The organism is Rhodococcus sp. OK611, assembly GCF_003050885.1.
Lineage (GTDB): Bacteria > Actinomycetota > Actinomycetes > Mycobacteriales > Mycobacteriaceae > Rhodococcus_G > Rhodococcus_G oryzae.
Map to the genome: position 1 here is coordinate 1 of NZ_QAOZ01000015.1, position 56,869 is coordinate 56,869.

Annotated in this window: 54 protein-coding genes and 1 tRNA gene (1 of these 55 cut by a window edge); 25 read left to right on the forward strand and 30 right to left on the reverse strand. The window is 69.1% G+C overall.

Annotation, left to right across the window (positions count from 1 at the left end; genetic code table 11):
* Positions 1-307: 307 nt before the first annotated feature.
* Positions 308-631, reverse strand: coding sequence for a WhiB family transcriptional regulator (locus C8K38_RS19025; protein WP_077043079.1), 324 nt, complete (start codon positions 629-631; stop codon positions 308-310).
* 252 nt (positions 632-883) lie between these two features.
* Here C8K38_RS19025 and C8K38_RS19030 point away from each other — a divergent pair, with 252 nt between their 5' ends.
* Entirely contained in the window at positions 884-3,256 is a 2,373-nt protein-coding gene (locus C8K38_RS19030; RefSeq protein WP_269589529.1) for a penicillin-binding protein, read from the forward strand.
* A gap of 69 nt (positions 3,257-3,325) precedes the next feature.
* Here C8K38_RS19030 and C8K38_RS19035 read toward each other — a convergent pair whose 3' ends face one another.
* Positions 3,326-3,802, reverse strand: coding sequence for a GatB/YqeY domain-containing protein (locus C8K38_RS19035; protein ID WP_097212994.1), 477 nt, complete (start codon positions 3,800-3,802; stop codon positions 3,326-3,328).
* 69 nt (positions 3,803-3,871) lie between these two features.
* Here C8K38_RS19035 and C8K38_RS19040 point away from each other — a divergent pair, with 69 nt between their 5' ends.
* Both C8K38_RS19040 and C8K38_RS19045 read left to right on the forward strand, forming a co-directional pair.
* Positions 3,872-4,834, forward strand: coding sequence for a metallophosphoesterase (locus C8K38_RS19040; RefSeq protein WP_354578616.1), 963 nt, complete (start codon positions 3,872-3,874; stop codon positions 4,832-4,834).
* Positions 4,835-4,872: 38 nt separating this feature from the next.
* A tRNA-Pro gene (locus C8K38_RS19045) sits at positions 4,873-4,946 on the forward strand.
* A 100-nt stretch (positions 4,947-5,046) separates the two neighbouring features.
* Here the strand turns inward: C8K38_RS19045 and C8K38_RS19050 are convergent.
* The 3 genes from C8K38_RS19050 to C8K38_RS19060 all read right to left on the reverse strand — a co-directional run bounded on the left by C8K38_RS19050 (position 5,047) and on the right by C8K38_RS19060 (position 7,751).
* A complete protein-coding gene (locus tag C8K38_RS19050; protein ID WP_097212996.1) occupies positions 5,047-5,982 on the reverse strand; it encodes an AraC family transcriptional regulator in 936 nt (311 codons plus the stop codon).
* Between the two features lie 51 nt (positions 5,983-6,033).
* A complete protein-coding gene (locus C8K38_RS19055) occupies positions 6,034-6,960 on the reverse strand; it encodes an NADP-dependent oxidoreductase (RefSeq protein WP_097212997.1) in 927 nt (308 codons plus the stop codon).
* Positions 6,961-7,109: 149 nt separating this feature from the next.
* Entirely contained in the window at positions 7,110-7,751 is a 642-nt protein-coding gene (locus tag C8K38_RS19060; RefSeq protein WP_209927819.1) for a TetR/AcrR family transcriptional regulator, read from the reverse strand.
* Between the two features lie 144 nt (positions 7,752-7,895).
* Between C8K38_RS19060 and C8K38_RS19065 the strand changes: the two genes are divergently transcribed.
* On the forward strand, positions 7,896-8,306 hold the full coding sequence (locus C8K38_RS19065; RefSeq protein ID WP_097213000.1) for a VOC family protein: 411 nt from the start codon (positions 7,896-7,898) through the stop codon (positions 8,304-8,306).
* A 217-nt stretch (positions 8,307-8,523) separates the two neighbouring features.
* Complete coding sequence (locus C8K38_RS26925; RefSeq protein ID WP_143548491.1) at positions 8,524-8,718, forward strand: hypothetical protein; 195 nt, start codon at positions 8,524-8,526, stop codon at positions 8,716-8,718.
* Between the two features lie 130 nt (positions 8,719-8,848).
* On the opposite strand, the gene C8K38_RS19070 is transcribed toward C8K38_RS26925, so the two are convergent.
* Both C8K38_RS19070 and C8K38_RS19075 read right to left on the reverse strand, forming a co-directional pair.
* Positions 8,849-9,031, reverse strand: a complete 183-nt coding sequence (locus C8K38_RS19070) for a hypothetical protein (RefSeq protein WP_097213001.1) — start codon at positions 9,029-9,031, stop codon at positions 8,849-8,851.
* A gap of 127 nt (positions 9,032-9,158) precedes the next feature.
* Entirely contained in the window at positions 9,159-9,641 is a 483-nt protein-coding gene (locus tag C8K38_RS19075) for an adenosine-specific kinase (RefSeq protein WP_097213130.1), read from the reverse strand.
* Between the two features lie 309 nt (positions 9,642-9,950).
* Between C8K38_RS19075 and C8K38_RS19080 the strand changes: the two genes are divergently transcribed.
* The gene (locus C8K38_RS19080; protein WP_097213003.1) at positions 9,951-11,345 is read left to right on the forward strand and encodes an FAD-binding oxidoreductase; all 1,395 of its coding nucleotides are present in this window, start codon (positions 9,951-9,953) and stop codon (positions 11,343-11,345) included.
* Between the two features lie 8 nt (positions 11,346-11,353).
* Here C8K38_RS19080 and C8K38_RS19085 read toward each other — a convergent pair whose 3' ends face one another.
* Positions 11,354-11,953: a TetR/AcrR family transcriptional regulator gene (locus C8K38_RS19085; protein ID WP_097213004.1), complete on the reverse strand. Its 600-nt coding sequence runs from the start codon at positions 11,951-11,953 to the stop codon at positions 11,354-11,356.
* Between the two features lie 90 nt (positions 11,954-12,043).
* Here C8K38_RS19085 and C8K38_RS19090 point away from each other — a divergent pair, with 90 nt between their 5' ends.
* Positions 12,044-12,703 (forward strand): enoyl-CoA hydratase-related protein, encoded by a 660-nt coding sequence (locus C8K38_RS19090; protein WP_097213131.1) that lies wholly within the window; start codon positions 12,044-12,046, stop codon positions 12,701-12,703.
* A gap of 5 nt (positions 12,704-12,708) precedes the next feature.
* On the opposite strand, the gene C8K38_RS19095 is transcribed toward C8K38_RS19090, so the two are convergent.
* Positions 12,709-13,323: a dihydrofolate reductase family protein gene (locus C8K38_RS19095; protein WP_097213006.1), complete on the reverse strand. Its 615-nt coding sequence runs from the start codon at positions 13,321-13,323 to the stop codon at positions 12,709-12,711.
* A 74-nt stretch (positions 13,324-13,397) separates the two neighbouring features.
* On the reverse strand, positions 13,398-14,300 hold the full coding sequence (locus tag C8K38_RS19100) for a LysR family transcriptional regulator (RefSeq protein WP_245221877.1): 903 nt from the start codon (positions 14,298-14,300) through the stop codon (positions 13,398-13,400).
* Between the two features lie 168 nt (positions 14,301-14,468).
* Here C8K38_RS19100 and C8K38_RS19105 point away from each other — a divergent pair, with 168 nt between their 5' ends.
* From C8K38_RS19105 to C8K38_RS19135, 7 genes are all read left to right on the forward strand, one after another.
* Positions 14,469-15,899, forward strand: a complete 1,431-nt coding sequence (locus tag C8K38_RS19105; protein WP_097213008.1) for an MFS transporter — start codon at positions 14,469-14,471, stop codon at positions 15,897-15,899.
* Positions 15,896-16,648 (forward strand): 3-hydroxybutyrate dehydrogenase, encoded by a 753-nt coding sequence (locus C8K38_RS19110; protein ID WP_097213009.1) that lies wholly within the window; start codon positions 15,896-15,898, stop codon positions 16,646-16,648. The genes C8K38_RS19105 and C8K38_RS19110 overlap by 4 nt, the downstream gene beginning before the upstream one ends.
* Entirely contained in the window at positions 16,648-17,415 is a 768-nt protein-coding gene (locus C8K38_RS19115; RefSeq protein ID WP_209927825.1) for a CoA transferase subunit A, read from the forward strand. Before C8K38_RS19110 ends, C8K38_RS19115 begins: the two co-directional genes overlap by 1 nt.
* A gap of 2 nt (positions 17,416-17,417) precedes the next feature.
* Positions 17,418-18,098 carry a CoA transferase subunit B gene (locus C8K38_RS19120; RefSeq protein WP_245221879.1) on the forward strand — a complete coding sequence of 227 codons (681 nt, stop codon included), beginning with the start codon at positions 17,418-17,420 and terminating at the stop codon, positions 18,096-18,098.
* A 277-nt stretch (positions 18,099-18,375) separates the two neighbouring features.
* Positions 18,376-20,697, forward strand: a complete 2,322-nt coding sequence (locus C8K38_RS19125) for an Ig-like domain-containing protein (RefSeq protein ID WP_097213010.1) — start codon at positions 18,376-18,378, stop codon at positions 20,695-20,697.
* 162 nt (positions 20,698-20,859) lie between these two features.
* Positions 20,860-22,215, forward strand: coding sequence for an MFS transporter (locus C8K38_RS19130; protein ID WP_097213011.1), 1,356 nt, complete (start codon positions 20,860-20,862; stop codon positions 22,213-22,215).
* Complete coding sequence (locus C8K38_RS19135; RefSeq protein WP_097213013.1) at positions 22,212-23,678, forward strand: pyridoxal phosphate-dependent decarboxylase family protein; 1,467 nt, start codon at positions 22,212-22,214, stop codon at positions 23,676-23,678. Before C8K38_RS19130 ends, C8K38_RS19135 begins: the two co-directional genes overlap by 4 nt.
* Before the next feature lie 59 nt (positions 23,679-23,737).
* Here the strand turns inward: C8K38_RS19135 and C8K38_RS19140 are convergent, their stop codons facing one another.
* From C8K38_RS19140 to mscL, 7 genes are all read right to left on the reverse strand, one after another.
* On the reverse strand, positions 23,738-24,214 hold the full coding sequence (locus C8K38_RS19140) for a Dps family protein (RefSeq protein WP_097213014.1): 477 nt from the start codon (positions 24,212-24,214) through the stop codon (positions 23,738-23,740).
* Positions 24,215-24,342: 128 nt separating this feature from the next.
* Positions 24,343-24,801 (reverse strand): Fur family transcriptional regulator, encoded by a 459-nt coding sequence (locus tag C8K38_RS19145; RefSeq protein WP_097213015.1) that lies wholly within the window; start codon positions 24,799-24,801, stop codon positions 24,343-24,345.
* Between the two features lie 348 nt (positions 24,802-25,149).
* On the reverse strand, positions 25,150-26,625 hold the full coding sequence (locus C8K38_RS19150; protein WP_097213017.1) for a catalase: 1,476 nt from the start codon (positions 26,623-26,625) through the stop codon (positions 25,150-25,152).
* A gap of 289 nt (positions 26,626-26,914) precedes the next feature.
* Positions 26,915-28,414, reverse strand: coding sequence for a flavin-containing monooxygenase (locus tag C8K38_RS19155; RefSeq protein ID WP_257017595.1), 1,500 nt, complete (start codon positions 28,412-28,414; stop codon positions 26,915-26,917).
* The gene (locus tag C8K38_RS19160; protein WP_097213135.1) at positions 28,411-28,986 is read right to left on the reverse strand and encodes a TetR/AcrR family transcriptional regulator; all 576 of its coding nucleotides are present in this window, start codon (positions 28,984-28,986) and stop codon (positions 28,411-28,413) included. The genes C8K38_RS19155 and C8K38_RS19160 overlap by 4 nt, the downstream gene beginning before the upstream one ends.
* Before the next feature lie 44 nt (positions 28,987-29,030).
* The gene (locus tag C8K38_RS19165; RefSeq protein WP_097213018.1) at positions 29,031-30,425 is read right to left on the reverse strand and encodes a hypothetical protein; all 1,395 of its coding nucleotides are present in this window, start codon (positions 30,423-30,425) and stop codon (positions 29,031-29,033) included.
* A gap of 134 nt (positions 30,426-30,559) precedes the next feature.
* Positions 30,560-30,967 (reverse strand): large-conductance mechanosensitive channel protein MscL, encoded by a 408-nt coding sequence (gene mscL, locus C8K38_RS19170; protein ID WP_097213019.1) that lies wholly within the window; start codon positions 30,965-30,967, stop codon positions 30,560-30,562.
* A gap of 287 nt (positions 30,968-31,254) precedes the next feature.
* On the opposite strand from mscL, the gene C8K38_RS19175 reads away from it, so the two are divergent.
* Entirely contained in the window at positions 31,255-31,659 is a 405-nt protein-coding gene (locus tag C8K38_RS19175; protein ID WP_097213021.1) for a DUF7144 family membrane protein, read from the forward strand.
* 113 nt (positions 31,660-31,772) lie between these two features.
* Complete coding sequence (locus tag C8K38_RS19180; protein WP_097213136.1) at positions 31,773-32,693, forward strand: hypothetical protein; 921 nt, start codon at positions 31,773-31,775, stop codon at positions 32,691-32,693.
* A gap of 87 nt (positions 32,694-32,780) precedes the next feature.
* Here C8K38_RS19180 and C8K38_RS19185 read toward each other — a convergent pair whose 3' ends face one another.
* Positions 32,781-33,815, reverse strand: a complete 1,035-nt coding sequence (locus tag C8K38_RS19185) for an aspartate-semialdehyde dehydrogenase (RefSeq protein ID WP_097213022.1) — start codon at positions 33,813-33,815, stop codon at positions 32,781-32,783.
* A 2-nt stretch (positions 33,816-33,817) separates the two neighbouring features.
* The gene (locus tag C8K38_RS19190; RefSeq protein WP_077043103.1) at positions 33,818-35,086 is read right to left on the reverse strand and encodes an aspartate kinase; all 1,269 of its coding nucleotides are present in this window, start codon (positions 35,084-35,086) and stop codon (positions 33,818-33,820) included.
* 208 nt (positions 35,087-35,294) lie between these two features.
* On the opposite strand from C8K38_RS19190, the gene C8K38_RS19195 reads away from it, so the two are divergent.
* Together C8K38_RS19195 and C8K38_RS19200 are read left to right on the forward strand one after the other, a co-directional pair.
* Positions 35,295-36,476 carry a low temperature requirement protein A gene (locus C8K38_RS19195; protein ID WP_097213023.1) on the forward strand — a complete coding sequence of 394 codons (1,182 nt, stop codon included), beginning with the start codon at positions 35,295-35,297 and terminating at the stop codon, positions 36,474-36,476.
* Between the two features lie 42 nt (positions 36,477-36,518).
* On the forward strand, positions 36,519-38,054 hold the full coding sequence (locus C8K38_RS19200) for a bifunctional 3'-5' exonuclease/DNA polymerase (protein WP_179800630.1): 1,536 nt from the start codon (positions 36,519-36,521) through the stop codon (positions 38,052-38,054).
* Here the strand turns inward: C8K38_RS19200 and C8K38_RS19205 are convergent.
* Both C8K38_RS19205 and C8K38_RS19210 read right to left on the reverse strand, forming a co-directional pair.
* Positions 38,030-39,028, reverse strand: coding sequence for a helix-turn-helix domain-containing protein (locus C8K38_RS19205; RefSeq protein WP_097213025.1), 999 nt, complete (start codon positions 39,026-39,028; stop codon positions 38,030-38,032). The genes C8K38_RS19200 and C8K38_RS19205 overlap by 25 nt on opposite strands.
* Positions 39,029-39,117: 89 nt before the next feature.
* Positions 39,118-39,906, reverse strand: coding sequence for a protein kinase family protein (locus tag C8K38_RS19210; protein WP_108168842.1), 789 nt, complete (start codon positions 39,904-39,906; stop codon positions 39,118-39,120).
* A 352-nt stretch (positions 39,907-40,258) separates the two neighbouring features.
* Between C8K38_RS19210 and C8K38_RS19215 the strand changes: the two genes are divergently transcribed.
* Positions 40,259-41,959, forward strand: coding sequence for an FUSC family protein (locus C8K38_RS19215; RefSeq protein WP_257017596.1), 1,701 nt, complete (start codon positions 40,259-40,261; stop codon positions 41,957-41,959).
* A gap of 55 nt (positions 41,960-42,014) precedes the next feature.
* Entirely contained in the window at positions 42,015-43,241 is a 1,227-nt protein-coding gene (locus C8K38_RS19220; protein ID WP_097213028.1) for an amidohydrolase, read from the forward strand.
* A 6-nt stretch (positions 43,242-43,247) separates the two neighbouring features.
* Here C8K38_RS19220 and C8K38_RS19225 read toward each other — a convergent pair whose 3' ends face one another.
* From C8K38_RS19225 to C8K38_RS19235, 3 genes are all read right to left on the reverse strand, one after another.
* Positions 43,248-44,585: a DUF1254 domain-containing protein gene (locus tag C8K38_RS19225; RefSeq protein ID WP_097213029.1), complete on the reverse strand. Its 1,338-nt coding sequence runs from the start codon at positions 44,583-44,585 to the stop codon at positions 43,248-43,250.
* A 196-nt stretch (positions 44,586-44,781) separates the two neighbouring features.
* Positions 44,782-46,485, reverse strand: coding sequence for a SulP family inorganic anion transporter (locus C8K38_RS19230; protein WP_373560276.1), 1,704 nt, complete (start codon positions 46,483-46,485; stop codon positions 44,782-44,784).
* A 151-nt stretch (positions 46,486-46,636) separates the two neighbouring features.
* On the reverse strand, positions 46,637-47,473 hold the full coding sequence (locus tag C8K38_RS19235; RefSeq protein WP_097213030.1) for an SDR family oxidoreductase: 837 nt from the start codon (positions 47,471-47,473) through the stop codon (positions 46,637-46,639).
* 140 nt (positions 47,474-47,613) lie between these two features.
* Here C8K38_RS19235 and C8K38_RS19240 point away from each other — a divergent pair, with 140 nt between their 5' ends.
* Complete coding sequence (locus C8K38_RS19240) at positions 47,614-48,093, forward strand: MarR family winged helix-turn-helix transcriptional regulator (RefSeq protein WP_097213031.1); 480 nt, start codon at positions 47,614-47,616, stop codon at positions 48,091-48,093.
* Positions 48,094-48,111: 18 nt separating this feature from the next.
* Here the strand turns inward: C8K38_RS19240 and C8K38_RS19245 are convergent, their stop codons facing one another.
* From C8K38_RS19245 to C8K38_RS19265, 5 genes are all read right to left on the reverse strand, one after another.
* Positions 48,112-48,462 (reverse strand): hypothetical protein, encoded by a 351-nt coding sequence (locus C8K38_RS19245; RefSeq protein WP_097213032.1) that lies wholly within the window; start codon positions 48,460-48,462, stop codon positions 48,112-48,114.
* Between the two features lie 28 nt (positions 48,463-48,490).
* The gene (locus C8K38_RS19250) at positions 48,491-48,991 is read right to left on the reverse strand and encodes a GtrA family protein (RefSeq protein WP_097213033.1); all 501 of its coding nucleotides are present in this window, start codon (positions 48,989-48,991) and stop codon (positions 48,491-48,493) included.
* Positions 48,992-49,031: 40 nt separating this feature from the next.
* A complete protein-coding gene (locus C8K38_RS19255) occupies positions 49,032-49,646 on the reverse strand; it encodes a TetR/AcrR family transcriptional regulator (RefSeq protein ID WP_179800631.1) in 615 nt (204 codons plus the stop codon).
* 83 nt (positions 49,647-49,729) lie between these two features.
* Complete coding sequence (locus C8K38_RS19260) at positions 49,730-50,500, reverse strand: crotonase/enoyl-CoA hydratase family protein (RefSeq protein ID WP_097213035.1); 771 nt, start codon at positions 50,498-50,500, stop codon at positions 49,730-49,732.
* A gap of 12 nt (positions 50,501-50,512) precedes the next feature.
* Positions 50,513-51,496, reverse strand: coding sequence for a pirin family protein (locus C8K38_RS19265; protein ID WP_097213036.1), 984 nt, complete (start codon positions 51,494-51,496; stop codon positions 50,513-50,515).
* A gap of 94 nt (positions 51,497-51,590) precedes the next feature.
* Here C8K38_RS19265 and C8K38_RS19270 point away from each other — a divergent pair, with 94 nt between their 5' ends.
* The 4 genes from C8K38_RS19270 (at position 51,591) to C8K38_RS19285 (ending at position 56,164) form a co-directional block, all read left to right on the forward strand.
* Entirely contained in the window at positions 51,591-51,941 is a 351-nt protein-coding gene (locus C8K38_RS19270) for a GNAT family N-acetyltransferase (RefSeq protein ID WP_097213037.1), read from the forward strand.
* Positions 51,942-52,012: 71 nt separating this feature from the next.
* Positions 52,013-53,014: an LLM class flavin-dependent oxidoreductase gene (locus tag C8K38_RS19275; RefSeq protein WP_097213140.1), complete on the forward strand. Its 1,002-nt coding sequence runs from the start codon at positions 52,013-52,015 to the stop codon at positions 53,012-53,014.
* Between the two features lie 161 nt (positions 53,015-53,175).
* On the forward strand, positions 53,176-55,821 hold the full coding sequence (locus C8K38_RS19280) for a LuxR C-terminal-related transcriptional regulator (RefSeq protein ID WP_143548492.1): 2,646 nt from the start codon (positions 53,176-53,178) through the stop codon (positions 55,819-55,821).
* A 118-nt stretch (positions 55,822-55,939) separates the two neighbouring features.
* Positions 55,940-56,164, forward strand: a complete 225-nt coding sequence (locus C8K38_RS19285) for a hypothetical protein (RefSeq protein ID WP_097213039.1) — start codon at positions 55,940-55,942, stop codon at positions 56,162-56,164.
* Between the two features lie 77 nt (positions 56,165-56,241).
* Here the strand turns inward: C8K38_RS19285 and C8K38_RS19290 are convergent, their stop codons facing one another.
* On the reverse strand, positions 56,242-56,869 hold the 3' portion of the coding sequence (locus C8K38_RS19290; RefSeq protein WP_179800632.1) for a pentapeptide repeat-containing protein. 44 nt of this gene lie beyond the right edge of the window; the window shows 628 of its 672 coding nt (coding positions 45-672); its start codon lies off the right edge, out of view; it ends in the stop codon at positions 56,242-56,244.

The following is a 56,869-nucleotide window of genomic DNA, read 5'->3' on the forward strand; positions in this document are numbered from 1 at the left end:
GATCCGTCAGCGACCGGGCGATCAGCTCATTGTCTCGCGGGGCTGGGACCTCGCGGAGTGCATCAGTGTCCACATGCCTACTTGTCACCGACGCCGCTCCCGGTTCACGGCCGGCTCAGTCCGAGGAGGAGGCGGGACCCCCGTAGATAACAACACGGTCACGTGGCCATTCGGTCCACGGGGGAAACCGGCAGGAGTTTCTGCGGGTGAAATGAATCGAGCGGGTTCTCACAGCCGATATCGCGGGGTGTCGTTACCTCCGCGGACCGGCCCGGCCGGGGCTTTCGCCCCAGCCGGCGCGCCGGTGTCAGACGGCGTTGGACTGCGACCGCTGGGTGTCGAAGAAGTCGGCCCAGGACTCGACCTCGGGGTGCTGCTTGAGCAGGGCGCGGCGCTGACGCTCGGTCATGCCTCCCCACACACCGAACTCGACCCTGTTGTCGAGGGCGTCGGCGCCGCACTGCATGAGAACAGGGCAATGCCGACAAATCGTGGCGGCCTTGCGCTGCGCAGCGCCACGAACGAACAACTGGTCAGGATCAACTGCCCGGCATCTGGCCTGTGCGACCCAAGCGATACGGGCCTCGGCTTCCTCGACGTCCAACCGGTGGGCCGTGGTGATAACGGTCATTCTGGTGCCCCTCTGCAGTCCAAGCGTCGCCCTCGCAGACGCTCTGGAATTACGTATGACCCGCCGTATCACAGCGAGTCACACCACATTCCTCAACGAGTGTTATCTCTATCACACTCAGAAGACAACTTAGGCATTGAAGATCGTCTAGCGCAAGGTGCTGAGGCATTTTTTTGGTACGGACGTCCATCAAGTGCTGCATGCGGCCCACATCTGCAGGTCGCGGACGCTCGTCCACGTAGGCTGTCCCCCGTGCCGATCGCAAAAACTGTCGCGAAGCTCGCCGGATGCTCCGCTCTTGCCGGGGCTCTGCTCGCGGGCGTCATGTTTCCCCTGGCCGGCGGGTTCGGAATCCTCTCGAACCGGGCCGCCGATACCGTCGACAACGTCTCGGCCGAGCTGGTGCAGGGCGATGCCCCCACCGTCTCGACCATGGTCGACGCCGCGGGCAACCCCATCGCCTGGCTCTATGAGCAGCGCCGATTCGAGGTGCCAAGCGACAAGATCTCCAACAACATGAAGCTGGCGATCGTCTCCGTCGAGGACAAGCGGTTCGCCGATCACCAGGGCGTGGACTGGCAGGGCACGCTGCGTGCCTTCCTGACGAACACCACCAGCGGTCAGGTCCAGCAGGGCGCCTCCACGATCGACCAGCAGTATGTGAAGAACTACCAGCTGCTGGTCGTCGCCAAGACCGACGCGGAGCGCCGGGCCGCCATCGAGACCACCCCGGCCCGCAAGGTGCGCGAGATCCGGATGGCGTTGACCCTGGACAAGAAGCTGACGAAGGACGAGATCCTCACCCGGTACCTGAACCTGGTTCCGTTCGGCAACGCCTCGTTCGGCATCCAGGACGCGGCCCGCACCTACTTCGGGATCGACGCGAAGGATCTCGGGCTCACCCAGTCCGCAATGCTCGCGGGCATGGTGCAGTCCAGCTCCGCACTGAACCCGTACACCAACCCCGAGGGCGTGCTCGAGCGCCGAAACATCGTGCTCGACACCATGATCGCGAACATCCCCGACCGCGCCGACGAGATCCGGGCGGCCAAGGAGGAGCCGCTCGGCGTCCTGCCCGAACCGAACACCCTGCCCCGTGGCTGCATCGCCGCGGGCGACCGAGGCTTCTTCTGCGACTACGCGCTGCAGTACCTGGCCAACTCCGGGATCAGTCGCGAACAGGTCAACAAGGGCGGCTACCTGATCAAGACCACCCTCGACCCGGTCCTGCAGAACTCGACGCACAGCGCATTGACCGCCACCGCCAACCCCACGGTCGACGGCGTGGCCCAGGTGATGAACGTCGTGCAGCCGGGGCAGGATCAGCACCGGGTGCTGGCGATGAGCAGCAGCCGGACCTACGGCCTGAACGGTGAGATCAACGAGACCGTGCAGCCGCAGCCGTACTCACTTGTCGGCAGCGGCGCGGGTTCGGTGTTCAAGATCTTCACCACCGCCGCGGCGATGGAGAAGGGCCTCGGCACCAACGCAACCCTCCAGGTCCCCGGGCGCGCGGAGGTCAAGGGCATGGGCTACGGCGGCGCGAAGGGCTGCCCGGCCAACATGTACTGCGTCGAGAATGCCGGCAAGTACCCGGCCTCGATGTCCGTCACCGACGCCCTCGCCCAGTCCCCGAACACCGCGTTCGTCAAGCTGATCGAGCAGGTGGGCGTCGCCCCGACCGTCGACATGGCGGTGCGCCTCGGCATGCGCTCCTACGCGCAGCCGGGCACCTCCGGGCACGACAACCAGTCGATGGCGGACTTCCAGAAGGAGCAGAACCTCGGGTCGTTCACCCTCGGCCCCACCTGGATCAACCCGCTCGAGCTCTCGAATGTCGCCGCGACCCTCGCCTCGCACGGAAAATGGTGCCCGCCAACGCCGATCGACTCGATCTACGACCGCAACGGCAAGCCGGTGTCCATCACCCAGGAGGCCTGTGAGCAGGTCGTCGAGCCCGGTCTTGCCGATACCCTCGCCAACGCGATGAGCAAGGACGACAAGCCCGGTGGCACCTCGGCCGGCGCGGCAGGATCCGTCGGCTGGACGCTGCCGATGGCAGGCAAGACCGGCACCACCGAGTCGCACATGTCCTCGGCGTTCCTCGGCTTCACGAACAACCTGGCGGCCAGCGTCTATGTGTACGCGGATTCGCCGACCCCCCGCGAGATCTGCACCTCGCCGCTGCGACAGTGCGGCGACGGCAACGTGTTCGGCGGCAACGAACCCGCCAGGGCCTGGTATCTCGCGATGAAGCCGGTGGTCGACAAGTACGGTCCGATCTCGCTGCCGCCGATCGACCCGAAGTACCAGAAGGGATCGAAGAACGGTCAGGTGCCGGAGGTGACCGGGATGACCCAGTCGCAGGCGACCGGGGCGTTGCAGGCGGCCGGGTTCACCGTCAACGCCGTCACCACGTCCGGACCGCCGCCGCGCGGCGACGTGCTGAGCACCTCGCCCGCCGGCTCGGCGGTGCCCGGTTCGGCGATCACCATCTACGTCAGTGACGGCTCGGCGAAGGCCGCCGCTCCGCCCGCACCGGCGCCAGGACCCGCGGCGGCGGTACCGCCGCCGATCCAGATCCCCGGCCTGCCGCCGATCCAGCTCCCCCCGCTGCCGCGCTGAGGCGGCTGCGCCGCCCGTGAGTGCTTGTGGACCCCATAGGGGCCGGAAGCACTCACGAGCGCGCAGCGCCTAGAGCCGGTCCTTGACCGCCTTCGAGACGCGGGTGCCGTCGGCCTTGCCCGCCGCGAGCGCGGTGGCGGCCTTCATGACCTGACCCATCTGCCGCATCCCTGGCCGCTCACCGATCTCCTCCGCGACCTGCGCGATCGCGGTGTCCGCGACGTCGGCCAGCTCTGCGTCGGTGAGCGGGGTCGGGAGGTACTCGTCGATGATCTGCGCCTCGGCACGCTCGGTCGCGGCCAGCTCGCCGCGCCCCGCCTCGGTGTAGATCTCCGCGGACTCGCCGCGCTTCTTGGACTCCTTCGCCAGGACCTTGAGGACCTCGTCGTCGGTGAGCTCGCGGGCCTCCTTGCCGGAGACCTCCTCGGTCTGCACAGCGGCGAGCAGCATCCGCAGGGTCTGCAGGCGGAGGGCGTCCTTGGCCTTCATGGCGGCCGTCATGTCGGCCCGGAGCGTGGATTTGAGGGAGGAAGTCGAATCGGACATGGTGCCGAACGCTACGCGCTCCGCGCACTGACGCGCATGTCGATTGCGCGCGCTGCGTATCCTGAAATGGTGTTAGACGACTCACGCAACGTGCTCCGGGGAACAGCGGCCGGACTGGCGGGCGCCGCGGCGCTCGGAATCGGGTATGCCTCGCTGATCGAGCGGAACGCATTCACCCTGCGTGAGGTCACCATGCCGGTCCTCGAACCGGGGTCTTCGTCGCTGCGGGTGCTGCACATCAGCGACCTCCACATGATGCCGAATCAGAAGCTCAAACAGAACTGGCTGCGCGAGCTCGACCGGCTCGACCCCGACCTGGTGGTGAACACCGGCGACAACCTCTCGCACCAGCGTGCGGTGCCCGCGGTGGTGCAGTCGCTGAGCAACCTGCTCGGCCGCCCGGGGTTGTTCGTCTTCGGCAGCAACGACTACTTCGCCCCGAAGCCGAAGAACCCGTTCAAGTACTTCAAGAAGGAACACAAGCGCACCCACGGCGAGCCGTTGCCGTGGCAGGACCTGCGCGCGGCCTTCACCGAGCGCGGCTGGCTGGACGTCACGCACACCCGGCGCGAGCTGGAGGTCGCCGGCATCCGGATCGCCACCGCGGGCGTCGACGATCCGCACCTCAAGCGGGATCGCTACGACACCATCGCCGGGCCGCCGAACCCGATGGCCAACCTCAAGCTCGGCATCACCCACTCGCCGGAGCCCCGCGTGCTGGACCGGTTCGCGGAGGACGGTTACGACCTGGTGCTCGCCGGGCACACCCACGGCGGCCAGTTGTGCCTGCCGTTCTACGGTGCGCTGGTCACCAACTGCCAGATCGACCGCTCGCGGGTCAAGGGCCCGTCGAAGTGGGGAGCCCACACCCAGCTGCACGTGTCCGCGGGCATCGGCACCTCCCCGTACGCGCCTGCCCGTTTCTGCTGCCGCCCGGAGGCGACCCTGCTGACCCTGGTCGCGGCGCCGAACAAGGGCCCAAGTAAGGGCGTGCGACCAGGCGTTTCGTCTTCCGCGGCAGTCGTGCGCTAGACTTTCGCTCGCTGCCCGATGAGGGCAGATGCAGGGCACGGGGTGTGGCGCAGCTTGGTAGCGCGCTTCGTTCGGGACGAAGAGGTCGTGGGTTCAAATCCCGCCACCCCGACAGTGCCAGAAGGACCCGATCCGCGACGCGGATCGGGTCCTTCTTCGTTACGGGAGGGCTCCGCCGGATCGTCCCGCGGTGCCGACGCCTGCGGTGGACATCAGGCCACCCGCACCTGACGCCGATAGCTCCCCGGCGCCAGCCCGTACGCGCGCTTGAAGGCCTTTGCGAAGGCGAACTCCGAGCCGTAGCCTGCCCGGGCGGCCACAGCGCTGAGCGGTGCGTCGGATTCGCGCAACACCCTGGCGGCGGTCGTCATGCGCCACCTGGTCAGGTACGCCATCGGCGGTTCCCCCACCAGGGCGGTGAACCGCCGGGCGAAGGCCGCGCGGGACAGTCCGGCTCGGTCGGCCAGCGACTCTACCGACCACGCGGCCGCGGGATCGTCGTGGATCGCCGCCAGCGCGGGCGCGACCGCCCTGTCGGCGAGCGCGGCGGCCCAACCCTCCGCGTCCGCGCCTGGCTGGGCCTCGAGCCAGGCCCGCAGGATGTACAGCAGCAGCGAGTCGATCAACGCGGGCACGATCCCGTCGGACCCGACGCGCGGGTTATCCAGCTCGGCGCCGAGGAGCTGGACCGCCGCGCTGAGCTCGGGGTGACGGCCGTGTCCGCTCGGCAGGTGCACCACCTCGGGCAGCTGCCGGACCAGTGGGTGCGGCCGCCGTTGGTCGAGGTGGTAATTCCCGCACAGCAGGCTGGTTCGGGGGCCGTCGCCGCCGACCGACACGGTGCCGATCGGCGACCCCGGTTGAAACTGCTCGGCCGTCTCCACCGCGGCCGGGGTGGACGGGTGGTCGGCGAGAATGTGGCCGCGGCCGTCCCGCAGGAAGATCACGTCACCGGGGCTCAGCGCGACCGGCTCCAGGTGCGGCGCGTCCTCGAGCGGGACGAGCCAGCAGGTGCCGTGCAGCACCACGTGGAAGCCCGCCCCCGCGACCGGCGGCAACCGCAGCCCCCACGGCGCGCGCCCGTCGGTGCGGACGGAGGACGGATGTCCGGTCCGCATCGACGCCAGCGCCTCGGTCAGGATGTCCAACGCCCTGCGCCTCCTTCGGTTACCCCGGCCGCAACGATACGGCCGCCCGGGTCAGACCACCCTCAGCACGATCTTGCCCCGCACCTGCCCCGACTCGAGCAGCTCGTGCGCCTTGCCCACCTCGGCGAGCGGGAACGTCTCCTCGATGTGCGGGCGGATCCGCCCGGCGTCGACGAGCTCGGCGATCGCCTCGAGTGCGGCGTAATCCGGTTCGACCGACACCCCGGCGAAGCGCCGTCCCGCCACCTCGACCTCCGCGGCGAGTTCCCGGTTCCCGTGCTCGAGGATGCTGACGAGGGTGCCTCCCGGGCGCAGCACGCTCAGCGAACGAGCACCCTGGGCAGTGGAGTCGAACACGACGTCGATGTCGCGGAGCACCTCGGTGAAGTCGGTGGCGTGGTAGTCGATCACCTCGTCGGCGCCGAGCCCGCGGACGAAGTCGTGCTTGGCGGCACTGGCCAACGCGATCACATGCGCCCCGCGGGATTTCGCGATCTGCACGGCCAGGTGGCCGACACCGCCCGCGGCCCGGTGGATGAGCACGCGGTCACCGGCATCCACCCGCGCCGCGTCGACCAACCCCTGCCACGCGGTGAGCGCGGCGAGCGGGAGGGCGGCCGCCTGCACGTGATCGAGCGAGGCCGGCTTGCGGGCCACCTGTCGGGACGGCGCGGCGACGTACTCCGCATAGCCGGTCGCGGCGCGCGGGAAGAACGGCATCCCGAAGACCTCGTCTCCGACCGCGAACCGGGCCCCCGGCCCTGCCTCCTCGACCACCCCGGAGATGTCCCAGCCGACGCCGAAACTCGGCTCCCCCAGCAGTTTGAGGGCGCCCGATCGGACGGCCACGTCCACCGGGTTCACCGCGCTCGCGTGGACCCGGATGAGCACCTCGCCACCGAGCGGCGTGGGTCGTTCGGTCTCGGCGATCTCGAGCACCTCGGGACCACCGAAGGACTTCTGGATGACAGCAAACATGCGAACTCTCCTTTGTCGTTTTCGTTGTTGCCGTCGACATTAGGGAGATTCAACGAGCCGGAGAATATCTATATTGCTCAGAAATATGTCCGATCGTCTCGCCCGCGAGCACCTTCGGCGGCCGGACGGCCTCGGCCCCGCAGCCCCGGTCACTCGCCCGCGCGCACCGCGTAATCCGCCAGCGCCGGCTCGACGAGGTCGAAGGCCCGCCGCCCCGATTCACCGACACGCTCGGCGATCTCGTCATTGCCGAGACCGTCGAGCGTGAACCGCACGACGTCCCCGAAGAGCACCCGGTGGACGCCGCCGAGCACGGCTGCGGCCGCGCGTGCGGTGATGTCACCCGGCTCCGCGCCGGTCTCGATCGCCAGGACCGCGGCGAGCGATTCCTCGCGCTGCTCGTTCAACTCACGCAGCCGCGAGGTCAGGGTGGGGCTGTCGGCGATCATCCGGGCGAAGGGCATCCCCGAGAAGCCGATGACGGGATCCTGGCGCTGCACGTCGGCCGCGAAGGCCCGGCGCAACGCCGCCAGCGCGCACTCCCCCGGCTCCCGCTCAGCCACCGTCCTCGCGAGCCCGGACGTGAACGCCTCGTGATGATCGAGGGCCAGATCCTCCTTGCGTGGGAAGTAGTTGGTGACGGTCTTCTTGGCCACCCGCGCCGCGGACGCGATGTCCGCGATGGTCGTCTCCTCGAATCCCCGCTCGAGGAACAACTCGGTCGCCCGGTCCGAGATCTCCTGCCGGGTCTCCTGCTTCTTCAGTTCGCGCAACCCCATGCCATCTGCCATGAGTGCAGCCTCCCATAGGTTCGACGTCTTTTTACATCCGACGTAAGAATTCCTTGACCCTAGGTGCGTCGAATGTATAATTACGTCCGTCATAAGTTTCTCGCCGCGCCACAACCTCGCCCATCCCGCTCGAAGGAGACACCCATGCAGGTCACCGCTTCCACCATTTCGCTCACCGTCGACGACGTCGCCGCGTCGAGCGCGTTCTTCGTCACCCACCTCGGATACCGCGAGCAGGCCGCGACGGACGGTTTCGCCTCGCTGAACCGGCCCGACGCGGCGGTCGACATCGTCCTGCTCCAGCGTGGGATCGAGGTGCTGCCCGAGGGGTTCCGCGACCGTCACGCGGACGGCCTCATCCTCGCGTTCACCGTCGACGATCTCGCCACACAAGAGGCACGGATCAAGTCGGAGGGCGTCGAGATCACGATGGAGCTGCGGGAAGAGCCCTGGGGCGAGAAGTTGTTCCAGGTGACCGACCCCAACGGCATCGTCGTCCAGTTCGTCGAATGGGCCGACCAGGACGCGCCCGAGGACGCCTCGGCGCTCGCCTGAGGCCCATCCGGTACGCCCCGACGTCGGGGCGCGCCGGAGGGCTCGAGGACCATCGCCTGTTCGCTCGTCTTCCCCGTGGTCCAGGCCGATTCCGCACCGCTGCCTTGCGGCACCGTTGCGGTGCGCGCGTCCACGCGGAGTCCCGCAGTAATCGCCGCGCCTGCCCTAACGCGATGTGCTGTAATAGCGAGGTTTGGGGGATTCCGGAGGGGGAATTATGTCCGATCCATTGCAGGTTGACCCTGCCGATCTCGATGCGTTTCCATCGACGGTGAATGATCTCACCGACCAGAACGAGTCCGCCCGCGACTTTCGGGGCGAATGGCTGAGCCTGTCCAGCACGAGTGGTCGCCTCTTCTTCGCGGTCACCCAGGCATTTCAGAAGAAGCGGTGCAGGCTCGGCGCCAACTGAGCGGAACCCGAGTCGCCCAGTGCTCGCCAAACAGAAAGTAGCCCTGGACATCTGGACCGAACTCCGGTCCACGCTCCGGCCGGGGCCGCAGGCGTTGGGGAGCCCCTTTCGTCAGCCGGTTCATCTGCTCTCAGCGGACCAGCGCCTCGAAGACCTCGTAGACCATCCAGGCCGGCCAGAACAGCCCCTGAACGATCGCGAGGACATACTCCCAGAACGTGTCCGCCTGCTGCCAGAACCACACCAGGGCTCCGAAGATACCCAGGGCGTAGATCGCGCCACCCCCGGCGGCGCCGGTTTTACTGTCGCTCATGATGATGCCTCCCCGTCGACGAGTCCCGATCTGCCCTCAGTGTCATCACCGTCGGTCGCCGCCGCCAGGGCCATTGGTCACCTCGCGGCCGCCCACCCTCCCGGCACCACCCGGTCCCGCAAGGCGCTCAGAGCTTGTAGCCGATCGTGCGGAGCAATGCCCGGCGGTCGGCGACGTCGGCACTCGTCTCCACCCCGACCGGTGGGCGTCCGTCGATCACGCCAGCGATGCCCCGGCCGAGCTCCGTCTCGGCCACGATGATCTCGACGGGGTTCGCTGTGGCGCAGAAGATGCCGCATACCTCCGGTACCTGTTTCAGCGCGTTGAGGATGTTCACCGGATATCCGTCCTCCACGAACACGAAGAACGAGTGGCCCGCGCCGACCGCGATCGCGTTGCGCGTGGCCAGCTCGACGAGGCGACCGTCGTTGCCCGAGCAGCGCACGAGGCAAGGTCCGGAGGCCTCGCAGAACGCCACACCGAACCGGAGGTGGGGGCTCACTCCAGCCAGTGCCTCGTGCAGGTCCTCGACGGTCTTGATGAAGTGGGACTGCCCGACGACCACGTTCATGTTGTCGGGCTTGTCGCCCGCCACGATGTGCAACTCCACGATCACCTCCTGGGGTGACTGCGATTCGGCAGGCCAGCGTCGACAAACAGTCTGCCCCGCTCCGGCGAGGTCCACAACAACGTGATTCGAACGCGATCAGCAGCGGCGCCAGGACATCGCCCGGATCAGGCGGCCCGGGACTCCTTGCCGCCCGCAAGCGCCACCGAATACGATTGACGCACGTCACAGGTGCCCTGTTCGAGGCGCCGTCGCGGTCCGGTCGGCACCGAGGTCCGGCGTTCTCGGACAGCGGGGAGCAACGCGCGACCGCACGCCATGCGGAGCCGGCCCCGACGGACGGAGAGCGTGATGACTGAGGTGAGCGACGACCTCGGCGTGCTGCGATCGGCGATCGGCGGCCCGGTGTTCGGCCCCGACGACACCGGATACGACGAGGCCAGATCGATCTGGAACGGCGACATCGATCGCCGTCCGCTCTGCATCGCGCGATGTGTGTCCCCCGATGACGTCGGTTCCACGCTGGGCTTCGCCCGGGATCGGGAACTCGAGGTCTCGGTCCGGGGCGGCGGGCACGCCTACAGCGGCACCTCCGTCAGCGAGGGCGGCCTGATGATCGACCTCAGCGCGATGAACGGCACCTCGGTGGAACCCGAAACCGGGATGGCGCGGATCGGGGGCGGCGCCACGATGGCGGATCTGGACGCCGCGACCCAGGCACACGGGCTGGCCGTGACCGGCGGGGTGATCAGCCACACCGGGGTCGGCGGACTCACCCTCGGCGGCGGCATGGGCTGGCTGACCCAGCTCGCGGGGCTGTCCATCGACAACCTGGCATCGGCCGAGGTGGTGCTCGCGGACGGCAGCGTCGTCCGAGCCTCCGACGACGAGCATCCGGATCTGTTCTGGGCGCTGCGGGGCGGCGGCGGGAACTTCGGCGTGGTCACCGAGTTCGAGTACCGCCTCCACCCGGTCGGCCCCGAGGTGAACCTCGGACTGTTCTTCTGGTCGCTCGACGACGGCGCCGCCGCGCTGCACGTGTGCGAGGAGTTCATCCCGACCCTGCCGGCGAGGGCCGGCTGCCTGATCGCGGCCGGGATGTGCGCGCCGCCGGAACCCTTTGTGCCCGAGCAGTTCCGGGGCATGCCCGGCCACGCGCTCATCATCGCCGGATACTCGTCGACGGCGGAACACGCGTCCACGGTTGCACCGATCAGAGACGCCCTGGCACCGCTGTTCGAGTTCGTCACCCCGATCCCCTACACCGGACTGCAGCAGATGTTCGACGGCACTGCACCCTGGGGCATCCTCGGCTACGAGAAGGCGCTCGACCTCGATGCCCTCACGGACGAGGTGATCGCCGTGATCGTCGAGCAGGCGCCGCGCAAGCGTTCCCCGCTCTCGTTCATGCCGATCTTCCGATTGGACGGGGCCTTCACCGCCGTCGGCGAGGACGACACGGCATTCGGCGGTGCCCGCACCCCGCACTACGTATGCAACATCACCGGGATGTCCGACACCCCAGAAGTATTCGCCGCGGACCGGGCGTGGACCCGCTCGATCTGGGAGGCGCTCCGACCCCTCTCGTCGAACCAGGGCAGCTATGTCAACTTCATCGCGGAACCGGACGAGGACCGGGTCCGGGCCGCATACGGGCCCGGCAAGTACGACCGGCTGGCCGCGGTCAAGGCACAGTACGACCCCGGCAACACCTTCCACCTCAACGCCAACATCAGGCCGGCGTGAGCCACGGGCTAATCGTGCGGACGGGTCGCGACGATCGCCCGCACGGCGTCGGGTAGCCGATCCCGGCGACTCTTCGGCGGCCGGGCGCCCGCCTGGAGGTAGCGCCCGGCGAAGCTGTACGGCAGGTCGACCAGGGCCAGCACCACCAGGTCCGTCTCCCGCTTGCCTGCCCGCCCGAACACCGCGCGCGCCAGCTCCGCGATCAGGCCACCGGTCTGCTCGTCGGACCGTCCGACCTCCGCGATCAGCTCGTCGCCCAGGTTCAGGTGCAGCACGTCCTCGCGGCGGAGCCGATCCAACAACAGCATGTCGCCCGGCTCGGCGACGCAGTGGTCGTAGAGCGCGAGGGCCAGCTCCACCACCACCTCGACCGGCTCCCCGGCGGGGTCGAACCCGGCGGGCCTGACCTGCTGGGTGCGTCGCACGGCTCGCAGCCAGGTCCGCGCGAGCAGTTCGTCGATCGAGGCGAAGCGGTGATAGATCGACCCGGTCGGCGCGCCCGCCCGCGCGGCGATCAAGGCGATCGTCGCGGACCGCGGACCGCGCTCGAGGATCACCTCGCGCGCGGCGTCGAGCAGTGCGTCGGTGGAGAACGTGGTGCGGGCCATTCGCCGAGTATCGCAGAACCCCGCGGCTGGACAGCCACACGCTCTAGAAGATAGTTTCTAGAAATGACATTCTCGAACACCCCAGACGACCTGCCCACCCTGAGCCGCGACGGCGACGTCTTCGTGCTGAACCTGGGCTCGGGCGAGAACCGCTTCAACCCCGACTGGCTCGACGCGGTCGACGCGCACCTCGACACCGTCGAGGCCGCCGAGGGACCGAGGGCCCTCGTCACCACCGCCGCGGGCAAGATCTGGAGCAACGGCCTCGACCTGCCGTGGCTGATGGCCAACGCCGACCAGATCCCGGCGTTCGGCGCGCGGGTCGAGGCACTGTTCGCCCGCGTGCTCGTCCTGGGGTTACCGACGGTCGCGGCGCTGCAGGGACATGCCTTCGGCGCGGGCGCCATGCTGGCGCTCGCCCATGACCAGCGGGTCATGCGCGCCGACCGCGGGTTCTTCTGCTTCCCCGAGGTCGACATCCAGATCCCCTTCTCGGTGGGGATGTCCGACCTGATCGCCGCCAAGCTCCCCGTCCGCGCCGCGCACGACGCCATGACGACCGGCAGGCGCTACGGCGGGGCCGAGTCCACCGCCGAGGGCATCGTCGACGAAGCGGTCGACGAGCAGTCCGTCCTGCCCGCCGCGATGGACCGCGCCAGGGCCCTCGCACCCAAGGCCGGCGAGACCCTGGGCACGATCAAGCAACGCCGGTACCGCGCGGCGCTCGCGGAGCTTCGGAACCCCGCCTAGGCCCGCTACTCCTCGCCGAGGTCGCCGTACTCGGGCTCGCCCGAACGCTCGTAGGAGCTGATGACCACACCCCTACCCGTAACCCGCGACTGCGCCAACGCGAAGGCGGTCGGCAGCGAGTCGGTCGGGAACAGCCGCTTTCCGGTGCCGAGCAGGACCGGGAAGGACAGCAGGTGCAGCGTGTCGACCAGGCCCTCCCGCAGCAGCCACTGCACGAGTGCCCCGCTGCCGTGGACCTGGAGCTCACGCCCGTCCTGCGCCTTGAGGTCCGCGACTGCCCGGCGCGTGTCGCCGGTGATCAAGCGACTGTTCTGCCAGTCGGCCGCGGCGAGGGTGGTCGAGGCGACGTGCTTCGGCAGCCGGTTGAGCCGGCCGGCGATCGGGTCGGCCGGGTCGTCGTGGTTCGGCCAGTACGACGCGAAGATCTCGTATGTCTTCCTGCCGAGCAGAAACGCGTCCGCCTGGTCGAACACCTCGATCATGAACCCCCCGAAGTCCTCGTCTCCGTACGGCGCCGACCATCCGCCGTGGACGAACCCGTCGCTGGGGTCCTCCTCGGGACCGCCCGGCGCCTGGTAGACGCCGTCGAGGGTGACGAAGGTGGTGACAGTCAGTTTCATCGTCGTACTCCTGTGTGCTCGGTGTCGCGGGTGTCATAGGTTCTGACTCCCGGACGGACCGAAACTCATCGGCGCTACCGAAACGTCCCGAGCAGCCGGTCACGCTCCCGCTCGGCGGTGTCCCTGATCTCCTCGACCACGGCCGCCACCTCCCGCCTGCGCAGCGCCTCCGACCGGGCCACCAGCCAATAGGTCAGTTTCGTCGAGACCAACTCCGGCAGCAGCCGCACCAGGTCCGGGTGACGGTCGGCCATGAAGCAGGGCAGCAGCCCGATCCCCGCCGCGGCCCTGGTTGCCTCCACGTGCACGAAGACGTTCGTGGAGCTCACCGACTCCCGCATCTCGGGAGCGATGCTCCGCGCGACATCCAGGTCGTCGACCTGCAGCATCGAATCGACGAAGTACACCAGAGAGTGATCGGCCAGTTCCGCGATCGCGTGCGGGGTGCCCCGCTCGCGCAGATAGTCCCGGGAGGCGTACAGCCCCAGCACGTAGTCCGCCAGCGGCAGGGCCTCGGCCCGGTGCACCTGCGGCCGTCCGACCACGATCTCCACGTCCATGCCGGACCGCTGCCTGGACGCCCGGCGGGTGGTCGCCACGATCTCCACCGCGAGGTCCGGGTGGCGCCTGCGCACCCGCGCGGCGGCGGGGGCGGCGATGTACGCGCTGAACCCGTCCGTCGCGGACACCCGCACGACCCCTTTGAGCCTGCCCTGCCCGGAGGAATCGGAGGCGAGCGCGTCGACGACCGTCTCGACGCTCTCCGCGGCGGCCAGCGCCTGCCTGCCGAGGTCCGTCAGCTCCCAGCCACCCGCCGCCCGCACCAGCAGCCGTCCGCCCAGGCTCTTCTCCAGCGCCGCGATGCGGCGGGAGATGGTCGTGTGGTTGACACCGAGATCCTCTGCGGCCGAGGTGAAGCGCCCGGTCCGGCCGACGGCGAGCAGCACCAGGAGGTCGTCGGCGCTCGGACGACCCAGAGAATGCCGCTCCACGGAATCCACCACATCTGCATTCTTGCAGATCCAGAGTGCGATTTTCCTCATTGTGGGCCGCATCGCGTGCACCAATACTCATCGCAGGACGCCGAATGTGGACTGCATCACAGGGCGAATCGATTGTCGGGCCGAGCACATGAGGAGTCAGCGATGAGTACCGAACAACTGTCACGGGCGGGCGGGGGCGACCCGGCCCCGGCCCCGGACACCGCACCGTCCGGGCTGAAAAAGGTCGTCGGTGCGTCGATGGCGGGCACCGTCGTGGAGTGGTACGAGTTCTTCCTCTACGGCACCGCCGCCACGTTGGTCTTCTCCAAGGTCTTCTTCCCCGCGGGCGGTAACGAGCTCGACGCGATCATCGCCGCGTTCGTCACCTACGCGGTCGGCTTCGCGGCCCGGCCCATCGGCGGCATCGTCTTCGGACACTTCGGCGACAAGTTCGGACGCAAGAAGCTGCTGCAGTTCAGCCTGCTGCTCGTCGGCGCGGCCACCTTCCTCATGGGCTGCATCCCCACCTTCGGGCAGATCGGCTACTGGGCGCCCGCGATCCTGGTGGCGCTGCGCTTCATTCAGGGCTTCGCCGTCGGCGGCGAATGGGGCGGGGCGGTGCTGCTCGTCGCCGAGCACAGCCCCAACCGCAGTCGCGGGTTCTGGGCCAGCTGGCCGCAGGCGGGCGTCCCGGCAGGCAACCTGCTCGCCACCATCGTGCTCCTGGTCCTGACGAGCACGCTCTCCGACGCGGCCTTCCTCAGCTGGGGCTGGCGCGTGGCGTTCTGGCTGTCCGCCCTGATCGTGTTGGTGGGCTATTACATTCGCACCAAGGTCAGCGACGCACCGATCTTCCTCGAGGCACAGAAGCTGGTCGAGAAGAACAAGGCCGCCTCGTACGGCGTGTTCGAGGTGCTGCGCCGCTACCCGCGCGGCGTGCTCACCGCGATGGGCCTGCGGTTCGCGGAGAACATCATGTACTACCTGGTTGTGACCTTCTCGATCACCTATCTCAAGGTGGTCGTGCACGCTGACACCAGCAAGATCCTGTGGATGATGCTCATCGCGCACGGCGTGCACTTCGTCGCGGTTCCGCTGTGCGGCCGGCTGTCCGACACCCTCGGCCGCCGCCCCACCTACCTGATCGGCGCCGTCCTGGCGGGCACCTGGGGCTTCTTCGCCTTCCCGATGATGGACAGCGCGCACAACACGGTCGTCTTGGCTGCCATCGTGATCGGGCTGATCATCCACGCCTTCATGTATGCCGGCCAGCCGGCGATCATGGCGGAGATGTTCCCCACCCGGATGCGCTACTCCGGTGTCTCGCTCGGCTACCAGGTCACCTCCATCGTGGCGGGCTCGCTTGCGCCGATCATCGCGGCCAGCCTGCTCAGCCGCTTCGACTCGTCCGTGCCGATCGCCTTCTACCTGCTCGGCGCCTCGGTCGTGACCATCATCGCGGTCGCCTTCGCCCGTGAGACCAAGGGCATCTCGCTCGAGTCCGTCGACGCCGCGGACGCGAGGACCCTCGCCGAGGAGAACGCGGCGGACGCACCGCTCGTCGCCGGCCAGAGCGCGGCGGTGGCCCGATGACCGCGCAGAGCCTCGCCGGGCGCTCGGCCCTGATCACCGGCGGCGCGAGCGGGATCGGCGCGGCCACAGCCAGGGCACTCGCGGCCAGGGGCGCCCGGGTCGTGATCGCCGATGTCGACGACATCGCGGCCAAGACGCTCGCGGACGAACTCGACGGCCGGGCCTGGGCCGTCGACCTGCTCGACACCGAGGCGCTCGCCGGGCTCACGCTCGAAACGGACATCCTGGTGAACAACGCGGGCGTGCAGAGCATCAGCCCCATCGAGGATTTCCCGCCCGCGGAATTCCGCAGGCTGTTGACGCTGATGGTGGAGGCACCGTTCCTGCTGATCCGGGCGGCCCTTCCACACATGTATGCCAACGGATTCGGTCGGATCATCAACGTCTCCTCGGTGCACGGGCTGCGCGCCTCCGAGTTCAAGTCCGCGTATGTCACCGCGAAACACGGCCTCGAGGGACTGTCCAAGGTGACCGCGCTCGAGGGTGGCCGACACGGGGTGACCAGCAACTGCGTGAACCCGGGATACGTGCGAACCCCCCTGGTGGAGAAGCAGATCGCCGACCAGGCCGCCGTGCACGGCATCCCGGAGGAGGAAGTGCTCGCACGGGTGATGCTCACCGAGAGCGCGATCAAGAGGCTGGTCGAACCCGCCGAGGTCGCCTCGCTGGTGGCGTGGCTGGCGGGCGACGAGGCCGGCATGGCGACGGGCGCCTCGTACACGATGGACGGCGGGTGGAGCGCGCGATGATGGACAAGACCGTACGCTCGGCCGCCGAGGCCGTCGCGGACATCACCGACGGCTCCAGCCTTGCGGTGGGCGGGTTCGGGCTCTGCGGCATCCCCTCGACGCTCATCCAGGCGGTACTCGACGGCGGCGCATCGGATCTCGAGGTCGTCAGCAACAACTGTGGCGTCGACGACTGGGGTCTGGGATTGCTCCTCGGCGCGGGCCGGATCCGGAAGATGGTCTCCTCCTATGTCGGGGAGAACAAGGAGTTCGAGCGTCAGTTCCTCTCCGGCGAACTGGAACTGGAGCTGACCCCGCAGGGCACGTTGGCGGAGAAGCTCCGGGCCGGCGGCTCGGGCATCGCCGCGTTCTACACCCAGAGCGGGGTCGGCACCCAGGTCGCCGAGGGCGGACTGCCGCGACTGTACGACGGCGCGGGCGGCGTCGCGGTGGCCTCGCCCGCCAAGCCGGTGCAGTCCTTCGGCGGCCGCGACTACGTGCTCGAGGAGGCGATCAGCACCGACTTCGCCCTCGTCCACGCCGCGCGGGGCGACCGTCACGGCAATCTGGTGTTCGATCTGTCGGCCCGCAACTTCTCGCCGCTGGCGGCCATGGCAGGCCGGATCACCGTCGCCCAGGTCGAGGAACTGGTGGAGCCGGGCGAACTCGATCCCGACGCCGTGCATCTGCCCGGGGTGTACGTGCACCGCGTTCTCGAGGTCGGCCACGGCATCACCAAGCGGATCGAAAAGCGCACCGTCAGAACGACTACCGAGAGCGAGCGATGAGCATGGCCGGCGGCAACACCATGGCGGGCGCCCGCACCCGCGAGGAGATGGCGGCGCGGGCCGCGCAGGAACTCCGGGACGGCTGGTACGTGAACCTGGGGATCGGTCTGCCCACACTGGTGCCGAACTTCGTGCCCCCGGACTGCTCGGTGGTGTTGCAGTCGGAGAACGGAATCCTCGGCGTCGGCCCGTATCCGACTGAGCCCGAGATGGATCCGGATCTCATCAACGCGGGCAAGGAGACGGTGACGGTGCTGCCGGGCGCGTCGTTCTTCGACTCCGCGCTCAGCTTCGGGATGATCAGGGGCGGCAAGATCGACGCGGCGATCCTCGGCGGCATGCAGGTCTCGGCGACCGGAGACCTGGCGAACTGGATGATCCCCGGAAAGATGGTGAAGGGGCCCGGCGGGGCGATGGACCTCGTGCACGGCGCCGGCCGGGTGATCGTGCTGATGGAGCACTGCGCCAGGGACGGCGCACCGAAGATCGTCGAGCGCTGTTCGCTGCCGCTGACCGGTCGGGCGGTGGTGCACCGCATCATCACCGATCTGGCCGTCATCGACGTCACCACCGCCGGCCTGGTCCTGCGTGAGGTGGCGCCGGGTGTCGAGCCGGCGCAGGTGCTGGCGTGCACCGAACCGGAGCTGATCGTCGACCTGCCGCTGGCGGCCGCTCGAGCCTGAGCGGTCCCCACTCGGCCTCCGATGAACGTGTTGCATTTTTGGCGCCGAGCCGCAAGTCGAAAACGCCGGATTTCCTTGGCTAGATGGCCTCAGAGACCAGTTCGAGACAGTTTTCCAGGCATTACCCGCGGCTTCCGGCACAACTTGTTACCCGACCGTAACTTGCAGTGCCTGTAGTCAAAACTGCAACGAGTTCCCGATTGCGGTGGCACAGTGTGGGCAATTTCATCCAACCGATGCTCGACACCTCTCCCGCGAGTCGGGCGCAAGGAGTGTTATGTCCAAGTCCACAGTGCGGCAATGCGCCGTACCGGTCACGTCCGTGGCGTTGGCCGCGGGTCTGCTCTTGATCGGCAGCCCCGCGTCCGCGGCACCCACGACCACCTCGTTCAAGAATGCCTGCCAGGCCAGCGCGGTCCTCACCGTGCACAAGGTGGCCGACACGTCGATGACCGTCGACGCACCGGCCTCCGTGACGGCGGGTGAGACGTTCACCTACCGCATCCAGCCCGGCGGCGGTTCGTACCCCAACAGCGACTCGGGTGCCACGACCACCAACATCTCGCGGCTCAAGGTCGATTACGAGATCCCCGCGAACACGACCTTTGTCAGCGCCGCGGTAGTGGCGGGCACCGGTGTGAACCTCGACGGCGTGGCCCCGTCGGTGGCGCGCATCAACGACGCGGGCAGCCCTGACGGCGGCGGTAATCTCCTGCGGCTCTCGGGTAACAACGAGGTCATCGGAAACAGCCCCTCGTCGAGCACCAACAGCCAGGGCGGCATCCGCGCACCGAAGCTCAAGAAGAATCTCGACGGCAGTAACAACGCCAACGGGGACAGCTGGTTCCGGCTTCCCGCCATCGACGTGACCGTCGTCGCCGGCAGCGGCGGTGTCATCACGCCGAAGGTTCGCACAGCCGGCAGCGCCGGTACCTACAACGCGAACGAGAACTACTACACCTTCCTGCCTCTCGCCAGCTTCTTCGGCAACCAGTGGGCACCCACCCGCTGCACCCCGCGTGACGCCCAGGGTTCGGCACTCAACGCGGGCGCCGGGCCGCTGGCCACGATCAACGTGGGCGCTGCCGCGGCCGACACCACCACCACCCTGAACGTCCCGGCCACCGCCAAGACCGGCACCGCCGTCGACCTCACCGCCACCGTCGCCCCCGCAGGCGCCACCGGCACCGTCCAGTTCAAGGACGGCGCCAACAACATCGGCAACGCCGTCCCGGTCAACAACGGCACCGCCACGCTCAACCACACCTTCGCCGCGGACGGTGCGCACGCCATCACCGCCGTCTACAGCGGCGATGCCGCCAACAAGCCGTCCACCTCGGCTGCGGCGACCGTGACCGTCAGCACCGACCCGGTCATCGTCGACACCACCACCACACTGAACGTCCCCGCCACCGCCAAGACCGGCACCGCCGTCGACCTCACCGCCACCGTCGCCCCCGCGGGCGCCACCGGCACCGTCCAGTTCAAGGACGGCGCCGACAACATCGGCAACGCCGTCCCCGTGAACAACGGCACCGCCACGCTCAACCACACCTTCACCACCACCGGAAACCATTCCATCACCGCTGTTTACAGCGGTGACGCCGGCAACAAACCGTCCACCTCTGCGGCATCGAACGTCGACGTCTCGGTCAACGCCGTCGACACCACCACCACGCTGAACGTCCCCGGCACCGCCAAGACCGGCACCGCCGTCGACCTCACCGCCACAGTCGCCCCCGCACCCAGCGGCGGCACGGTCCAGTTCAAGGACGGAGCCGAAAACATCGGCGGACCGGTCACCCTCAACGGTGCCACCGCCACCCTGAACCACACCTTCACCACCGACGGAGCGCACCCGGTGACCGCCGTCTACAGCGGCGCCGACGGCTTCAACACCAGCACCAGCACGGCCTCCACCGTCGACGTCTCCACCGACCCCGTCATCGTCGACACCGTCACCACGCTCAACGTCCCAGGCGAGGCGAAAACCGGTGACTCGGTGGACCTCTGGGCCCTGGTGAAGGACAACGGGGGTAACAACGCGGCCGGCGGCACCGTACAGTTCAAGGACGGTGCCGCCAACATCGGCGGCCCGATCGGGCTCGTCGACGGTGGCGCGAAGCTGAGCCACACGTTCACCACGACCGGAGCACACTCGATCTCCGCCGTCTACAGCGGCGCGGAGAACTTCAACGGCTCCACCGGACAGGCACAGACCGTCACGGTCACCGACCCGGCGCCCGTCGAGGTCGCGACGGTGACGACGCTGACCGCTCCCGGCACCGCAACCAAGGGCTCGCCTGTGGACCTGACGGCGGCCGTGAAGACCGAGTCCGGCGACGCGGTGACCTCGGGCACCGTGACGTTCATGGACGGCAACACCGCGATCGGTGAGGCGGTCGACGTGGTCAACGGACAGGCCACACTGTCCTACAAGTTCACCCAGACCGGTGACCGTCAGATCAAGGCCGTCTACAGCGGCGCAACCGGATTCAAGGAGTCGACGTCCAGCGCGTCGACCGTGAAGGTCTCCGGCGGCGGTAGCCCGGGCGGCACCGGATCGCTCGGCTCGCTCGGCAGCATCTTCGGTTCCTAACACCATCGACGACGAACGCCCCCACCGGCCAGGTGGGGGCGTTCGTCGTCCGGTCGAGGTTTCACGTGAATCACCGTGTCCCGCCGGGCGGCCACCGGGGCCGGCGAATTCTCCCTGAGCGCAACCCTCTCGCGGGCCCGCGCAATGACCTATGTTGGCCGGATGACCATGGCTCCCCCACGGCTGAGCAGATCGACCGTCACCGGCTACTCGCTCGGCTCGGTCGGCACCGGAGGCTTCGCCACACTGCCCGGGCTGGTACTCGCCTACTACCTCACCGACACGCTCGGGGTCGCCGCCGCGGCGGCCTCGATGGTGGTGTTCGTACCCAAGGCACTCGACGTGCTGATCAACCCGTACATCGGGTCTCGCAGCGATGCCGACGCGGCCCGCACCGGGACCCGCCGCCGCTTCCTGTTCCTCGGCGCACTGACCCTGCCGGTGTTCTTCGCGCTCACCTTCGCGGTGCCCGCCGGCACCTCCACTCTCGTCGGCTGCCTCTGGGTGACCACGGCCTTCATCCTCGCCGCGATCGCCTTCGGGCTGTTCCAGGTCCCGTACATCGCGCTCCCCGCCGAGCTGACCGAGGACTATCACGAGCGGTCCCGGTTGATGTCCTGGCGCGTCGCGGTGCTCGCCGTCGCGATCCTGCTGTTCGGCGCGGGCGGCCCGGAACTGCGCGAACTCGGCGGCGGGGGCAGGACGGGATACCTGCTGATGGCCGTGATCGCCGGGGTGACCCTCGGGCTCGGCATGCTCGCCGCCTGGCGGATCGCGCCGCGCAGCGCGGGCGTCGGTCACGCACCCGTCGAGGCGTCGTCGGGCCACGGGCTGGCCGACAGCCTCGCCGCGGTGCGCTCGAGCGGCCCGTTCCGATTCCTGCTCGGCACGTTCGCGCTCCAGGCCCTTGCCATCGGCAGCATGCTCGGCGCCGCCCAGTACGCGGCCACCTACGTGCTCGACTCCGAGCGTGCGGTGTCGATCCTGTTCGCCGCCCTGGTCGCACCGGCACTGGCGGTGATGCCGATGTGGATCCGGCTGGTGCGGGCGTGGGGCAAGCAACGCGCGTACTTCCTGGCATCGGGCCTGTTCCTGGCGGCCTCCGTCGCGATGCTCGGTCTGATCGCCGCCCCCGGGCCGTGGGTGTATGCGGTGGTGGCGGTGGCGGGGATCGGTTACGCCGGCATGCAGATGCTGCCGATGTCGATGTTGCCGGACGTGATCAGCGACCACCAGAACACCGCCGCCGGATCCGTGCGGGCCGGCGCCTTCAGCGGGGTGTGGACCGCCGCGGAGACCCTGGGCCTGGCGCTCGGCCCCGCCGTGGTGCTGGCCATCCTCGCCGTGACGGGGTTCGTCTCCTCCACCTCCGATCACCCCGTCGCGCAGTCCGACGGCGCGATCACCGGCATCGTGATCGCCCTCGCCGCCGTACCCGCGGTGCTCGTGGCCGCGAGCATGGTGGCACTGCGCGGATACCGACTGGCAGCCGAAGAACTGAACAGGAGCAGCAAGTGATCTTCGAACGCAGCACCGCCGAGGTGCTCGCCCAGCTCGACGAGCTGAGGAAGACGGACGCTCCTACCGAGGGCGGGCACCTGCTGTCCTACGTGTACGACCCCGGGGTCGCGGAACTGCACGAGGTGGCGGCAGAAGCGGCCCGAAAGGCCCAGCCGCTCAACGGACTCGACCCCACCACGTTCCCCTCCGTCGCGGCGCTCGAGCGCGACCTCATCGCGACGGCCCGCGACGTGCTGGCCGCGGGCGTACCCGACGTCGTCGGCAGCGTCACCAGCGGCGGCACCGAGAGCTGCATCCTCGCGGTCAAGTCCGCCCGCGACACCTGGCGCGCGAGCACCGGCAGCGAGGCGCGGCCGACCCTGGTGATCGGATCCACCGCGCACGCCGCGTTCATCAAGGCGGCGCACTACCTGGACCTGCGGTTGCGGGTGTTGCCGGTGGACCCCGACACCTGCAGGCTGCGTGCCGAGGACGTGGCGGCCGCGCTGGACGAGACCGTCGCGCTGGTGGTCGCGTCGACACCGTCCTATCCGCACGGCGCCCTTGACCCCGTCGCGGAGATCGCGGAAGTCTGTGCGGCCCAAGGCGTCGCCGTGCACGTCGACGGCTGCATCGGGGCATGGGTGCTGCCGTGGTGGCCGGGCTCCGAGGACCGCCCCGCCTGGGACCTGCGGGTGCCCGGCGTCGCGAGCATCTCGGTGGACCTGCACAAGTACGGCTACGCCCCGAAGGGCGTGTCGGTGCTGCTCTACCGGGACCGCGACCGGCACCGGCGTCAGTGGTTCGCGACCAGCGCCTGGCCCGGCTACGCCGTCGTCAATCCCACCATCCTCGGCTCCCGGACGGTGATGCCGATCGCCGCGGGCTGGGCGGTGTCGCAGACGCTCGGGCGCAGCGGGTTCGCCGAGCTGACCGGGCAGATCGCTCGGGCGGCCGAACAGGTACACAAGGCGATCGACGGCATCGAGGGGCTCCTGGTCGTCGGCGACCCGATCGGCCCGCTGCTCGCAGTGGCCGCCGACCCCGACGTCGCCGCCGACCGCAGCGTGGATCCGCACCGCTGGGCTGACGCCGCGAAGGCCCTGGGCTGGACGCTGCAGCCGCAGCCGGGGCGGACGCAGTCGGACGGCACCACGCTGCCGCGCACCACCCACCTGACCCTCACACCGGTCACCGAGCGGGTCAGCATCGAGCTGTGCGACGCGCTGGCCGAGGCGGCGGATGCGGTACGCGGGGTGCCGGGCGCGCAGGCACCCGCCGACGTGGTCGCGGCCGCCGGGCAGATCCGGCCCGAGGACCTCACCAGCGACAATTGCGCCGCCGTCCTCGCCCTCGTGGGGCTGGAGCCCGGCGGCGGGCTGGACGGCCCACTGGCCGAAGTGCTGGCGCTGATCGAGGCACTGCCCGAACCGGTGGCGGAGCGACTGCTGATCGAGTTCCTCGCGCGGTTCATGGAGTAGGCGCCAGCGGCGCCTGTGCGCGCTTGACGAGGGTCAGGACTCGTCAAGCGCGCACGGGCTCACGCTCCCTGCGCCTGCCACATCCAGTGCAGCTGCTCGAGCCGCGCGGTAATGGCGATGAGCAGATCCTGGGTGACCGGGTCGGCCTTCTCGGTGAGCTCGATGCGGGCGCGGAGGCGCTCGATGACCGCGGCCAGGTTCGCCACGATCGCGTCGATCACGTCGGTGTCCTTCGTCCAGCCCGCGCCGAAGCCCTTCGTCCCCGCGTCCGCGGCGACCGTGGCGGAGCGACCGTCGGGGCTGACCCCGACCGCGGTCGCACGCTCGGCGGCCTGATCGGTGAAATCACGTGCGGCGGCAACCAGTTCGTCCAGTGAGGGGTGCACCGACAGGAAGCTCCGACCGATGACGTTCCAGTGCGCCTGCTTGGCGATGAGACCGAGGTCGATCAGGTCCACGACGGTGCCCTGCAGGGCCTCCCCCGCGATCTGCTGCTGTCCGGCGTCGAGGGTGCTGACAATGGGGCTGGTGGTCATGATTCGCTCCTGCGGTTTCGTATGCGGTCGGTTTCGTAGTGAGGGCGATGTCGCCATCCGCCCTCACCCAGTTCAACGACGCTCGACCACAATGGTTCCCGGATGTGGCGAAGGGCACTCCCCCCGCGCTAGTGGAACTGGGCCGTTTCCCCACCAGCGGCGGCCTGACACCGCGGGCAGCTCCCCCAGAACACGACCTCGGCCTCGTCGATCACGAATCCGTGGGTGTCCGAGGGCTGCAGGCAGGGGGCGTGGCCGACGACGCAGTCGGAGTCGAACACCGCGCCACAGCCGCGGCAGACCAGGTGGTGATGATTGTCCCCGGTTCGGACCTCGAACCGGGCGGGCGAACCGGCCGGTTCGAATCGGCGGAGTATCCCGGCGGCCACGCAGGCCTTCAGCACGTCGTACACGGCCTGGGTTGACACCGAGCCGAGCTCCCGACGCGCCTCGGTGGCGAGCCGATCGACGTCCGAATGAGGACGCGCAGCAACAGCATTCAACACAGCGACTCGTGGAGCGGTCACACGGAGCCCCGCCGCGCGCAATTGCGCCCGGGGGTCGAGGTAACCGCCTCCGTGCCCCATGACCCCAGTATGCGCCGGTCCTGGACCACATCAAAGAAGCGATGACGGACCTCGGGCCGACGCCGGCCACGCGCCGCAGACACGATGAAGGGCCGCCCGAGAAGATCGGGCGGCCCTTCGGGTCGACGTCCCACAGGCGCCTCTCGGCGAGTGGTCGCTCGTGGCGACTAAAGGGGTGAGGCCCGGGGCATGTCCGGACGTCGACGAGGGGTTCAACGGGCGCCGGCCCGAGTTTGTTCCCGGAGGACGGTGCCGGCCGGTGTCGAGCCGGTGACCTCGACGTATGTCCCCTGATACGCGTCCGCCCGGACCGGGAGCCCCGGTCCGGGCGGATGGTCGCGCTCGGTGTCAGCTCAGCGCTTTGATCGCCTTCGCGACGCCCTCGCCGTAGGCCGGGTCACAGGCGGTGCAGTTGTCGATGTGCCGCTGCACGACCTGGTCCGAGGCGCCGTTGATGGCGCGCGCGGTGTTGTCGAACAGCACCTGCTTCTGCTCGTCGCTCATGTTGTTGAACAACACGCGCGGCTGCGAGAAGTAGTTGTCGTCGTCCTCGCGGTAGTCGAAGTGATCCGCGACCGCCCCGATAGCCTGCGCCGGGTTCCGGTACTGCGGCTGCTCCTGCCACTTGCCGTAGCTGTTGGGCTCGTAGTGCAGCGATCCGCCCTGGTTACCGTCGACCCGCATGGCGCCGTCCCGGTGGAAGTTGTGCACCGGGCTCCTGGGCGCGTTGACCGGGATCTGGAAGTTGTTCACTCCCAGCCGGTATCGCTGCGCGTCACCGTAGGAGAACAACCGGCCCTGCAGCATCCGGTCCGGAGAGAAGCTGATCCCTGGCACCACGTGCGCGGGGTTGAACGCGGCCTGCTCGACCTCGGCGAAGTAGTTGTCGGGGTTGCGGTTGAGCTCCCACTCGCCGACCTCGATCAGCGGGTAGTCGCCCTTCGGCCAGACCTTGGTGAGGTCGAACGGGTGGTAGGGCACCTTCGCCGCGTCCGCCTCCGGCATGATCTGCACACACAGCTTCCACTTGGGGAAGTCGCCCGCCTCGATGGCGTCGAAGAGATCGCGCTGATGGCTCTCGCGGTCGTTGCCCACCAGCTCGGCGGCCTCCGCGTCGGTGAGGTTCTTGATGCCCTGCTGGACGCGGTGGTGGAACTTCACCCAGAAGCGCTCACCCTCGGCGTTGATGAAACTGAACGTGTGCGAGCCGAAGCCGTGCATGTGCCGGTACGAGGCCGGGATGCCGCGGTCGCTCATCACGATCGTCACCTGGTGCAGCGACTCCGGCAGATTCGTCCAGAAGTCCCAATTGTTGTTGGGGCTGCGCAGGTTCGTGCGGGGATCGCGCTTGACCGCGTGGTTGAGGTCCGGGAACTTCAGCGGATCGCGGAAGAAGAAGACCGGGGTGTTGTTGCCGACGAGGTCCCAGTTCCCCTCCTCGGTGTAGAACTTGACGGCAAATCCCCTGATGTCGCGCTCGGCATCGGCCGCGCCGCGCTCGCCCGCCACCGTGGAGAACCGAGCGAACAGCTCCGTCTTCTTGCCGACCTCGGAGAAGATCTTCGCGCTCGTGTACTTGGTGATGTCATTGGTCACGGTGAAGGTGCCGTATGCGCCGGAGCCCTTGGCGTGCATGCGCCGCTCCGGGATGACCTCGCGGTCGAAGTGGGCGAGCTTCTCGAGGAACCAGACGTCCTGCAGCAGCTGCGGCCCGCGCGGGCCTGCAGTGGCGACGTTCTGGTTGTCGGGCACCGGTGCGCCGAACGCGGTGGTCAGCTTCTCGTCGGCACCCTTGGTGTGTCGAGGATCATTGCCATTGCTCATCTAGTGGATCCCTTCCTTACTCGCCGCGCCTCGCGGTATCAGCACGCACTCGGCTGTGGACCTCGGTCAGAATTTCCAATCCGGGCGGGGGCGACCCACCGCGACGTGGGCTGCGCGGCGTTGAGGCTGTGACTCGGTCACCCCTTCCCACTTATACATCTTTCCCCGAACGAGGCAAGAAAGGGCGAAAGGGGCGAATTCCGATGACGCCGTTCGATAGGACCCGGGCAATGGCGGCGCTGCGGGCTCGGCAATCGTGCGCGATCCGATCACGAAGCGTGCTGCTCGCTCACCCCACTCGCGCCCGCACCGCGCGCCGGGTCTGATAGTTCTCGGCATCGAATCTCTTTGTCCGGGACCGATATCGGAAGGTGAAGGTGGGCCACATCACCGAGTTGCGCCCCTCCTTGTCGAGGTACCAGCTCGAGCATCCGCCGGTGTTCCAGACCGTGCTCTCGAGCTGGCCGGCGATCTTCTCGTTGTAGCGCGCCTGCGCCACCGGGAGGACCTCGACACAGCCGCCGTCGAGGTGAGCCAGCGCACCGTTGATGTACGCGGCCTGCGACTCCAGCATGTACACGATCGAGCTGTGCCCCAGGTTCGTGTTCGGCCCGTACATGAGGAACAGGTTGGGGAACCCGACGACGGTGGTACCCAGGTACGCCCGGGGGCTGCCCGCCCAGTGCTGCGCCAGCGTCCGTCCGTCGCGACCCCGGAGGTGGCGGGCCACGGGCGGTTCGGTTGGCGAGAAACCGGTGGCGAAGATGATCGCGTCGACCGGCGTCTCCGTGCCCGCGCCGTCGACTACGCCCCCCTCGGTGACCCCGGCGAGCCCCGAGTCGATCAGGTCGACATCGGCTCGGGCCAGGGTCCGCAACCAGTCGTTGGACAGCAGGATCCGCTTGCAGGCGATCGTGAACTCCGGCGTCAGCTTTCGTCGCAGCGTCCGGTCGGGCACCTGCCGCCGCAGGTGTACCGCGGCGAACAGCTGAAAGGCGGGCAACAGCCGCGGCGCCTTGGCCATCGCGAGCACGTAGCCCTCACGAGCGGTGTAGATGGCCGCCCGAACGATCTTCTGCGTGAGCGGAATACGACGATAGAGCTGTTTCTCCAGGCGGGAGAGCGTGCGGTCGCCGCGCGGCAGCACCCAGGCGGGCGTGCGCTGGAACACGGTCAGCCGTTCCACTCGATCGACTATCTCGGGCACGAACTGCACGGCGGAGGCGCCCGTCCCGACCACGGCGACCCGCTTCCCGGTCAGGTCGTAGTCGTGATCCCAGGTGGCCGAGTGGAACAGCCGTCCCCGGAACGTCTCGATGCCCGGTACGTCCGGCAGCCTGGGTGTCGACAGCGCACCCGTGGCGGCGACGAGGGTCTGCGCGGTCAGCTCGCCCAGCGAGGTGCGCACCCTCCAGGCGCAGGCGGCGTCGTCCCAGGACGCCTCGAGCAGCTCGCATCCGGTCAGGATCCGATCGCGGATCCCGGTGTCAGCGACCACCTTCCGCAGGTACGACTGGATCTCCGGCTGCCGGGCGAAGGTGTGACTCCAGTCCGGGCTCGGTGCGAACGAGAACGAGTACAGCGCCGTGGGGACGTCGCACGCGCACCCGGGGTAGGTGTTGTCACGCCAGGTTCCCCCGATGTCGGCGCCCCGCTCGATGACCAGGAGGTCGGCCGCCGGATCATCGCGCAGCACGCGCTCGGTGACCGCGAGGCCCGCGAACCCGGCGCCCACCACCAGGACGCCGACGTGGCCCGGCAACGCGAGCGGTTGCGGTATGGCGGTCACTTCATCACCAGGCCCTTCCAGACCGGGAGCAGCCGCTCCCGGAGTTCACTGTCGGATTCGGGGGTGCGGAACAGCGCCGAGACGGCGAGACCGCGGGCCAGCTCGATGCTCAGGTCGATGGCGTCCACGCCCATCCGCCCGCCCATCACCTCGGCGCTGCCGAGCCGCAGGGCATCGCCGACCTTGCGTTCGAGCGGGATCGTCGCCTCGTGCAGGGCCGGATCGGTGCGGGCCGCGACCCACAGCTCGAGGGCGGCGTAGAACAGCGGGCCGGCGAACGCGTCGACGAGGGTGTCGATCCCCTGGTCGGGATCGGGCCGGGCGTCGAGGATCTCGGCCAGCCGCTTCTCCACCAGGTGCTCGACGGCCGCGACCACCAGTGATTCCTTGGTCGGGAAGTGATGCAGCTGCGCCCCTCGGGAGACCCCCGCCCGGCGCGCGATCTCCTGGGTACTGGTCCGGGCGTAGCCGACCTCGACCAGCAGCGCGATCGCCGCGTCGAGCAGCTTTGTCCGGGTCGCCGCCGTTCGCTGTGCTTGCGTGCGCGGGCCCCGCTCGGTGTCCTGGGTCACACCGACCACCGTACTGGGCTGATTAAAAACAGTCCAGACTGTCGCTAAGTCTGACTATCAGCCTCGGCCGACGCCCCCTCGACCTCGGGCGACGGCACCTCGGCCTCGGCCTGCGCCGCGGCAACCCCTGGCCGGGCGAGCACCTCGACGGCGATCAGCGCGAGCAGGGCCAGCAACGCGATGGTGAACACCACCACCCCGGACGGATAGGTCCAGAAGACCAGCACCGCGACGGCGATCGCGACGATCGCCACCCGCAGCGGGACCCGCAGTCGCGCGGTCCACACCTCGAACTGGGTCGGCGCCCTGCCCTCCCCCGTCTTCCGAATCTTGTCGACACCCCGGGTGAACCCGCGGCGCACCGCGAGGGCGGAGTGCGAACCACCGGTCAGGTAGCCGATCAGCGCGACCACGATCCCGGTCAGGAACCAGGCGCGCAGCATCGTCTTGAGTGGGGCGGCGATCGCGTCCACCACCGCCGCGGCCGCCGCCGGGGACAGCACGTCCGACGGGATGTCGTCGATGTACACCGCGCGGGCGATGTGCAGCGACACGCTCAGCAGTGCCATCGCGATCGCGACCCCGAGTCCCACCAGCGACAGGGCCCGCAGCCGCCTGCCGTGCGGCGCCGCGAACACCGCCCCGATCGCCGCGAGGACCCCCAGCCAGGGCAACCAGGTGGCGGCCTTGTCGAGGGCGTTGACGGCCTTCTGGGCCTTCACGAGGTCGGCGGACTGGAAGATCACGAAGCTCGCATCGGTCTCGGGGATCTTGTCGGCGAAGGCGAACCCGCGCTCGGTCAGGTTCTCCTTGACGGTGCCGAGAATCGCGTTGAGCGGCACGCTCACCGTGCCCTTCTCGTCGATCTCGACCACACCGGTCTCGCCGGTCGCGACCGCGACGAGGCTCTCATGGGCGATCCGGTTCGCGTCGATCCACGCGCTCTCGAACTTGTCGCTGGTCACCAGCGAGTGCACGGTGTCGCGGATGAACCCCTCGGCCTGGCCTGCGATCACCGGGGCCAGCCCGACCACCTGCGGCGGCACCCGCGGCGCGTTCTCGGTCAGGGCCGTCAGCGCCTCCTGCGTGATCTTCTCGACGTCGAGCCGGGTGAAGATCTGGCGCGTCACCTGGTCGGTGATCTCGTCCTGGATTGCCGGGTCGGAGCCGAGGGGTGCCACAGTCGCGACATACCGGTCGGTGTCGAGGATCTCGCTCCGCGTGAAGCGCGCCAGCAGCGAGGTCAGCAGCAGCACCGCGACCAGGACGATCAGGAGCCCGGACGCGGTCCAGCGCAGCGCGCCGCCGATCCCGTGCCGCTTGGCGACCTCGGGCCCGGCGGCCCTGGCGCGCTCGGTCGCGGCGACCTGCGCACGCAGGCGGAGCAGCTCCGCCCGCTCGTCGGCATCGAGAGGCTTCGCATCATCGGTCGGCGTCATGGAAAAAGCATGCGGCCTCGAGGGGCAATTCGACAGCGCCGATCCACAATCTCACCCGCACCGGATGAGGAGAAAACAATCGCGGCGCCCCGAACCCCAAGGGCCGGGACGCCGCGTGGCGTAAAGACGGACGACTAGGACTCGACCCGGGTCGACTTGGCATCCGCGTTGGCGTCGGCGAGCAGGTTCCGGATCTCGGTCAGCAACTCGATGTCCGTCGCCTCCTTCTCCTCCTCGGTCATGAAGCGCTCCTTGACCGAGTTGAACGGGACGATGAGAACGAAGTACACGACCGCCGCGATGAGGACGAAATTGATCACGGCGCTCAGGACGGCGCCGACGTTCACGAACGTCTCGGGGCTGTCGGTGATCTGGAAGCCGAATCCCATATCGTTCGAGCCGCCCAACGACGCGACGAGCGGGTTCACGATGTTTTCGGTGAACGCGGTCACGATCGCGGTGAAGGCGGCGCCGACCACGACGGCAACGGCGAGGTCCAGCACGTTGCCCCGCAGGAGAAATTCCTTGAATCCCTTGAGCACTTGTTGGTCCTTTCGTTGTGAATATTCAACCAATTATCACGGAATGATATAGGTCGGCGCAGCACCGTACATGATTCCGCGGCCCATCTCACCCAGAGAGGATGACGCGATCGGCCGATCGCGCGCCCTAACGTTTGCGTCATGTCCTATGACCACAACCGACAAGCGACGGCCGTCAAGACGATCGCGATCGTCGCGCTCGTCGCGCTCGTCCTGACCGCCGCACCGATCCTCGTCGCGCTCATCTTCTGATCCGCCACCCGACCGACACCTCACCGAAGGAACCCATGGACGACAAGAGCCCCGGAGGCTGGGGCGTTTTCGCCGGCCTCATGCTGATCATGACCGGCACCTTCAATGCGGTCGAGGGCATCGCCTCCCTCACCGCGCCCACCCGACTGTTCGTCGGGGAAGAGAAGATGCTGATCCTCGACTACGACCGGTGGGGGTGGGTGCTCATCGCGTGGGGCGTCCTCCTCGTCATCGGCGGTGGCGCGCTGCTGGCCGGAGCCACCTGGGCCCGTGTCTTCGGCGTCACCCTCGCGCTGCTGAACGCCGTCGGGCACCTGACACTGATCGGCACCCAGCCCTGGCTGTCGATCCTGGTGATCGCGATCAACATCGGTGTCATCTGGGGCCTCACGGCCGGCTGGCCCGCGAACCGCGCGCCTGCGCAGAGCGCCCCCGCCTGACGCACCCCACCTGTGCCCGCCACCCGTCCCACAACCGGACGGGTGGCGGGCACACGTCTTTCACCTGCCCCGGATGAGGAGTCCGATCCGGCGGTCGCGTTGACTTGACCACCGTGAAGTCCTCGAAACTCTCGGTGAGCCTCGCCAGGGAAGCACTGGAGGTCCGGAAACAGACCGCCAGGGGCTGGCTGAAACGGACCTCGGCCGGTCGCACGGTGGCACGGATCATCAAGGGAATCGTGGACATCGAGCTCGCCGACCGCGCGATGACCCTGGCCGCGCAGGAGTTCACCTCGGTGCTGCCGGTCATCATCGCGGTCGGCACCATCGGGGACCTGGCCGGCGGTGGCACCACCATCTCGGATCAGCTCGGGTTCGATCCATCCGGACTGGACCTGTACGCCCTCGCCCCCGGCGCCCTCGAGGCGAGCACGCCGACGTTCGCCACCTTCGGCGTCATCGGCATGTTGATGATCATCCTGAGCGGGACGTCCTTCGCCCGAGCCATGGGCCGGCTCTACGGGAAGATCTGGAACATCCCGACCCTGTCCATCCGCGGCAGTTGGCGGTGGGTGGCCGTACTGTTCGCGGTCGCCTCGTCGGTGGCGCTGCTCAGCGTGGCCAGGAACCTGGCCGGGTTGGACTGGGTCGGACCGCCGCTGGCGTTCGGCACCGAGCTGGCCATCTGGTTCGCGCTGTGGGCAGTGGTGCCGTACCTGCTCACCGAGGGCAGGCTGGCGGGCCGGGTGCTGTGGGCCACCGCCGCGCTGACCGCGCTCGGGCTCGCCCTGCTCCGCATCGGGGGCCGGATCTACCTGCCGATGGCGGGCGCATCCGCGCAGGAGAAGTTCGGCTCACTCGGGCTGGTGTTCACCACCATCACCTGGATGTTCGTCCTGTCGGGCGTCGTCGTCGCGGCGGCGACGATCGTCAAGGCCCTTGCCCTGGACGAGGGCTGGATCGGGCGGCTGCTCCGCGGTCCCGCACCGGTCCTCGAACCGGCGAACGGCACCAGCATCGCCGAGGCGGTCTGACCGTCACCGGCGCGGCCACCCGCGAGTGTGCACCTCCCGACGCCCGCACTCGGGCGATGCGACGGGAGGTGCACACTCGGCGGAAGGTCAGCCGACGAGCAGCTCCGCGATCTGAATGGTGTTGAGCGCGGCACCCTTGCGCAGGTTGTCGCCGGAGACGAACAGCGCGAGGCCACGGCCACCCGGCACGCCCGGATCCTGACGGATCCGGCCGACCAGCGACGGATCGCCGCCCGCCGCCTGCAGCGGGGTGGGCACGTCGACCAGCTGCACGCCGGGCGCGGTCGCCAGCAACTCCTTGGCGCGCTCGACGGACAGCGGGTTGCCGAACTCGGCGTTGATCGAGAGCGAATGGCCGGTGAACACGGGCACCCGGACGCAGGTGCCGCTGACCAGCAGGTCGGGCAGGCCGAGGATCTTGCGGCTCTCGTTGCGCAGCTTCTGGTCCTCGTCGGTCTCGCCGCTGCCGTCCTCGACCAGCGAGCCGGCCAGGGGGATGACATCGAACGCGATCGGGGCGACGTACTTGTTCGGTGCGGGGAACGTCACGGCGCTGCCGTCGTGCACCAGCTTCTCGACGTCGTCGATCACCGCGCGGGCCTGGGTCGCCAGCTCCTCGACGCCGGCCAGGCCGCTGCCGGACACCGCCTGGTAGCTGCTGATGATCAGCCGCTGCAGTCCGGCCTCGTCGTGCAGCACCTTCAGCACCGGCATCGCGGCCATCGTGGTGCAGTTCGGGTTGGCGATGATGCCCTTCGGCGGGTTCTTCGCCTCCTCCGGGTTGACCTCGCTGACCACCAGCGGGACCTCGGGGTCCTTGCGCCAGGCGGAGGAGTTGTCGATCACGGTCGCGCCCGCCGCGGCGAACCGCGGGGCCTGGACGCGGGAGAGGGTCGCGCCCGCCGAGAACAGCGCGATGTCGATGCCCTTGAGGTCCTCGTCCGAGGTCGCGGCGGTGTCCTCGACCACGATCTCCTCGCCGCGGAACGGCAGCTTGGTCCCCGCCGAGCGGGCGGACGCGAAGAACCGGACCTTGTCCGCGGGGAAGTTGCGTTCCGCGAGGAGCGCGCGCATGACAGCGCCGACCTGTCCGGTCGCGCCGACTACAGCAACAGTTGTCATCTCTAGCGTCCCGTTCCCGCGTGGACGACGGCCTCTTCGTCGCCGCCCAGATCGAATGCCTTGTGGATCGCGCGCACCGCGTCGTCCAGATCGTCGTCGGCGACCAGCACCGAGATGCGGATCTCCGAGGTCGAGATCAGGTCGATGTTGATCCCTGCCTCGGCGAGCGCCTCGCAGAAGGTGGCCGTCACGCCCGGGTGGCTCTTCATGCCTGCGCCGACCAGCGACACCTTGCCGATGCGCTCGTCGGAGAGGATCTGGGTGAACCCGATCTCGCCCTGCAGCTCCGTCAGCTTCTCCACCGCGGCGGGGACATCCGTCTTCGGCAGCGTGAAGGTGATGTCGGTCTTGCCGGTCTCCACCTTCGAGATGTTCTGCAGCACCATGTCGATGTTGATCTCGGTCTCGGCGACGGCGCGGAAGACCTTGGCCGCGTAGCCCGGCACGTCGGGCAGCCCGACGACGGTGACCTTGGCCTCGCTACGGTCGTGCGCGACGCCGGTGAGGATGGCTTCTTCCACGGGAATGTCCTCCATCGATCCGGACACCATGGTGCCGGGCTTTGTGGTGTACGAGGAACGAACGTGCACGGGCACGTTGTAGCGACGCGCGTACTCGACGCAACGCAACATGAGCACCTTCGCGCCGCACGCGGCCATCTCCAGCATCTCTTCGAAGGAGACGGTGTCGAGCCGCTGCGCGTCGGGGACGATTCGCGGGTCCGCGGTGAAGATTCCGTCGACGTCTGTGTAGATCTCGCAGACGTCGGCCTTCAGTGCGGCGGCGAGGGCGACGGCGGTGGTGTCGGATCCGCCGCGACCGAGGGTCGTGACGTCCTTGCTGTCCTGGCTGACGCCCTGGAAGCCGGCGACCAGGACGATCGAGCCGCGGTCGAGGGCGTCGCGGACGCGACCAGGGGTGACGTCGATGATCTTCGCGTTGCCGTGCGCGCCGGTGGTGATGACCCCGGCCTGCGACCCGGTGAAGGAGCGGGCCTCTTCGCCGAGGGAGTGGATCGCCATGGCCACCAGCGAGTTGGAGATGCGCTCGCCCGAGGTCAGCAGCATGTCCATCTCGCGCGCGGGCGGGCCGCCGGGGCACACCTGCTGAGCCAGGTCGAGCAGCTCGTCGGTGGTGTCGCCCATCGCCGAGACCACGACAACCACGTCGTTGCCCGCGCGCTTGGTCTCCACGATCCGTTCGGCGACGCGTCGGATGCGCTCGGCAGATGCCACCGAGGATCCGCCGTACTTCTGCACGACGAGCGCCACGCTAATCAACCTCCGGATCTGGGAACTGGGTACGAAGTCCAGTTGGCAAGCTTACCGACGACACCGGGCTCGCTCGCAGTCAGCCGGGGCGACCGGGCGATGCCCGGTTACCCGACGGGACACTAGTGCTCCCGGACCCCCTGCGCAGGCCCTTTCGTGGTGGCACAGTAGCCGAGTGGAATTTCCCAGGCGAACCCATATGCAGGCAATGCAAGAACGGTCCTCCGTCTCCCCGCTCGAGCTGTTCTTCGACCTCGTCTTCGTCTTCGCGTTGACCGGCGTCACGGCGCTGATGGCCGACGACACCTCGGCCAGGAATCTGGTGCGCGGCGTGCTGGTGATGGCCGTTCTGTGGTGGAGCTGGATCGGCTATGCGTGGCTGGCCAATGTGGTGCGCGCCGACGAGGGTTTCGCGCGGGTGGCGATGTTCTTCGCGATGGGCTCGATGTTCATCGTCGCGCTGACCATTCCCGAGGCCTTCGACGACCTGCCCGGCGGGCTCTCCGGCCCGGTGGTCTTCGCCGTCGGCTACTTCTTCGTGCGGCTGATGCATCTGGTCACCTTCTGGATCGCCAGCGCAGGCGACCCCCAGCTGCGCGGCCAACTGATCCGGTTCGTGCCCTCCATGCTCGCGGGCACCACCCTCCTGCTGATCGCGTCCCAGCTCTCGGGCACCGCGCAGACCCTGATGTGGCTGGCCGCGCTCGTCGGCGACTACCTGGGCACCCTGTTCGGCGGCGAGGGCTGGCGGCTGAACTCCCCGAGCCACTTCGCCGAGCGACACGGGCTGATCATCATCGTCGCGCTCGGCGAGTCCATCGTGTCCATCGGCATCGGGGTGACCGCGCTGCCCATCGCCTGGCCGATCGTGGTCGGCTCGCTGCTCGGGCTGGCCGTCAGCGGCCTGCTGTGGTGGGCGTACTTCGACACCACCACCCTGGCCGCCGAGCGCGCCCTCTCCGCGGCCACCGGCGCGACGCAGATCAAGCTGGCACGCGGTGGCTACACCTTCCTGCACCTGCCCATGGTCGTCGGCATCGTGCTGATCTCACTCGGCCTGAAGAAGGTTCTGAACTATGTCGGCGACGGCAGCCATCACACCCTCACCGACCCCCTCTACGGCATCCCGCTGGTGGCGCTCTTCGGCGGCGCCGCGCTCTTCCTGCTGGGACTGGCCGCCTTCAAGGCGTACGTGACCAGGCTGATGGGACCGGTCAACCGCGCGCGGATCACCACCGCGGTCGTGCTCGTGGCGCTGATCCCGCTGGCCTGGCACCTGCCGGCGCTGGCCTCGCTCGGGCTGCTCACCGCGGTCCTGCTCGCCCTGATCCTCTTCGAGACGGTGCGCTTCGCCGAGCACCGCGACGAGATCCGGCACGGCGCACACTGACCCATCCCGGTGTTGTCGTACCCGCACGGCACACTGGGCGTCGTGCGAATCGTGTTGGTGCCCGGACCCGAGCACGCCCTGGCGATCCGCACGGACGACCGCGGGCGCGCGCTGGGCGACCCGCTCCCCTTTCCCGACCCGTCCGCGGCGGTGCGCGCGCTCGAACCGGGCGAGCACCCGCGGTGGGTGTGGGCGGACACCGCTGCCGTCTATCCCGCCGTGCTGCGCGACGGCCTGCGTGTGCAGCGCTGCCACGACCTGGCGCTCGCCGGCGCCCTGCTGAGCGTGCGGGCGGGCGGGCCCGCCGTCTCCCCACAGCCCCCGGCCGACGAACGCCCCGGCCTGTTCGACGCCGCACCACCTCTCGACCCCGCGGCGGTTGTCGCCGACCACGAGGCACAGCTCGCGCTGATCGGCGACGATCCGCGCCTGCGCCTGCTGGTCGCGGCCGAGTCCGCGGGCGCTCTCGCCGCCGCCGAGATGAGCCACCACGGACTGCCGTTCTCCGCCGTCGAACACCACCGGCTGCTCGAACGCACTCTCGGCCCGCGCACCACCGGAGACGCTGTGCCGCAGCGTATCCGCGAGATCACCGAGGTGATCGGTGCAGCGTTCGGACGGCGGGTCAACCCCGCGTCACACGTCGAGCTGGTCGAGGCCTTCGCCCGCGACGGTGTCGAGCTCACCTCCACCCGCGCCTACCTGCTGCGCGACATCGACCACCCGGCGATCGAGCCCCTGCTGCACTACCGCGATCTGGCCAAACTGCACGCCGCCAACGGCTGGACCTGGCTCGACACCTGGGTGCGCGACGACCGATTCCGACCCGTCTACGTTCCGGGTGGGGTGGTGTCCGGACGCTGGGCCAGTCGCGGCGGAGGGGCACTGCAGATCCCGAAAGCCTTGCGCACCAGTGTCATCGCAGACCCCGGCCACACCTTCGTCATCGCCGACGCCGGGCAACTCGAGCCCCGCATTCTTGCGGCCATGTCCGGCGACCCGCTGATGGTCGCCGCGGCGGGCGCGGACGACCTCTATGCGCCGGTCGCCGCCGAGGTGTTCGACGGCGATCGCGGCAAGGCCAAGGTGGCGATCCTCGGCGTCCTGTACGGGGCCACCGCAGGAGAGTCACGCGCGCTGTTGACCCTGCTGCGCAAGCGTTTTCCGGTTGCGGTGCAGTACGTCGAGGATGCCGCGCGGACGGGGGAACGCGGCGAGGTGGTGCACTCCTGGCTGGGCCGGGCCTGTCCGCCACCGGACGCCGACTGGTGGTCCGGCGGAGATCCACACGCGCGCGGCCGGTTCACCCGCAACTTCGTGGTGCAGGCCACGGCGGCGGAGTGGGCGCTGTGCCTGCTGGCCGATCTCCGGCGACGAATCGCGGACGACGGCACCGCCGAACTGGTGTTCTTCCAGCACGACGAGGTGGTCGTGCACTGTCGCGATCCGGAGTCCGCCACCGCGCACGTGCTGGCCGCGACGGAGGCCGCCACCCGGCTGTTGTTCGGCGACACGAGGGTGCGCTTCCCGATGGACGTCGCGGTGCGGGACTGCTACGCCGATCCACTCGAGACATGAAGTGGTGCAGCCAGTTCCGCCTGCCGACGAATCCCGCGCGGCGAGTTTCCTGCTATGTCCCGGACCGCGCGACTGAACTGACTCAGACCGACGAAGCCACTGCGGAGCGCCACCTGGCTGATGGTGAGGTGCGCGGCGCCCGGATCAGTCAGCAGGGCGACACCCCACCTGACCCGGCGTCGACGGATCAGTTCGTAGACCGAGTACTCCTCCTCCTCGAACAGTTTCTGCAGGTAGCGGGGGCTGACATTGATGCTCGAGGCGACCTGGGCGATCGTCAGCCTGGGGTCGGTGAAGTTGCTCTCGACGAATTCCCTTGCCCGCGCTCGATTTCGGAGGCCGATCTCGTCACGAACCTGGGTGTCGCCGGTCGACTGGTAGATCACCGCCAGGCACAGGTCGAGGATCGCGCGCTCGATCAGCGCCGCCTCCGCGGAGCCAGGGCCGCACATGTCGGCGACCGCGAACTTCTCGATCGCCGCGGCGATCGTGTCACCGAGCGGCGAGGCGGTGACCGAGGCCCCGACCAGAGTCCTGGCGTCCACCGACCGTGCGGTCAGCAGGTCGTGCGGCAGGTAGACGAAAACGTAGTCCCCGCGATGGGAGAGCTCGACCTCGAAGGGGGCGGCGAAGTCCACGAAGGCGATCTGGCCCGCCTCCGCACAGCTGGCGATGCGGTTCTGCCGGATCCGGATCTCCCCCGTCCGCACGCACACCATCGACAGGTACACGCCGTGGTCGTCCGCCAGCCGGTCCGGCGCCCGGATCCCCGAAACCGCCGAGGTCCGAAGCCTGTTCACCCGGATCGAGCCGAAATCCGCCGAGTGCATGACGGCACGGAAACGGTCAGGGTTGATCGCCACCATGTCGGCCGCCGCCGACATGGTCTCGAGGCCTTCCCGCCCGCTGAGACGCAGACCGTCGGTGAACTGCTGCGTCAACGACGCGGCCTGCGGTAGAGATTTCCCCTTCATACGCACCCCTGCCCACCCCCGACAAAGGAACCTTCTGTGCGGTGAAGACTACAGCCCGAGCGGACCGTACGGTCTCGTACGAGGCCGATTCACCAGGCCGGAGCGGCTGCGATCTCGTCGAGCAGGTGTGCCACCCACTCGGCGCTGACGTCGGCGCCCCCGCCGACGGTCCGGTGGATGATCTCCGCAACGGGTGAGGGCGCACGCGCACGCAGCGCGGCGGCACCCGACCCCGAAAGGTCCCCGGTGACGAGGGTGGCGAGCGCCACGCCGAGACCGCGCACGTCACAGGAACGGTCGGCATCCGGAAGCGGACCAGGAAAGGCGAGGAACACATGCCCTTCCATGCTCACGCGGAGCCGATCCGGATCGTCGAGGGCGAGGACGCCGTCCACCTCGTGCGCCCGGCACACCGCGTGCGCCAGGGGCCGCACCGCGGCGGCTGCGTCGAGGGCCGACAGCCGGCCCTCGACGACCTCGGACAGCGAGCAGCTCGGCACCCACTCGGTGACGACCGCCCCCGCCGATTCCGCGTCGACCATGTCGACGATCCGCGGGACGGCCGAGGCGCGGATGCCGCACATCCATACGGTGCGGGCGAAGATCTCGTCCGTGTCCACCTGCGGGCCCGCGTCGCCGCGGACACCGTCGCCGGCGAAGAGGGTCAGCCCGACCTCACGGCCGGTGACCAGGTCGAGCCCGCGCCAGAACTCCGCAGACGGCACCGCGCCACAGCAGGAGAGCAGTCGGTACCGTCCGACCGCGAAGGTGCTGCCCGGGATGCGTCCCGACGGTGCGACGCACCCGGGGACATGTGGTCTGACGAGACCAGCCGTATTCGCTGCGACGATGGGCAGCCGCTCGGTGTCAGCGCGCATAGACCGGCATTCGGCCCGGCGAATGAGTGACATCCAATGTCATCGGTGCATCCTCACACAGGCCCGGAAAGTAAATGACCCCTAAAACCACGGGATTTCGGGCCGGCGAAATGGACGGTCATTGTCGAGACCGACGGAGTGACTCGAACTCGCAGGTAGGACCCGTCCGCGGGTGACGGCGGCCGAGAACGGCGCCCGCACGCAGGCGCGAATTGTCGAAACCTCGTGCGCGAATCGCACGGTCCGGCGGACCGATTCCGCGGCCATTTCTCCTATCCGCACGAGTGCGGCGCCCCCGACCCCCGCGGACGCACGTGGCGGCGCCCGAATCGAGGTGGAGTTGAATTGGACGGTGCCCGATGTGACCCCCGACCCCTCACCCCGTCCCTCGCTTCCTCCGGCGCCGCAGACCCGGTCGCTGGCGTTCGGTCTCCCGCCCGCGGGCAGGCGATGGCCGGGCGGGGTGCGGGCGGCTCTGGCGTTCGGGGTGCCCGCGCTCCTCGCCGTCGCGTTCGGCCACCAGGAGCAGGCGCTGATCTTCAGCCTCGGCGCCTTCGCGGTCATCTACGGCGAGGGCAGGCCATACCGGGCCCGCTGGCGAGTCGTTCTTCTCGCAGGCGCCGCCCTGCTCACGGCCGCGGGTCTCGGCGCACTGGTCGGCGGAACCGTCTACCGGACTTGGCCTTTCGACTCGGCGACACCGGCTTTGATCGAGGTCGCGATGCTCGCGGCGGTGGCGCTCGTCGGGACCTATGTGGTGTCCGCGGCGAGGCTGGGCCCGCCCGGATCGTTCTTCTTCGTGTTGACGTGTGCGGTCGCAACGATCATGTCCAGGTCCGGCATCTCGGCGGCGGTCATCGTGGGCTGCACGGCGATCGGTGTGGTCAGCGCGCTGGTCGTGGCGATGGCGGGGACGCTCCGCGACCGCCGGGCACCGGAGCGTGACGCCGTGACCGCCGCCGTGCGCTCGGTGAATGCCTACGTCGAACTGCGCAGCAGCGATGCCCCCGCGGTCGCGGCGAGACACCAGGCCGCGACCGCGGTGCACGCCGCGTGGTCCGCGGTCTACGACGCGGGGCTGCCGGAGCGCCGACCCGAGGCGGATCCAGTCCGGTCGCTGCTGTCCGCGCACCTGCGACTGGTGGGGGTCGCGCGCTCCGACGACGACGGGCCGGATCTCGAACTCGACGCCCCCACCCCACAGATCCCGTTGGCGCGCCCTGATTTCCGGTACCGGATACGGCGCTCGCTCGCCGTCGACTCGCACGCCTGCACCACCGCGATGCGGGTGCTGCTGGCGAGTCTCGTCGCGGGTTCGCTGAGCGTGGCCGTGGGCTTGGACCGGCCGGACTGGGCGGTGATCGCGGCGGTCCTGGTCCTGCACCAGGGACCCGACCGGATCCGCGGCACCGTGCGCGGAATACACCGCTTTGTCGGGACCGCGGCCGGTCTGGTGCTCTTCGCCGCGCTGTACGCGCTCACGCCGACAGGCGCAGGCCTGATCGTGTTGCTGATGGTGCTGCAGTTCCTGATCGAGCTGTACATCGCCCGCAACTACGGGCTGGCGGTCATCTTCATCACCCCGCTGGCGATGCTCATCGGTGGCGCCTCGCATCCCGACGCGGACATCGGGCCGATGATCGTCAACCGCTTCCTCGAGACCCTGCTCGGCGTCGTCGTGGCGCTTGTCGTCCTGTGGTCGGTGGCCCCACGCGCACACCGCCGCGACCTCCGCTGGACCGAGAACCGCACGCTCGACACCGCGCTCGCCCTGGTGTCCGGGCTGCGAACCACCGCGCCGACCGCGGCCACCATGATGGCGCTGCGGCGGGATGTCCAGTTCGAGCTGATCGGCGCGGGTTTGAGCGCCGCCGATGCCGCCCACAACGAGCGGGCCTGGACGCAACGGCAGTGGCCACGGCACCTCGAGATCTGCACGCTGGGGTACGACCTGCTCGCGCAGTGCTGGGCGACGGATCCGAACGGGCGGCTCGCGGATCCGGACGGCTGGGAGGACCGGCTGCGCACCTGCCGATTCACCCGCGAAGCATGAGACGCGGACCGGCGGTTCGGGTTTGACTGGGTGCCCGTCGAGCGGAAGGACCGCTATGGTCGACACCACGGCACTCACCGAGCTGTACAAGGACCTGCACGCCCACCCCGAGCTGTCGTTCCACGAGACCCGGACCGCGGGCATCATCGCGGACCGGCTGCGCGCGCTGGGTTTCGAGACCAGCACGGGCGTGGGCGGGACCGGCGTCGTCGGGACGCTGCGCCGCGGCGACGGCCCCACCGTGCTGCTGCGCGCCGACATGGATGCGCTGCCGATCGCGGAGGAGACCGGGCTGCCCTATGCCAGCACCGCACGCGGCACCGATCCCGACGGCGAGGATGTCCCGGTGGCGCACGCGTGCGGCCACGACATGCATGTGGTGTGTCTGCTCGGCGCACTGGAGGAGCTGGTGGACGACCGGTCCGGCTGGCGTGGAACGATTCTCGCGGTGTTCCAGCCGGCCGAGGAACTCGGCGGCGGCGCGCAGGCCATGGTCGACGACGGCCTGTTCGACAGGTTCGGCACCCCAGATGTGGTGCTCGGGCAACACGTGGGCCCGTTTCCCGCCGGCATGCTTGCTGTCCGGCCGGGACCCGCCTTCGCCGCGACGGACGCGCTGCGAATCACGATGTTCGGCAAGGGGGGCCACGGTTCGCGGCCCGAGACCACGATCGATCCGGTGGTGATGGCCGCGTCGACGGTGCTGCGGCTGCAGACCGTGGTGTCGCGGACCGTGGCCGCGACCGACACGGTGGTCCTGACGGTCGGTTCCCTCCGCGCGGGCACCAAGGACAACATCATCCCCGACGAGGCCGTGCTCGAGGTCAACATCCGCACCTACGACGCCGCCGTACGCACCAGGGTTCTCGACTCGGTCACCCGCATCGTCGAGGCGGAGGCCGCCGCCGCGGGTGCGACCCGCACGCCAGAGATCACCCCGATCGACAGCTTTCCGGTCCTCGTCAACGACCCGGCGGCAGTGGAGCGCACCGCCGCCGTGTTCCGGTTGCGGTTCGGGGAGGATCACGTCTTCGACCCCGGGCCCGTCACGGGCAGCGAGGACGTCGGGGTCTTCGCGACCGCGTCAGGGGCGCCCTGCTGCTACTGGCTGTTCGGCGGTGCCGAACCGGAGGCCTTCATGCGGGCGGCCGCGGCCGGGACCACCGACCGGGACATCCCGTCGAACCACTCCGCGCGCTTCGCTCCGGTCCTCGAGCCGACCCTGACGGTCGGCATCGAGGCGCTGGTGGTCGCCGCCCGGGAGTGGCTGGGACAGAGCTGAATCGGCTCAGACGGCCTTGTCGATCGGTGGGATCTCGTAGGTCCCGTCGAACACCTCGGGCCGCGGGCTGTACATCCGCAGCAGCGGCCGGAAGCCCGCCGTCGGGGTCGGCAGCCAGTTCGCCCGCGCTGTCGGGTCCGTCGGTTCGACGGCGCTGAGGGTGATCGTCAGCGAGCCGTCCTCCGCGTACACCAGCCCGGGGGTGCGGTCGCCGATCGAGTACCGGTCGATCGGGTTGTCCACCAGGAAGTATTCCGGCAGGTCGTACATGGTGATCGACCAGAACGCGTCGACCGGCGGCGTCTGGGCGAAAGTCAGCGTGTAGCTTCGCTCACCGGTCAGCTCGTCGCCGTCGCCGTCGAGGTAGACCGGGGAGTAGGCCGCCTCGTATCCGTGGTTACCCCACAGCCCACCCATCGCCGCGGCAGCCCGCAGCCCGATCGCCCTGGCGCGGTCGTCGATTCGCCATTCCGGCGAGTTGATGGTGCCGACCTCGAAGTAGTCGTCGTTGTAGTCGAAGACGTGGAACGGCTGATGCCATCCGTTGACGATGGCGTCGCCTGCCCCAGACCTGAGCGCGGCCACCAGTCCGTCGTGACCCGCCTTCGCGCCTGCGGCGAGCGCCGCGGCCAGCGCGGGCTCGGCGTCGGCATAGGGCGAGGTACCCCACGCCAGCAGGCCGAGCGGCTCGAAGGACTGCTGCAGCGGCAGGTCCTGGGCCGCGGGCGGATAGGCCTGCAGGTAGACGCGGAGCTTCTCCCAGAACGCCAGCGCCTCGGGCACGTTCGGATCCGGGGTTGGCAGCCCCAGGGGTCGGGTCTGTGCCCCGACCTCCGTCAGCGTGAGCTGTTGCTGCAGGGCACGGACGCGCGGCAGGTCCTCCTCACCGGCGCAGGCCCACCGCCCCACGATCGACGCGACCAAGGTGGGACAAGAGATCCTGCGGACACCGGCCGGCGTCTCGCCCGACCAGCCCGGCGGGGTGAGCAGATACCGCCCCGCGGCGGTGCCGGTGGCCCGCTTGCCCACGTACGCGAAGTTGTCGGTCCACGCGTCCACGAACTGGAGCACGTAGTAGGCGCCGTCGGTATCCGGAACCTCCAGCAGCAGTGGGCCGTTGGTGAGGTCGAGCTGCCCCATCGAATACACGGTGTCGTTGTTGATCGAGACGAAGGTGTCCTTCGGTCCGGCGAGGGTGTCGGCGTGGCTGAACCGGTTGAACGGTGCCGCGGCATTGGCCCCGACGCCCGTCGTCACGTAACGGCGCACCTGGTCCAGGTTGAACACGAGGGGAAACCCGTACACGTAGGCCTTGGCGGCCAGATCCTTCAGTTCGACACCCACAGAATGCACCCTTCTCCGAGATTCCCCCCATGGCACCACGGGGAGCCGCCGGGTCGCCTCACCCGTCTCGTGTGAGGCGGCTCCGCCGCCCGTGCGCGGTTAGCAAGTCCAGAGACGCATCAACCGCTCACGGGCGCGCAGGTCATCCCATGGGTGTGGGTGCTTCTATCCTCATTCGATCCCGGCCGATGTCATGTCAGATTCCCGAGCCCTGGTCGGCGAGGGCCTCGGAGACGGTCGGGTACACCCCGAGGCCCCTGCCGTCCGGAGCCGCTTGCATGAGCGTGTCCCGGAACTGCCCGATGTCTCGGGCAACCCGCAGCTCGATCCCCTTGCGCCCGAGTGTGTCCCGCAACTGCATCAACATCTCAGCGGCGCTGACGTCGACGAACGGCGAGGTCTCGGCGTCCAGCACGACCGTGCGGGTCTCGTCGGTGCACAGCGCCTCGATGCTGTCTTTCACGTGGTCGGCGTTCGCGAAGTACAGGCCGGCCTCGACGCGGACCACCACCACGTCCGGGCGGGTGGCGACCTCCGGATGACGCTCGGCGTCGACCCACAACGAGCCCTCCTTCGCCAGCGCCGCGACGTGCGGACGCGACGAGCGATAGAGCAGCAGCAACATCGACACCCCGATGCCGATCACCAGGCCGGGGAGGGTGTCGAACAGCAGGACGCCCATCATCGCGGCAACCGCGCCTGCAAAATCGGCGCGGGCGGCGGCCCCGTAGATGCTGCCCAGCCGCTGCGTCCACACCCCGTAGAGCCGCCTCAGCGCAGACACGTCGACCAGCTCGATGACCGCGGCGATGACGACGGCGGCCAGCGTGGCCTCGGGCAGCTTCTCGAACAGCCCGGTGAGGAAGAGCAGCGTGACCACCGTGAGCACCGCGACGACCAGGCCGCTGACCTGAGTCTTCGCCCCCGCTCCCCCGTTCACCGCCGTCTTCGAGAGGCTGCCGTTGACGACCATCCCCGACGCCAGGCCCGATCCGAGGTTCGCGGCGCCCAGCCCCAGCAGCTCGCGGTTGGCGTCCACCTCGTAGCCGGCCTTCGCCGCGTACGTCTTGGCCGCGCCAAGGCCCTCCGCGAAGCCGATCAGCAGCACGCCAACCGCAGGCCCCAGCAGGTCCACGTAGTCGTCGAACCCGACGCCGCCCGGCAGGCCGACCGACGGCAGCCCGGAGTCGATGTGCCCGACGATCTCGACGCCCTCGCCGTCCAAACCGAACACCGTGACCGCCGCGATCCCCAACAGCACGGCGAGCAGCGAACCCGGGACCAGTGGCAGCCAGCGCTTGAGCCCCAGCACCACCGCGAGGCTCAGCAGGCCGACCGTCAATGTGCGCCAATCAGTGTCACCGAGGTGACTGATGACGCCCCAAGCCTGCTCGAAGAAGTTGCCCTCGGACTTCGGCACCCCGAACAGCTTGGGCACCTGGCCGATGATGATGGTCAGCGCGAGTCCGACGATGAAGCCCTTGAGCACCGGCTCGGAGATGAAGGACGCGATGAAGCCGAGCCGGATCATTCCCGCCAGCAGGCCGACGATGCCGGTCGCGATGGCCAGCACCGCGGACAGCGCGACGTACTTGCCGCCGTCGGCGCCCGCCAGCGGCGCGATGATGGCAGCGGAGAGCGCCGCGGTCGCGGACATCGGCCCGACGACCAGGTGTCGCGAACTGCCCACCGCCGCATAGAGAATCAGGGAAGGGATCGCGGCGTACAGGCCGACCACGGGAGGCACCCCTGCGATGGTCGCGTAGGCCAGGGCCTCCGGCACCAGCACCGCCCAGACCGTGAGTCCGGCGATGACGTCGGGCCGGATCCACTTGCCCTGGTAGCCCTGGAGGGAACCGAACAGCAACCAGCGCCGCCCTGCCTTGTCTGTCGTGTTCACCTTCGGCCGGCCCCCCTTCGTACGGTTGCCTCATGATCGGTGCTCCGACCCCGGCCGCGCCTCACCTCGGGAGGGTGAGGCGCAACCGCTCGACCGGAATGGCCGACAAATATGGGGCGGTCGTCGACGGGCTGACCCGACGGGGGACCGATCAGGCTCCGGCGTCGGCGGCGTCGAGCAGCGGCTGACCGATGACGCCCATCGTGGCGGACGCACCGCCGAGCGCCCAACCCCCGTCGGTGGCCAGCACCACGCCCGACACATAATCGGCGAGCGGAGACGCCAGGAACCGGCACACGTTGGCGACGTCGCGTGGGGTCCCGTATCGGCGCAGGGGAACGCTGTTCGTGACGAGGGCCCGATCCTCCTCGGTGGGGGCGAGGCGGGCCATGCCCTCGGTCCCGTCGATCGGGCCAGGGATCACGCCGTTGACCCGGACACCGGCCGGACCCCACTCCAGGGCCAGCACCTTGGTGAGCATGTCGACGCCTGCCTTGGCCGCGCACACATGCGCCTGCGTCACCGTCGGCAGCACCGCCTGCGGCGCGGAGATGTTGATGACCGAGGCACCGGGCTTGCGCAGGAACGGGTACGCGGCACGCAGGACGTTGAAGGTGCCGAGCAGGTCGATGTCGACGACCGACTTGAATCCGTTGGCCGAGAGCCCCAGCGCCGCGGCGGGAAAGTTGCCCGCGGCGCCCGAGACCATCACGTCGAAGTCGCCGAACCGGTCGTGCGCGTCCTTGAGCACGGCCTCCGTCGCGGCGTAGTCGCGAACGTCGGCGCTGCCACCCATGGCCTCGGCCCCGAGCGCGGTCAGCCGCTCGACGGCGGCGTCGACCTTCTCCTGCCTGCGGCTCATGACCGCAACCCGGGCGCCTGCCCGGGCGAAGTCCTCGGCGATGCCGAGGTTGATTCCGCTGGTCCCGCCCGCAACGAAGACGGTCTTACCGGTCAGATCGATGGACTGGACGAACTCGGTGGCCATGCCAACTCCCTCGGGGTAGAAATAATCAGTACTGCGAATGGTTTCTGTCGCGGACCATACTGGAAGCCGGGCGCTGGGGCGAGGGCGCGGCCCCATATGATCGTCACTCCCAACCGCCCTGGAATCGGAGGTGCCGACTCGTGACCGAGCCCTTGGTCTCCGACGCCGCGGCACGCCACACCGGCTGCCTGCTGATGAAGCTGGGACAGGCGATGTCCCGCCTCAGCGAGGATCGGCTGGCCGGCCTTGGGCTGCGCACCCGGCACTATCTGATCCTGCAGGTGCTCGCGGAGGCAGGAGCCCGCTCCCAGCTCGAACTCGGAAACCAGCTGCGCATCGATCCGACGACGATGGTCTCGTCCATCGATCACCTCGAGGGGCTGGGCATGGCAGGCCGCACGCGGGATCCGCAGGACCGCAGGCGCTTCCTGATCGCAATCACCGACGAGGGCAGGCACGCCGCCGCCGAGTCCGACAGATTGCTGGCCTCGCTCAACGAGGAGACCCTCGCCGATCTCGACCCCTCGCGGCGCGATGACCTGCACCAACTGCTACTGGCGCTCAATGCCGGGGATTCGCTGCCGCAGGCATACGACGCCACAAGGGACGTTCCGCACTGATCCCAGCTCCAGTCCGGGCTACCCCTCTGACTGATCCCGCATCGCCGCGGCCAGCACCTTGTACAACACGACCTGCTCGTTCGCGAACGAGAGAGCCGTCGCGGGGCTGGTCCCCTCACCCCGTGGCGCCAGGTGCAACGGGATGTCCGGGCTGAGCCCGAGCACGTAGTCCCGCATCTCCGCTCGCGCGGGTTCGTCGAGCCCGCCGCCGATGACGACCAGATCCGCCTTACCCTCGGCCAGGATCTGCCCGACCAGGGTGCGGTCGTTGGTCGCGAGCACGTCGCGGCCGAGGCGGCACAGCTCCTCGGCCAGGACGTCCAGGGTGGACTGGAGTTTGCCGATGAGCAGGAGCCTCGGTTCAGCCATCTCCTTCTCCCGTTCTCCGTCGGGTCCGCTACGAGAACACCCAACCACGCAGGGCCAGGAAGCGCAGGACACCGACGAACGCGCTGACCGCGACCACCGCGACGGCCTGCACCAAGCCGCCCGCCGACGGCAGCCAGAAATCGAGCAGGGCGAGCGAGAGCGTGCTCAGTGCCAACCCGACGAGCGCGAGCCCGCCACCCTCCCATTGCGCCGGGAACCAGCGGACCCGCGCGGATGCGTGGAAGGTCAGCCTGCGGTGGAGCTCATTGGCCAGGGCCGTGCTGACCACCACGCCCGCGACGTTGGCCGCGAACGTGCCCCTGGAATGGAGCAGGAGGAACACCAGCGCGTAGACGATGTTGCTCGACCCGCCGACGAGGACGAACCGGACGAACTGCGCGATGACGCCGTCGCCCCGAAGGCGACCACTTCCGGTCCGTCCCCTGATCCAGGGATACGCCGCGCCGGGATCGTCGCGGACGGGCGCAGGGTCGCCGCGACCGTCACCGTACGTGATCACGTCGTCCATGAAAGCCCCTTCTCGACGCGGACATCCGCATCTGTCCCCCTCAGCGGGACGTCGCATCGCCTGCCGGCGACGAGCCGCCCGCGGTCAGTGCCGGCACCACCACGCCGTCGACGACTCGCTCGATGAAGGCCAGGTCGATCGGCTCTGCCATGACCGACAGCCGGTGGAAGGTGATCGCGGGAAAGATGGTGCCGATCAGATCGATGTCCCGGTCGCCGGGCACCTCCCCCCGTTCGACCGCCCTCGAGACGACCGTGGCGAAAACCTGCTTGTACGGCACCGAGATGGCCTGGTTGACCGCCTCACGCAGCCCGCAGTCGTGCACCATTCCGGTGAGCAGGCCGCCGATCACCGCGTCGCGCCGCGAGTCCGGGTCGTGCCAGGCCCTGGCCATGAGCACCAGATCGGTCCGGAGGTCTCCGGTGTCGGGCGCGTGGGCAATCTCGTGGAGCAACGCCACGGCATCGGCGACGAGCTCCGGCTTTCCCGCCCACCGCCGGTAGACGGTCGTCTTGCCTGCCCCGCACCGCGCCGCCACGGCGTCGATCGACAGCCGGTCGAATCCGACCTCCGCCAGCAGATCCTGGGTCGCGACGAGCAGCGCCCGATCGCGGTCCGCGTCCCGCGGACGACCGGCCTTGGCTGACGATGACACGGTGACCTCCATTGGAATATAGATACGCTACCGTTTCGTATCCTATTCCCGAAGGTCGGGGCCGCCTCCTGGCCCGCCTGCGGTCACTCGAAGGTGCCGTGCCGCCCGGCGCCCTCCGCGAAGCGCGTGGCGCCCTCGAAGGTGCCGTCCGCGAGAGAGACCGCGCCGTGCCGCAACTCCACGAGCATCGCCTGATCCTCCGGCAGCCCCTCCTGCTCGAGGACGGAGAGCCGGTCCTGACGCATGCACGTCTGGGGGAACGCCGCCAGGTCGGCCGCGAGCCGCTGCGCGGCCGCCACCGCCCCGCCCGCAGGGACCTTCCGATTCACCAGCCCGATGCGGTGCGCCTCGTCCGCGTCGACCGGCCGCCCGGTCAGGATCAGGTCCATGGCGTGGCCGGCGCCGATCAGGCGCGGCAGGCGCACGGTGCCGCCGTCGATGAGCGGAACGCCCCAGCGCCGGCAGAAGACGCCGAGAACGGCACCCTCCTCCGCCACCCGCAGGTCCGCCCACAGGGCAAGCTCCAGCCCGCCCGCCACCGCGTGACCGGCGATCGCGGCGATCACCGGTTTCGAGAGCCGCATCCGCGAGATGCCCATCGGGCCGTCACCGTCGAGCGCGACACGATTGCCCGACCCCGAGCTGATCGCCTTCAGATCCGCTCCCGCACAGAAGGTTCCACCCTCCCCGTGCAGCACGGCAACCGCGGCGTCCGAGTCGGCGTCGAAGTCACGGAAGGCGGCCGCGAGGGCCTCCGCGGTGGGTCGGTCCACCGCGTTGCGGACGGCGGGCCGGTTGATGCTGATGGTCGTGACCGGGCCGTCCCGTCGGACGAGAACCACATCATCGGTCATGGGTCGCCTTTCTCAGCGCCGCGGCTTGAGGCGCGTGTTCGGCAGGATCGGCGCGGGGATGGTCTCGCGCCACTGCGTGGGGAACGGGCCGTACCGTCCGGGCGTGGCCGCGGCCTGATCCGAGCGTTCGCGCTGCCAGTCCTCGCGGAACTGCACGACCTCCTCATGGCTGCGGCCGATGAAGTTCCACCACATGACGATCTCCTCGCCGAGCGGTTCACCGCCGAGCAGCAGGATGCGCGTCTGCTCGTCGTCGGAGGCCCGCACCTCCACCCGGGTGGCACCCTGCGACAGATACACCAGTTGCCCCGGCTTCGCGCCCACCCCGCCGACCGTCGCGCCACCGGTGTCCACCAGCACGCCGTGCTCGAAGGCTGGGTCGAGGTCGAGTTGCAGGGTCCGGCCGGGCGGCAGGGTCAGCTCGGCGCCGAGCAGCGCGCTGAACGTCTTCACCGGGGACCGCTGCCCGAAGAGCGTGCCGAGGAACACCAGCACCCGCACCCCGTCGTGATCGACCACCGGCGGCGCGTAGTGCTCGAAAGCGGGTGCGGTGAAACGATATTCGCCCGGGAGCGCCACCCACAGCTGGACACCGTGCAACACGGACGTCTGCGGCGTCGAGAACTCCGAGTGGGCAATTCCCGAGCCCGCGGTCATCAGGTTGATCTCGCCCGGCCGGACCAGCGCATGGACACCCGTGGTGTCGCGGTGCTCGATCTCGCCGGTGAACAACCAGGACACCGTCTGCAGCCCGGTGTGCGGGTGACCGGCGACCTTCATGCCGCCGCTCGCCGAGACATCGTCGGGCCCATAGTGATCGAGGAAGCACCAGGCACCGATGAAAGACTGCGCGCGTTGCGGGAGCGAACGCCGCACCGGCATCGCGCGCGGGCCGCCGAGGGGGACGTCACGGAAGTCCAGCAACCGCGGGCCGCTTTCGCCTCCGTCGTCGCCGGTGCAGACCACCTCATCGGGAGCGGGGTCGAGATTGCTCATCGTTCCTCGATCCTGGGCGCCGCGGCCCCTCGACGGACTCCGCCCGAACCCAAGTCGGACCGCCTCCAGGGTATCGCTGCGGCATAGTGGGGCCATGGCAGACGAACATGTCGCAGATGCGCCGGCCCCCGTGGTCCGAGACGCCCCCGCGCTTCACCGCTACGAGATCCACCTCGGCACGGAACTGGCCGGATTCACCGAGTATCTGGATCGGGACGGCCAACGGATCTTCTTCCACACCGAGATCGGGGAACAGTACGGCGGCCGCGGCCTGGCCAGCCGGTTGATCCACGACGCGCTCGCCGAGACCGTCGGCGCCGACAAGCGGATCGTCCCCATCTGCCCCTTCGTCGCCGGCTACCTCGAGAAGCACGACGACTTCGCCGCCGCGGTGGATCCGGTGACGCACGAGGCACTGCAGGCCGTACGCGACTCGCAAGCCTGACGGAATTTTCGCGCCGGGCGTCGAGTTACCCATGTAGTTGACATTTTGACTACATGACGGAGGGTGGCTCGATGGAGGTCGGTTTGACCACATTTGCGGAGGTCGACACCGACGGGAGCGTGTCCCCGCGCGAACGACTGCGCAATCTCCTGGAGGAGGTCGAACTCGCGGAGCAGGTCGGCCTCGACGTGTACGGGGTCGGCGAGCACCACCGCGCGGACTTCGTGGCATCCGCCCCAGCCGTCGTATTGGCCGCCGCCGCGGCCCGCACCTCAGATATCCGCCTGACCAGCGCGGTGACCGTCCTGAGTTCGGACGATCCCGTTCGGGTATTCGAGGAGTTCGCCACCCTCGACCTGATCTCGGGCGGCCGCGCCGAGGTGATGGCCGGCCGCGGCTCGTTCACCGAGTCGTTCCCGCTGTTCGGCTACGACCTCGCCGACTACGACGAGCTGTTCGTCGAGAAGCTCGGCCTACTGCTGGCCCTCCGGGATTCCGAGACCGTGACCTGGTCGGGAAACCACCGAGCACCCCTGGACCGGCAGTCGGTCTACCCCCGGCCCGAGCGCCCGCTCCCGATCTGGGTCGGCGTCGGAGGCAACCCGGAATCCGTTGCCAGGGCGGGACTGTTGGGTCTACCGATGGCGCTCGCGATCATCGGCGGTAGACCTGCACGGTTCGCGCCGCTTGCCGATCTGCACCGGCGCGCCGTCGAGGAGGGCGGCCACGAACCCCAGCCGATCGCAGTGCACGCGCACGGATATGTTGCCGACTCAGACGAGCAGGCCGCTGCCGAGTTCTACCCGAGCTACGCGGCCGCAATGACCGGGCTCGGCCGGGAACGCGGCTGGGCGCCAATGAATCCACAGAGTTTCGACGGCCTGCGCGGGCCAGGCGGCTCGTTGATACTGGGCAACCCGGAACAAGTCGCCGAGAAGATCATCGACATGCGCGAGACCCTCGGCATCGACCGGTTCATGTTGCACCCCAGCGTCGGTCCGCTCCCCCACGCCAAGGTCATGCGAACCATCGAGCTACTGGGGACCAAGGTGGCCCCGCTGATCCGGCAGTGATGACGGGCCTCACTCCCCGGCCACCAATTGGTCACGCGTACGACACCCAAATAGCCTGCGCTGCCGTTACGATCCCTTTACTGGCCCCCGCGCGGTGCTGTGAGCGGGGGAAACGCCGACGCAACGCGCCTCGGCGTGATCGACCGTCGGGGAGTGGCCAGATGTCCGTAGTGAATTGGGATACACAGCAGGCGCGTAATCAGATCCCGAACTATGCGCACCCCGTGATTCGCCGTGGGCGACTACTGGATTCGCTGTCCGAGGCGATGTTCTCGCCGCCGGACTCGCCGACCACCGTCGCCATGCTCATCGCGCCGGTGGGCACGGGCAAGACCATGCTGCTCTCGGACTGGGCCGCCGCGGTCTCCGTGCAGCCCAACCCGCCGACGATCGCCTGGCTCACCGTCGAGGAACGGGACAACGACCTCGACACGGTCCGTTCCGCGGTCCGCGCGACCCTGGAGAGCACCGGCAATCCCGCGGTCTCGGACGCCGTTCGCGACCTGCCGCCCATCAACGATGAGAACTACCCGTTCGCGATGGCCCAGGCGCTCGAGGCCGTAGGCGAGCCGGTCTGGCTGATCCTCGACGACGCGCACCTGCTGCACGAACCGACGGTCCTCGAGGCGCTCGGGAATTTCCTTCGTTGGGCACCGCCGAGCCTGCGCACCATCCTCGCCGGGCGTTTCGAACCACCGCTCGCCGTGCACCGGATGCGCCTCGAGGGCCGGGTCTGCGACCTCTCCCATCGCGATCTCGCCTTCACCGAGGAGGAGGCGGCGATCCTGTTCGCGGAACACGGGGTACGCCTCGACGGCCTCGACCTGACCAAGATCCTCGGCCGCACCGAGGGGTGGGCGGCCGGTCTTCGACTCGCCGCGATCTCCCTTGCACGGCACCCCGACCCCACCGCGATGATCACCGACTTCAGCGGGGACAGCAGGGTGGTCGCCGACTATCTCGTCAACGAGGTGCTGGACGGTCTCACCGAGCACGAGCGAGAATTCGTCGTCGAGACATCCGTCCCCGATGCGTTCACCGTCGAACTCGCCGAGGCGCTCACCGGGAACCAGGGAAGCCGCGACGTCCTCGACACCCTCGAGCACTCCAACTTTCTGGTCGAGCGGGTGTGCGGCTCACCCGGCTGGTATCGGTATCACCCCCTGTTGCGCGAGTATCTGCGCGCCGAGGTCGGCCGACTGGGGCGCGATGCGGTCGGTGACCTCGAACGAGTCGCCGCCGGGTGGTTCGCTCGTAGCGGAGACCACGAGCATGCACTGGAACACGCACTACAGGCCGGCGACGACGACGCACTGCTGACGCTGCTGCAGGAGTGCGGACTGCGGCTGGTGCTCGCGGGCAACTGGGCCACCGTGATCAGTGTCCTCGACCGCGTGTCCCCGACCGTGCGGGCGGATCCGTCCACCCGGTTGCTCAGGGTCGCCGCGGAATTGGCCAGGGGCAACACCGCCGCCGCCTCGTCCACCCTCAGCGCGCTCGACCGCGCATCGGATCAGGGTGACGCGGAGATGCCCGCCGAGCTCGAGATGCTCGGGGACGGCCTCCGCCTGCAGGTCGCCGTTCAGACCGGTGGTATCGAAAACGCGTTGAAGACGCTGCAATCCGACCCGGTCGGCGAGGCCGGCGACCCCGAGCTCGACTCCTTCGCGCTGCTGCAGGAGGGCATCGCCGAGCTGTATCTCGGCCGGCTCGTGCCCGCGGGCCTGCACCTGGAGGACGCTCTGGCGACCGCGCGCGCCGCCGAACTGCCCGCCGTGGTCCTGGAGGCCCTCACCGGCCTGGCAGCGGTGGCGGCGTACCGGTGCCGCCTCGACGACATGATCGCCAGGGCATCGGAAGCCACCGACCACGGCCGCGTCCATGACCTCACCGACCACCGCCACTGCCAGCTCGCCCAGCTGTTCGGCGCGCTGGGCCACTACCTGAGGGTCGAGGACGAGGCCGCGGCGCAACTGGCGAGCCTGTGTGTCCCGCACCTCGCGGCCTGCGAGAGCCCGGCGATGGGGCGAGCCTCCGTGCTCCTGGGGGCCATCCTCGAGTTCGAGTCCACCGATGACCGGCACGCGGCGGCGAGGGTGATCCGCGACCATTGCGCGCCAGGGCGGAACCGACCGCTGCCGCCCGGCACCACCGCCCTCCTCGCGACATCGGCCCAACGCGCGTTCCTCCAGGTCGGGGAGCCCGTCTGGGCCGCGCAGGTCGCGGAGCTGACCACGGCCGAACTCGGGCACGGCGGCGAGGTGGCCGTGCTGCAGGCCACGATGTCGCTGCACCACCGACGACTGGACGCGGCGCGCCGCGAGCTCGCCCCGGTCCTCAGCGGTGAACTCGAATGCCTGTCGGATGTCACCCTCATCCGCGCCTGGCTCATGGCGGCCACGATCGCGGATGCCAGGGATGACTCGATCACCGCGAGGTCTGCGCTGGTCGAGGCGATCACCATCGCTGAACCCGAGGCCATCCTGCGGCCGTTCCGCGACGGTGGCGAGCCGCTGAGGGATCTGCTGGACCGGCACCGCGGCCGTTTCGGGGTGTACGACAAGTTCGCCGAACGTGCGCGGTCGGTGATTCCGCAGTCCGCGCAGGGCGCGACGGACCTGCTCACCCCCCGCGAAATGGAACTACTCGTCGAGCTGCCCTCCTGGCACACCGCCGAACAGATCGCCGCGGACCTGTTCGTCTCCGTCAACACCGTCAAGACCCACCTGCGCGGCATCTACCGGAAACTCGACGTGCGGACCAGGCGCGACGCCATCACCGAGGCCAGGGCGCGCGGGCTGCTGTGACCGCGGCCGCGCATTTCACCACTCGCGGGTGAGGCGCGCGTCTCATCTCGGCGGACACTGGAGGTCGAAGGTCCACTGATCACGGATCAGCCCAGTCGACTCAGGAGGAGGCCCTCCGGTGGCACACCCCAAACCCGCCCGGGTCCGCTACGAGTTCCTCGTGCGCGGCGATCTTTCCGAGCGCGTTCTTGCCGCCTTTCCGGAGCTGAGCGTGGCGCCGACCCCGCACGCCTATACGACGCTGTACGGCCCGATCGACGGCGACGTCCAGCTGCGCGGGATGCTTGCACGTTTCGACACGATGGGCCTGACGGTCATCGAGATGCGACGCCTCCCAGACTGAGCCCGGGCACAACACGAACGCCCTCGACCGCCGGCAGATGCCGACGCTCGAGGGCGCGGAGGGCTGATCTTCGTGTGCTACATACCGCTGATGTTCGTCGAGCCGGTCACCGCGGAACCGATCAGCGGCTGCAGGGGGTCCTGGTGGTTCTCCTCTTCGCCACCCATCCCGGAGGTGTTGGCGGAACCGGTCACGCTCGAACCGAACAGCGGCTGCCCGTTCGGCATCGAACTGCTGCCGCCGCCGATCGGCGCGCCGTTCTCGTTGGCACCGGCGAGGTTCACCGAGAGCGCGTCCTTGAGCTTGGCCCCGAACACGTTGGCACCGGACAGGTTTGCCCCCGCCAGGTTCGCGCCTGCCAGGTTCGCGTCGACGAGGTTCGCGCTGACCAGGTAGGCGTTGGTCAGGTTGGCCCCGCCCAGGTCCGCGTTTGCGAGGAGCGTGTTCCCGAGGTTCGCGCTGCTGAGGTTCGCGCCGGTCAGCTTCGCGCCGGACAGGTTCGCGCCGAGCAGGTTCGCGCCGGACAGGTTCGCACCGGACAGGTTCACGCCCGTCAGGTTCGCACCGGCCAGGTTCGCGCCGATGCAATCGGTGGCGTGCTCGGGGTTCGGGCTCGAGACGACGGTGCACGTCCCGAGGACCGTGTCGGCGCTCGCAGTCGGCGCCACCGCCGCCAGACCCACCATCGCGATTCCGGTACTGAGG

What these genes read in the sequence shown, in the direction of transcription:
- C8K38_RS19095 (WP_097213006.1), bottom strand. Translation starts at nt 13,323, where the DNA reads ATGAAACTGACTGTCACCACCTTCGTCACCCTCGACGGCGTCTACCAG.
- C8K38_RS19205 (WP_097213025.1), bottom strand. Translation starts at nt 39,028, where the DNA reads ATGAAGGGGAAATCTCTACCGCAGGCCGCGTCGTTGACGCAGCAGTTC.
- C8K38_RS19055 (WP_097212997.1), bottom strand. Translation starts at nt 6,960, where the DNA reads ATGTTTGCTGTCATCCAGAAGTCCTTCGGTGGTCCCGAGGTGCTCGAG.
- C8K38_RS19235 (WP_097213030.1), bottom strand. Translation starts at nt 47,473, where the DNA reads ATGGCCACCGAGTTCGTCCAGTCCATCGATCTGACCGGTAAGACCGTC.
- C8K38_RS19150 (WP_097213017.1), bottom strand. Translation starts at nt 26,625, where the DNA reads ATGAGCAATGGCAATGATCCTCGACACACCAAGGGTGCCGACGAGAAG.
- C8K38_RS19080 (WP_097213003.1), top strand. Translation starts at nt 9,951, where the DNA reads ATGACTGAGGTGAGCGACGACCTCGGCGTGCTGCGATCGGCGATCGGC.
- C8K38_RS19145 (WP_097213015.1), bottom strand. Translation starts at nt 24,801, where the DNA reads ATGGGGCACGGAGGCGGTTACCTCGACCCCCGGGCGCAATTGCGCGCG.
- C8K38_RS19115 (WP_209927825.1), top strand. Translation starts at nt 16,648, where the DNA reads ATGGACAAGACCGTACGCTCGGCCGCCGAGGCCGTCGCGGACATCACC.
- C8K38_RS19265 (WP_097213036.1), bottom strand. Translation starts at nt 51,496, where the DNA reads ATGAGCAATCTCGACCCCGCTCCCGATGAGGTGGTCTGCACCGGCGAC.
- C8K38_RS19185 (WP_097213022.1), bottom strand. Translation starts at nt 33,815, where the DNA reads ATGACAACTGTTGCTGTAGTCGGCGCGACCGGACAGGTCGGCGCTGTC.
- C8K38_RS19060 (WP_209927819.1), bottom strand. Translation starts at nt 7,751, where the DNA reads ATGGCAGATGGCATGGGGTTGCGCGAACTGAAGAAGCAGGAGACCCGG.
- C8K38_RS19140 (WP_097213014.1), bottom strand. Translation starts at nt 24,214, where the DNA reads ATGACCACCAGCCCCATTGTCAGCACCCTCGACGCCGGACAGCAGCAG.
- C8K38_RS19175 (WP_097213021.1), top strand. Translation starts at nt 31,255, where the DNA reads ATGGACGACAAGAGCCCCGGAGGCTGGGGCGTTTTCGCCGGCCTCATG.
- C8K38_RS19065 (WP_097213000.1), top strand. Translation starts at nt 7,896, where the DNA reads ATGCAGGTCACCGCTTCCACCATTTCGCTCACCGTCGACGACGTCGCC.
- C8K38_RS19130 (WP_097213011.1), top strand. Translation starts at nt 20,860, where the DNA reads ATGACCATGGCTCCCCCACGGCTGAGCAGATCGACCGTCACCGGCTAC.
- C8K38_RS19260 (WP_097213035.1), bottom strand. Translation starts at nt 50,500, where the DNA reads ATGACCGATGATGTGGTTCTCGTCCGACGGGACGGCCCGGTCACGACC.
- C8K38_RS26925 (WP_143548491.1), top strand. Translation starts at nt 8,524, where the DNA reads ATGTCCGATCCATTGCAGGTTGACCCTGCCGATCTCGATGCGTTTCCA.
- C8K38_RS19035 (WP_097212994.1), bottom strand. Translation starts at nt 3,802, where the DNA reads ATGTCCGATTCGACTTCCTCCCTCAAATCCACGCTCCGGGCCGACATG.
- C8K38_RS19165 (WP_097213018.1), bottom strand. Translation starts at nt 30,425, where the DNA reads ATGACGCCGACCGATGATGCGAAGCCTCTCGATGCCGACGAGCGGGCG.
- C8K38_RS19025 (WP_077043079.1), bottom strand. Translation starts at nt 631, where the DNA reads ATGACCGTTATCACCACGGCCCACCGGTTGGACGTCGAGGAAGCCGAG.
- C8K38_RS19070 (WP_097213001.1), bottom strand. Translation starts at nt 9,031, where the DNA reads ATGAGCGACAGTAAAACCGGCGCCGCCGGGGGTGGCGCGATCTACGCC.
- C8K38_RS19210 (WP_108168842.1), bottom strand. Translation starts at nt 39,906, where the DNA reads ATGCGCGCTGACACCGAGCGGCTGCCCATCGTCGCAGCGAATACGGCT.
- C8K38_RS19110 (WP_097213009.1), top strand. Translation starts at nt 15,896, where the DNA reads ATGACCGCGCAGAGCCTCGCCGGGCGCTCGGCCCTGATCACCGGCGGC.
- C8K38_RS19275 (WP_097213140.1), top strand. Translation starts at nt 52,013, where the DNA reads ATGGAGGTCGGTTTGACCACATTTGCGGAGGTCGACACCGACGGGAGC.
- C8K38_RS19085 (WP_097213004.1), bottom strand. Translation starts at nt 11,953, where the DNA reads ATGGCCCGCACCACGTTCTCCACCGACGCACTGCTCGACGCCGCGCGC.
- C8K38_RS19120 (WP_245221879.1), top strand. Translation starts at nt 17,418, where the DNA reads ATGGCCGGCGGCAACACCATGGCGGGCGCCCGCACCCGCGAGGAGATG.
- C8K38_RS19245 (WP_097213032.1), bottom strand. Translation starts at nt 48,462, where the DNA reads ATGGCTGAACCGAGGCTCCTGCTCATCGGCAAACTCCAGTCCACCCTG.
- C8K38_RS19250 (WP_097213033.1), bottom strand. Translation starts at nt 48,991, where the DNA reads ATGGACGACGTGATCACGTACGGTGACGGTCGCGGCGACCCTGCGCCC.
- C8K38_RS19125 (WP_097213010.1), top strand. Translation starts at nt 18,376, where the DNA reads ATGTCCAAGTCCACAGTGCGGCAATGCGCCGTACCGGTCACGTCCGTG.
- C8K38_RS19270 (WP_097213037.1), top strand. Translation starts at nt 51,591, where the DNA reads ATGGCAGACGAACATGTCGCAGATGCGCCGGCCCCCGTGGTCCGAGAC.
- C8K38_RS19220 (WP_097213028.1), top strand. Translation starts at nt 42,015, where the DNA reads ATGGTCGACACCACGGCACTCACCGAGCTGTACAAGGACCTGCACGCC.
- C8K38_RS19280 (WP_143548492.1), top strand. Translation starts at nt 53,176, where the DNA reads ATGTCCGTAGTGAATTGGGATACACAGCAGGCGCGTAATCAGATCCCG.
- C8K38_RS19105 (WP_097213008.1), top strand. Translation starts at nt 14,469, where the DNA reads ATGAGTACCGAACAACTGTCACGGGCGGGCGGGGGCGACCCGGCCCCG.
- C8K38_RS19195 (WP_097213023.1), top strand. Translation starts at nt 35,295, where the DNA reads ATGCAAGAACGGTCCTCCGTCTCCCCGCTCGAGCTGTTCTTCGACCTC.